59 protein-coding genes, 2 tRNA genes and 1 other annotated feature (2 of these 62 only partly in view) are annotated in these 57,671 nt (G+C 50.1%); of the genes, 4 read left to right on the top strand and 57 right to left on the bottom strand.

Translation table 11 applies throughout. The annotated features are described in order from the left end of the window. The 16 genes from BN6628_RS08495 to BN6628_RS08425 all read right to left on the bottom strand — a co-directional run. Positions 1–500, bottom strand: partial view of a tail fiber protein gene (locus BN6628_RS08495; protein WP_068616458.1) — the 5' portion only. It extends 1,153 nt beyond the left edge of the window; the window shows 500 of its 1,653 coding nt (coding positions 1–500); it begins with the start codon at positions 498–500; the stop codon falls past the left edge of the window. 1 nt (position 501) lies between these two features. After that, positions 502–1,068: a YmfQ family protein gene (locus BN6628_RS08490; RefSeq protein ID WP_068616456.1), complete on the bottom strand. Its 567-nt coding sequence runs from the start codon at positions 1,066–1,068 to the stop codon at positions 502–504. After that, positions 1,061–2,179 (bottom strand): baseplate J/gp47 family protein, encoded by a 1,119-nt coding sequence (locus BN6628_RS08485; RefSeq protein WP_068616453.1) that lies wholly within the window; start codon positions 2,177–2,179, stop codon positions 1,061–1,063. The genes BN6628_RS08490 and BN6628_RS08485 overlap by 8 nt, the downstream gene beginning before the upstream one ends. Continuing rightward, positions 2,179–2,634, bottom strand: a complete 456-nt coding sequence (locus BN6628_RS08480; RefSeq protein WP_068616451.1) for a DUF2634 domain-containing protein — start codon at positions 2,632–2,634, stop codon at positions 2,179–2,181. The genes BN6628_RS08485 and BN6628_RS08480 overlap by 1 nt, the downstream gene beginning before the upstream one ends. Beyond that, entirely contained in the window at positions 2,627–2,986 is a 360-nt protein-coding gene (locus BN6628_RS08475; protein WP_392397659.1) for a hypothetical protein, read from the bottom strand. The genes BN6628_RS08480 and BN6628_RS08475 overlap by 8 nt, the downstream gene beginning before the upstream one ends. A 40-nt stretch (positions 2,987–3,026) precedes the next feature. Then, a complete protein-coding gene (locus tag BN6628_RS08470) occupies positions 3,027–4,001 on the bottom strand; it encodes an XkdQ/YqbQ family protein (RefSeq protein ID WP_068622114.1) in 975 nt (324 codons plus the stop codon). 17 nt (positions 4,002–4,018) lie between these two features. Beyond that, entirely contained in the window at positions 4,019–4,660 is a 642-nt protein-coding gene (locus tag BN6628_RS08465) for a LysM peptidoglycan-binding domain-containing protein (protein WP_068622116.1), read from the bottom strand. Between the two features lie 28 nt (positions 4,661–4,688). Continuing rightward, a complete protein-coding gene (locus BN6628_RS08460) occupies positions 4,689–6,323 on the bottom strand; it encodes a hypothetical protein (protein WP_068616447.1) in 1,635 nt (544 codons plus the stop codon). Between the two features lie 20 nt (positions 6,324–6,343). After that, the gene (locus BN6628_RS26825) at positions 6,344–6,475 is read right to left on the bottom strand and encodes a hypothetical protein (RefSeq protein ID WP_262363151.1); all 132 of its coding nucleotides are present in this window, start codon (positions 6,473–6,475) and stop codon (positions 6,344–6,346) included. Between the two features lie 23 nt (positions 6,476–6,498). Next, positions 6,499–6,933, bottom strand: a complete 435-nt coding sequence (locus BN6628_RS08455; protein ID WP_068616445.1) for a phage tail assembly chaperone — start codon at positions 6,931–6,933, stop codon at positions 6,499–6,501. A 156-nt stretch (positions 6,934–7,089) separates the two neighbouring features. After that, positions 7,090–7,497: a phage tail tube protein gene (locus BN6628_RS08450; RefSeq protein WP_068616443.1), complete on the bottom strand. Its 408-nt coding sequence runs from the start codon at positions 7,495–7,497 to the stop codon at positions 7,090–7,092. Between the two features lie 24 nt (positions 7,498–7,521). Then, positions 7,522–8,982, bottom strand: coding sequence for a phage tail sheath family protein (locus BN6628_RS08445; RefSeq protein ID WP_068616441.1), 1,461 nt, complete (start codon positions 8,980–8,982; stop codon positions 7,522–7,524). Position 8,983: 1 nt separating this feature from the next. Continuing rightward, on the bottom strand, positions 8,984–9,217 hold the full coding sequence (locus BN6628_RS08440) for a YqzN/YkzM domain-containing protein (RefSeq protein ID WP_068616439.1): 234 nt from the start codon (positions 9,215–9,217) through the stop codon (positions 8,984–8,986). Positions 9,218–9,223: 6 nt separating this feature from the next. Continuing rightward, positions 9,224–10,063, bottom strand: coding sequence for a hypothetical protein (locus BN6628_RS08435; RefSeq protein ID WP_068616437.1), 840 nt, complete (start codon positions 10,061–10,063; stop codon positions 9,224–9,226). A gap of 128 nt (positions 10,064–10,191) precedes the next feature. Beyond that, positions 10,192–10,518, bottom strand: a complete 327-nt coding sequence (locus BN6628_RS08430) for a hypothetical protein (protein WP_068616435.1) — start codon at positions 10,516–10,518, stop codon at positions 10,192–10,194. A gap of 203 nt (positions 10,519–10,721) precedes the next feature. Continuing rightward, positions 10,722–11,174 carry an ArpU family phage packaging/lysis transcriptional regulator gene (locus tag BN6628_RS08425; protein ID WP_068616433.1) on the bottom strand — a complete coding sequence of 151 codons (453 nt, stop codon included), beginning with the start codon at positions 11,172–11,174 and terminating at the stop codon, positions 10,722–10,724. Positions 11,175–11,329: 155 nt separating this feature from the next. On the opposite strand from BN6628_RS08425, the gene BN6628_RS08420 reads away from it, so the two are divergent. From BN6628_RS08420 to BN6628_RS08410, 3 genes are all read left to right on the top strand, one after another. Further along, positions 11,330–11,659: a helix-turn-helix domain-containing protein gene (locus tag BN6628_RS08420; RefSeq protein ID WP_082926844.1), complete on the top strand. Its 330-nt coding sequence runs from the start codon at positions 11,330–11,332 to the stop codon at positions 11,657–11,659. Between the two features lie 77 nt (positions 11,660–11,736). After that, positions 11,737–12,384, top strand: a complete 648-nt coding sequence (locus tag BN6628_RS08415; RefSeq protein ID WP_068616431.1) for an ImmA/IrrE family metallo-endopeptidase — start codon at positions 11,737–11,739, stop codon at positions 12,382–12,384. Next, positions 12,372–12,698: a hypothetical protein gene (locus BN6628_RS08410; protein WP_082926843.1), complete on the top strand. Its 327-nt coding sequence runs from the start codon at positions 12,372–12,374 to the stop codon at positions 12,696–12,698. Before BN6628_RS08415 ends, BN6628_RS08410 begins: the two co-directional genes overlap by 13 nt. A 58-nt stretch (positions 12,699–12,756) precedes the next feature. Here BN6628_RS08410 and BN6628_RS08405 read toward each other — a convergent pair whose 3' ends face one another. The 22 genes from BN6628_RS08405 to lspA form a co-directional block, all read right to left on the bottom strand. After that, a complete protein-coding gene (locus tag BN6628_RS08405; RefSeq protein WP_068616430.1) occupies positions 12,757–12,915 on the bottom strand; it encodes an asparagine synthase in 159 nt (52 codons plus the stop codon). A 77-nt stretch (positions 12,916–12,992) separates the two neighbouring features. Next, positions 12,993–13,403, bottom strand: coding sequence for a hypothetical protein (locus BN6628_RS08400; protein ID WP_068616428.1), 411 nt, complete (start codon positions 13,401–13,403; stop codon positions 12,993–12,995). A 290-nt stretch (positions 13,404–13,693) separates the two neighbouring features. Then, a complete protein-coding gene (locus BN6628_RS25585; RefSeq protein WP_082926842.1) occupies positions 13,694–13,801 on the bottom strand; it encodes a sporulation protein YjcZ in 108 nt (35 codons plus the stop codon). A gap of 279 nt (positions 13,802–14,080) precedes the next feature. After that, on the bottom strand, positions 14,081–14,599 hold the full coding sequence (locus tag BN6628_RS08395; RefSeq protein ID WP_068616426.1) for a spore coat protein: 519 nt from the start codon (positions 14,597–14,599) through the stop codon (positions 14,081–14,083). Between the two features lie 712 nt (positions 14,600–15,311). Further along, positions 15,312–15,385: transfer RNA gene (locus BN6628_RS08390), tRNA-Ile, on the bottom strand. 22 nt (positions 15,386–15,407) lie between these two features. Further along, positions 15,408–15,481 (bottom strand) — tRNA-Met (locus BN6628_RS08385). Positions 15,482–15,904: 423 nt separating this feature from the next. Beyond that, complete coding sequence (locus tag BN6628_RS08380) at positions 15,905–17,401, bottom strand: ABC transporter substrate-binding protein (protein ID WP_068616424.1); 1,497 nt, start codon at positions 17,399–17,401, stop codon at positions 15,905–15,907. A 211-nt stretch (positions 17,402–17,612) separates the two neighbouring features. After that, positions 17,613–19,109: an ABC transporter substrate-binding protein gene (locus BN6628_RS08375; protein ID WP_235847601.1), complete on the bottom strand. Its 1,497-nt coding sequence runs from the start codon at positions 19,107–19,109 to the stop codon at positions 17,613–17,615. After that, positions 19,106–19,996 (bottom strand): ABC transporter ATP-binding protein, encoded by an 891-nt coding sequence (locus BN6628_RS08370; RefSeq protein WP_068616422.1) that lies wholly within the window; start codon positions 19,994–19,996, stop codon positions 19,106–19,108. The genes BN6628_RS08375 and BN6628_RS08370 overlap by 4 nt, the downstream gene beginning before the upstream one ends. A gap of 3 nt (positions 19,997–19,999) precedes the next feature. Beyond that, entirely contained in the window at positions 20,000–22,888 is a 2,889-nt protein-coding gene (locus BN6628_RS08365) for an ABC transporter permease (RefSeq protein ID WP_068616419.1), read from the bottom strand. After that, a complete protein-coding gene (locus tag BN6628_RS08360) occupies positions 22,888–24,045 on the bottom strand; it encodes an efflux RND transporter periplasmic adaptor subunit (protein WP_068616418.1) in 1,158 nt (385 codons plus the stop codon). The genes BN6628_RS08365 and BN6628_RS08360 overlap by 1 nt, the downstream gene beginning before the upstream one ends. Further along, complete coding sequence (locus tag BN6628_RS08355) at positions 24,011–24,727, bottom strand: ABC transporter ATP-binding protein (RefSeq protein ID WP_068622109.1); 717 nt, start codon at positions 24,725–24,727, stop codon at positions 24,011–24,013. Before BN6628_RS08355 ends, BN6628_RS08360 begins: the two co-directional genes overlap by 35 nt. A 714-nt stretch (positions 24,728–25,441) precedes the next feature. Then, positions 25,442–26,083 carry an orotate phosphoribosyltransferase gene (gene pyrE, locus BN6628_RS08350; RefSeq protein WP_068616416.1) on the bottom strand — a complete coding sequence of 214 codons (642 nt, stop codon included), beginning with the start codon at positions 26,081–26,083 and terminating at the stop codon, positions 25,442–25,444. Beyond that, positions 26,077–26,811 carry an orotidine-5'-phosphate decarboxylase gene (gene pyrF / locus BN6628_RS08345; RefSeq protein WP_262363150.1) on the bottom strand — a complete coding sequence of 245 codons (735 nt, stop codon included), beginning with the start codon at positions 26,809–26,811 and terminating at the stop codon, positions 26,077–26,079. The genes pyrE and pyrF overlap by 7 nt, the downstream gene beginning before the upstream one ends. A 49-nt stretch (positions 26,812–26,860) precedes the next feature. Further along, positions 26,861–30,082 carry a carbamoyl-phosphate synthase large subunit gene (gene carB / locus BN6628_RS08340; protein ID WP_068616414.1) on the bottom strand — a complete coding sequence of 1,074 codons (3,222 nt, stop codon included), beginning with the start codon at positions 30,080–30,082 and terminating at the stop codon, positions 26,861–26,863. A gap of 1 nt (position 30,083) precedes the next feature. Continuing rightward, complete coding sequence (gene carA, locus BN6628_RS08335) at positions 30,084–31,220, bottom strand: glutamine-hydrolyzing carbamoyl-phosphate synthase small subunit (RefSeq protein ID WP_068622107.1); 1,137 nt, start codon at positions 31,218–31,220, stop codon at positions 30,084–30,086. Between the two features lie 401 nt (positions 31,221–31,621). Further along, positions 31,622–32,902, bottom strand: a complete 1,281-nt coding sequence (locus BN6628_RS08330) for a dihydroorotase (RefSeq protein WP_068616412.1) — start codon at positions 32,900–32,902, stop codon at positions 31,622–31,624. Between the two features lie 54 nt (positions 32,903–32,956). Continuing rightward, the gene (locus BN6628_RS08325; RefSeq protein WP_068616409.1) at positions 32,957–33,871 is read right to left on the bottom strand and encodes an aspartate carbamoyltransferase catalytic subunit; all 915 of its coding nucleotides are present in this window, start codon (positions 33,869–33,871) and stop codon (positions 32,957–32,959) included. Positions 33,872–33,873: 2 nt separating this feature from the next. Continuing rightward, positions 33,874–34,425, bottom strand: a complete 552-nt coding sequence (pyrR, locus tag BN6628_RS08320) for a bifunctional pyr operon transcriptional regulator/uracil phosphoribosyltransferase PyrR (RefSeq protein WP_187386166.1) — start codon at positions 34,423–34,425, stop codon at positions 33,874–33,876. A 504-nt stretch (positions 34,426–34,929) separates the two neighbouring features. After that, positions 34,930–36,183 carry an LL-diaminopimelate aminotransferase gene (locus BN6628_RS08315; protein WP_068616404.1) on the bottom strand — a complete coding sequence of 418 codons (1,254 nt, stop codon included), beginning with the start codon at positions 36,181–36,183 and terminating at the stop codon, positions 34,930–34,932. 446 nt (positions 36,184–36,629) lie between these two features. Then, positions 36,630–37,547: an RluA family pseudouridine synthase gene (locus tag BN6628_RS08310; RefSeq protein WP_068616402.1), complete on the bottom strand. Its 918-nt coding sequence runs from the start codon at positions 37,545–37,547 to the stop codon at positions 36,630–36,632. After that, the gene (gene lspA, locus BN6628_RS08305) at positions 37,544–38,038 is read right to left on the bottom strand and encodes a signal peptidase II (RefSeq protein ID WP_068622106.1); all 495 of its coding nucleotides are present in this window, start codon (positions 38,036–38,038) and stop codon (positions 37,544–37,546) included. The genes BN6628_RS08310 and lspA overlap by 4 nt, the downstream gene beginning before the upstream one ends. Before the next feature lie 202 nt (positions 38,039–38,240). Between lspA and BN6628_RS08300 the strand changes: the two genes are divergently transcribed. After that, on the top strand, positions 38,241–38,978 hold the full coding sequence (locus BN6628_RS08300; protein WP_068616399.1) for a TraR/DksA C4-type zinc finger protein: 738 nt from the start codon (positions 38,241–38,243) through the stop codon (positions 38,976–38,978). On the opposite strand, the gene BN6628_RS08295 is transcribed toward BN6628_RS08300, so the two are convergent. The 19 genes from BN6628_RS08295 to spoVE all read right to left on the bottom strand — a co-directional run. Then, positions 38,965–39,261: a DUF5665 domain-containing protein gene (locus BN6628_RS08295; RefSeq protein WP_082927094.1), complete on the bottom strand. Its 297-nt coding sequence runs from the start codon at positions 39,259–39,261 to the stop codon at positions 38,965–38,967. The genes BN6628_RS08300 and BN6628_RS08295 overlap by 14 nt on opposite strands. Positions 39,262–39,718: 457 nt before the next feature. Then, a complete protein-coding gene (gene ileS, locus BN6628_RS08290; RefSeq protein WP_068616397.1) occupies positions 39,719–42,811 on the bottom strand; it encodes an isoleucine--tRNA ligase in 3,093 nt (1,030 codons plus the stop codon). A gap of 60 nt (positions 42,812–42,871) precedes the next feature. After that, positions 42,872–43,152 (bottom strand) — a binding site (T-box leader). 66 nt (positions 43,153–43,218) lie between these two features. Beyond that, positions 43,219–43,722: a DivIVA domain-containing protein gene (locus BN6628_RS08285; RefSeq protein WP_068616394.1), complete on the bottom strand. Its 504-nt coding sequence runs from the start codon at positions 43,720–43,722 to the stop codon at positions 43,219–43,221. Between the two features lie 105 nt (positions 43,723–43,827). Further along, positions 43,828–44,610, bottom strand: coding sequence for a YlmH family RNA-binding protein (locus tag BN6628_RS08280; RefSeq protein ID WP_068616391.1), 783 nt, complete (start codon positions 44,608–44,610; stop codon positions 43,828–43,830). Between the two features lies 1 nt (position 44,611). Further along, a complete protein-coding gene (locus BN6628_RS08275; protein ID WP_262363149.1) occupies positions 44,612–44,887 on the bottom strand; it encodes a YggT family protein in 276 nt (91 codons plus the stop codon). Between the two features lie 7 nt (positions 44,888–44,894). Continuing rightward, the gene (locus BN6628_RS08270; protein WP_068616389.1) at positions 44,895–45,344 is read right to left on the bottom strand and encodes a cell division protein SepF; all 450 of its coding nucleotides are present in this window, start codon (positions 45,342–45,344) and stop codon (positions 44,895–44,897) included. Then, positions 45,344–46,036 (bottom strand): YggS family pyridoxal phosphate-dependent enzyme, encoded by a 693-nt coding sequence (locus BN6628_RS08265; RefSeq protein ID WP_068616387.1) that lies wholly within the window; start codon positions 46,034–46,036, stop codon positions 45,344–45,346. The genes BN6628_RS08270 and BN6628_RS08265 overlap by 1 nt, the downstream gene beginning before the upstream one ends. A 7-nt stretch (positions 46,037–46,043) precedes the next feature. Continuing rightward, positions 46,044–46,895, bottom strand: coding sequence for a peptidoglycan editing factor PgeF (gene pgeF / locus BN6628_RS08260; protein WP_068616384.1), 852 nt, complete (start codon positions 46,893–46,895; stop codon positions 46,044–46,046). A 107-nt stretch (positions 46,896–47,002) separates the two neighbouring features. Then, a complete protein-coding gene (locus tag BN6628_RS08255) occupies positions 47,003–47,311 on the bottom strand; it encodes a YlmC/YmxH family sporulation protein (RefSeq protein ID WP_068622101.1) in 309 nt (102 codons plus the stop codon). A gap of 144 nt (positions 47,312–47,455) precedes the next feature. Then, positions 47,456–48,238, bottom strand: coding sequence for an RNA polymerase sporulation sigma factor SigG (gene sigG, locus BN6628_RS08250; RefSeq protein WP_068616382.1), 783 nt, complete (start codon positions 48,236–48,238; stop codon positions 47,456–47,458). 124 nt (positions 48,239–48,362) lie between these two features. Beyond that, entirely contained in the window at positions 48,363–49,085 is a 723-nt protein-coding gene (gene sigE, locus BN6628_RS08245; RefSeq protein WP_068616380.1) for an RNA polymerase sporulation sigma factor SigE, read from the bottom strand. A 12-nt stretch (positions 49,086–49,097) separates the two neighbouring features. Continuing rightward, the gene (gene spoIIGA / locus BN6628_RS08240) at positions 49,098–50,054 is read right to left on the bottom strand and encodes a sigma-E processing peptidase SpoIIGA (protein ID WP_068616378.1); all 957 of its coding nucleotides are present in this window, start codon (positions 50,052–50,054) and stop codon (positions 49,098–49,100) included. Between the two features lie 253 nt (positions 50,055–50,307). Beyond that, positions 50,308–51,417 (bottom strand): cell division protein FtsZ, encoded by a 1,110-nt coding sequence (ftsZ, locus tag BN6628_RS08235; RefSeq protein WP_068616375.1) that lies wholly within the window; start codon positions 51,415–51,417, stop codon positions 50,308–50,310. Between the two features lie 55 nt (positions 51,418–51,472). Next, positions 51,473–52,726 (bottom strand): cell division protein FtsA, encoded by a 1,254-nt coding sequence (gene ftsA / locus BN6628_RS08230; protein WP_068616373.1) that lies wholly within the window; start codon positions 52,724–52,726, stop codon positions 51,473–51,475. Positions 52,727–52,967: 241 nt separating this feature from the next. Further along, the gene (locus BN6628_RS08225) at positions 52,968–53,735 is read right to left on the bottom strand and encodes a cell division protein FtsQ/DivIB (protein WP_068616371.1); all 768 of its coding nucleotides are present in this window, start codon (positions 53,733–53,735) and stop codon (positions 52,968–52,970) included. Positions 53,736–53,796: 61 nt separating this feature from the next. Next, complete coding sequence (gene murA / locus BN6628_RS08220) at positions 53,797–55,077, bottom strand: UDP-N-acetylglucosamine 1-carboxyvinyltransferase (protein WP_068616368.1); 1,281 nt, start codon at positions 55,075–55,077, stop codon at positions 53,797–53,799. 16 nt (positions 55,078–55,093) lie between these two features. After that, on the bottom strand, positions 55,094–55,999 hold the full coding sequence (gene murB / locus BN6628_RS08215) for a UDP-N-acetylmuramate dehydrogenase (protein WP_068616365.1): 906 nt from the start codon (positions 55,997–55,999) through the stop codon (positions 55,094–55,096). 163 nt (positions 56,000–56,162) lie between these two features. After that, positions 56,163–57,275 (bottom strand): undecaprenyldiphospho-muramoylpentapeptide beta-N-acetylglucosaminyltransferase, encoded by a 1,113-nt coding sequence (gene murG / locus BN6628_RS08210; RefSeq protein WP_068616363.1) that lies wholly within the window; start codon positions 57,273–57,275, stop codon positions 56,163–56,165. Between the two features lie 5 nt (positions 57,276–57,280). Beyond that, positions 57,281–57,671, bottom strand: the final stretch of a protein-coding gene (gene spoVE / locus BN6628_RS08205; RefSeq protein ID WP_068616361.1) for a stage V sporulation protein E. Its footprint extends 707 nt past the window's final position; the window shows 391 of its 1,098 coding nt (coding positions 708–1,098); the start codon falls outside the window, past its right edge — the gene reads right to left on this strand; the stop codon is at positions 57,281–57,283.

Here is a 57,671-nt window from a genome sequence, read left to right as displayed (position 1 = left end):
GTCACCTTCCCGGAACCCTCCCGAACTGTATTCGTAACAGTGTACTGCGTAGCATCCAGAGTCGCCCGGTTTATCGACACTAGCAGCGTATCTGTGTTTGAGTCGAAGGTATCGAGCGGAATCTCAAATGAAGTCTGATTATCGGTCGTTGCTGTCACCAGAAGCGGATAGCTAACCAATTTGGGTATGCCTGTTTCTGTTACAAGATTGATTTGCTGGTCGGTGTAGGCTTTAGACTGCACTGCCGCCTCTTCCTTCGCCACCTTCACCGCCTTCTCCGTAGCGGCCAGACTCTCACTACTCCCGTTCGTGCTGCTGGACAGCTGAACCTTCCCCTTCCTCGTCAAGCTCGCGTCAGGGATATCCACCTTGATCCCACCAACCGCCGCATCGATCTTGTCCCAGTTGTCATTCAACATGGTCTTGATATTAAACGTCTCGTTTCCATCTGTTACCGGGTCCTTCTTATGCAACCCTAGATTTGGTGTGCTGCTTGGCAAATCAAACACCTCCTGCAAATTTAGATAATGGGATTTTCTCCAGCTGATTTAGCGTCTTAATCCCTTCAATGTCGCGGATCAGCAGGTAGCTGAACTCATACTCCACCGCCATATGCGCCGGCTTGATCTCCTCGATCACAGCCTTCAGGTCCTCCAGATTCGGCGGGATGCCAATCGTGTCCACAAACCGGATGGTAAAAGAATACTCCGCCGGCGCAAACGTCACGTTCACCGTCCCGCCGTCATACGATTCCGCCACGTTCTTCACGAGGCGGCCGGTGAAATTCCCGGCTCCGCGGAGCCGGGACTCAACCAGCGCTCGGCGCTGCTCGACCGGCTTGCCCGGTTCGGGAGGAATGCCGAGCTCAGCCTCCCAACGTCCCAGCCCCCAGGTGGCTGTTTTCACAAAAAACTGATCCAGCGTCTCGTCCATCGCCGCATAAAGCGAGTCCAGCTCCGCGCCCTTGGCATCCATGTCCGCCTTCATCACCCGGGATGTCTCGTAATACCCCGGCAGGAAGGAGAGCATTTCCTTCCCGCGCTTACTCTTCATCGCAAAATCATTCATATACATCCACCGTTCCCAGCACCGCTACCTGACCCGGTGAGATTTGCAGGTTCGTATTGTTCACGCCATTTACCGTCAGATCGGCGTAGTCGATGATAGCGGAGAGATCCAGCAGAACAGCGGCAATGCGGGTATAACGGACGAGCGGATCGGCAAAAGCCACCGTTTTCAAATACTCGCGAACGCCTTTCTCAATCATCGCCTTCACCGAACCGAGTGAAGCTCCACTAGCCAGCGTAAGCTTCGCACGGATGCTAACAGGCACCTCTTCCGCCGCCATTACCGTAACCACCGCACCAGCCGGAGCGGCTCCAAGTCCCTGACCGTCCTGGGACGGATCAATATACTTCTGAACGGCAGCGACCGTCTCGGTATTGGCGGCTCTTTTGTCCACATCCAGCAGATATATGCCAACTGTCCCCGGCCCTTTCCAGAGCGGACGGACCTGCACGCCGCCAACTCCGGGCTGATCGAACGCCCATTGGGTGTACTGGGCTTTGTTCCCGCTTGTACCCGGACTGCGGACCTTGCCGTAGAACCGCTCCAGCAGCGAAGCGTCGGATTCCACGTCCGCACCTCCCTTGGTTTCGGCTTCGTTGACCACCGAAGTGATCCCACTAAGCGATGTGGTCATCACGGTAATGGTCCCCGCAGGAACATTTCCGTTTTTCCCAGCGGCTACTGCCCGCACGCTGATTTTGCAAATACCCTCATCCCCAATGACCGCATCCGCCGCAGTCGCAAATTCAATAGACACCTCGCGTGACAACTCATCCGCCGGGGTTGCGACGACCGTCCCTTCAGCCACTAGTGTCCCCGGCTTCCCGGTAAAAGTCACCTCACCCCTTGCTGCCACCGCCTCACGCCGGACCACCCCGTGCTCCGCACAGCGCAAGTCTAGGTATTCACCGTAGGCCGTCTGAGCGAACCCGCGCTCAAGCACCTGCTGTGCCCATACCGCAGCTTCACTCAGCATAAACGCTGCAGGAGCCGCGGCATCCCACATAAAAGAACCCTCCGATTTGTCCAAATCAGAGGGCACCCGTGCGAGCATCCGCCGCATAATTTCTTCTTCAGTCTGATCCTCCAAATATAAAGGCAGCTCTGCCATTAGATCACCACACTTCCTTGTAAAGTCACCTGCTCATCCCTTACACTGGACACCTTACAGGTGAACGAGCATGTCCCACCAGACCAAGTGAACGCAAAACCATCCACTCGCTCAGTTCGGCTGTCGGTCATCAGCGCCTCAGCAATCATGCGCTGAATCTCGCTTTCATAGACCGCTCGCGACACGCCAGAGCCGATCAAATCCTCCAGCTCATGGCCGTAGTCGCGGGAATACACGAGATAACGATACCTCGGCGTACGGATCACCTTCATACACCACTGAATCCAAGCTTCCTGCTCATCCGCCACGGCTAATTTGCCAGTCGGAGTCATAATAAACTCCCCGGCTTCATAATCAAATCTCCAGCTGCGGCCGAACATCACGTTGTCGTCAGCAGATCCTTCCACAGCTTCATTTTCCGTGAACTCACTCTCTAACGGAAAAAGATTAGGCATGTCCATTCACCACCTTACACAGCACCACCACATCCTGCCCGCCGTTCAGGCGAAAAGCGAGGACGCGGTCGCCCGGCTGAAAGCCTTTTTTCACATCTAAAAGCGTCTTCTCAATGTCCGTCTTGGCAAATTGAAACTTCCCCTGACCATCAATCCCCCCGCCCGTACTATCCCGAAGCCCCTCCACGGAGCCGGAAATCGCAAAATCCGGGAGCTTTAATGTTCCCGGAAGCTCAGCCACCAGATATTCTGGGATCTCATGTTTGAAATCATCAAGCTTAAGCCCCCCGGCGGTTATCGTTCCCAGCACAGCTCCCGTGCCGCTCAGGGCCTGTTTGGTGTGTGCCGACATTGCCGTATTCACAAGAGAAGCAAGGGAGCCAAAAGCATCTTCACTCAAGATAAAACCTCCTTCTCACATCATCCATGGGAGCAAGCTCCAGGGTCATCGTTCCGGCGCTTTTCAGCTCCCGGCTGACCGAAGTTACAATTAGACGCTGCCCGCTCAGCATTACCGCATCTCCAGCACGGATCGTATTCACATCCAGTCCTGTCACCGTAAGCAGACGCTGTACGCCTGCAAGCTTGCTGGCAGCCAGCTTTTTGGCGGCGGCTTCTGTCTTGACTGAGTCGTCCTGGACAATCTTCAGCAATGTGCCCAGCTTGTCCGTCTGCCCTTTGGCGATCGCCAGCACCTTGGAAGGCGTCTCTTCTCCGGCGCTGTCCGACGTGCCGAGCACCTTCACCTCGGTAACCGCACCCTCCAGTGTTCTGGACTGGGACGCCTCCGTAGGATTTTCAAGTACATAGACCTTTGAATTCGAGCCTAGCTTGTACAGCGTAAGCCCGCTGGACACCATCCTTGGGTGGAACAAATCACCGCCGAGCTTTGCCGTCTCTCTCAGGTCATTTGTCATCATCGAATAGATGGTCTGAGTGCGGTACATGGCCCGGCCCAGCTTGGTCTTCGTGTCAGGCATGTTTTTGTCGAGTGGAATATGCCAATGCTGCGCATATTTGCGCATCCGCTCATTCGCCGTCTGCCCTTTCGGGAACAGATATTCATCCTCGGACCGGTCCAGATAAATGGTCTTATCATATACCGTCAGCGTCAGCCGTTTCGGGCTGCCGGAGCTCTCGCACTCCCACACCACACCCGGGTGCAGCAGCGTTACCATCCCACTTCCGCCAAAAGGAATCCCGCTTACCCGTATCTCCTGCCCCGGATCAACAGCGGGAAGACTGTCGTTGACAACGAGAGTGATCGTCGCCTGATAAGCGATCTGATCCAGCGAGTCCCGCAGAGAAATACTCTCCACGAGTGGGGTGAGATCGTATTTATTTTGCAAAATGACTTTATAATTCACCTCATGCCTGCCGCCGCTCATGGCATCACCAGCTTCTGTCCGACCTTGATCTTATTCGGATCTTTCCCAATAACCTGTTTATTCAGCTTGTAGATCTCACTCCAGCGGGAGCTTGAACCGAGCTGCAGCTTAGCGATCTTGGAGAGCGAGTCTCCGGGTTTGACGGCGTAGGTTTTAGGTGTTTTCTTAAGATCGGGTCTGCTTGCCTTCGTGCTCGCTCCCTTACCTCCAGCTGCTGTATTGATTCTGCCCACCTTCAGGTCTCTCCAAGTCCGCATCGTCAGGTCAAAATACACATCCCCCGTCTCCCCGCCCCGGAAGGTGGAGTTATGAGAAGTGATGATGACCAGCACATTCACCTGGGTGCCTGTAATGATCAGCCGCAGCGGAGTTTTGCTGTGCATAAAGGTCGTCAGCTTGTTCATCGCCGTCTGCGGATCAGGCACGGGATTGTAATTGCAGTAGCTCTCGTTATACTCTCTTGGAAAAAAAGAAGAGAAGGTGATCTCCTTCACCCTCTCTCCCTGCGGAAAATCAAAATCTCCCAGCGACAACAGGGATACCGTATCGTATCCCCGCTCGCGCGTAATCTGTACTTCCTCAGGATTCACAGGAAAAACAAATTTCTCCCCGTTCCCATCCGTTAGACTAAATTCCATACCGGAAATCATAGTTCACCTCCAGCATCTAATTGGCTAAAAATTTGGGTTTGCTGTTCTGCATGGTCTTTTTAAACTCTATATGGAATTTTTTACTTACTTCTGTTACTAGCTCTTCAAGGCTTTTTACCCCTTGATTAACAATTACTTGAATAGCCCCGGCTGGCATATTTACGGTTGCAGATTCTTTCTTTTGGTTGTCTTTCTTCAAATAACCTACCAAGTTATCAACTTGCTCTGGAGAAAGTTTCTTCGGTGCCAACCTAATGTTATTCGGATTTGGATCTGTGATTGAATAAGGATTGAACTTCGTGCTCTTAAAAGGGAAAAACGACTTTACAGACAAAGCAACTGTGTTAGGTACTGTGCCAAAAAACTCTCTTTCGAAATTTCTAGGATATTGTCTATTCAAAGGCTTGCCCGAATTGACCACGAAGCTATCTACCTTAGAAAAAGGTGGATTTAAAACTGCATGTGGTCCTACCTTTGGTGGTTCTTTATAAAAGAAACTGGAAACGTCCTTGCCTAGTGAAGAAAAATAATTACCAATCTCACTTAAAGCTAATTTCATACCATAAACTGTAGTTGGAGCATTTCTTTCGAAATTAGCAGCATCGTCGTATACTGTGCCACCAATGTCGTAAATTGTGCCACCAATTCCTTTCCCAATTTGTTCGACCAGTTTCGAACCAGCTATATCTATAGATGTAGTTAGGGCAGATTTAAAAGCAAATTGGGGTATTTTTAAAAATTTCGCTAAAGTGGCTGAGTAAGCAAACTTTAAAATTTCTCCTCCAGCATTCTCAAATGTTTCTTTCTTTGTTTTAGAATTCAGAACATTCATTATAGAGGTGTTAATACCTACTACTTTGAATGTTTTATCCAGAAACTTTGCGGTCGGTGGTCCGGCCTGTTCCAAGAAGTTCATTGACTTTTTAAACCACCCTGGAGTATTAGTATTTGTTGCCCCACCAGAAGTTTTATAAATCCCATCAACTGACTGGGAAAATAACTTTGTATAGTTCCAACCATCGCTTAGCTTACTTTCCAATGCTGCAAATGATGTTAAAGCCGACCATAGAGAATTTGGCTCTTCTTTTTTAGAATCAGAGTACCCAAACTTATTACCTAAATCTATAAGCAGCTCCAGTGATCCAAGGTTGCTCCTAGACTGAATGGTTGGCTTTACGTACTTTTTCTTAAAATCAGGTTTACTTTCTCCGAAGTTATTGTTATAGGAATCCAGTGACCATAAGTTGTTTGGCCCCGCCAACTTCTTACTTTTTAACTTTTGATTAGCTTCTTTGTTCTTCGGTACTTGTACCAAATTACTTTTTTCCTGAGTTATTGTAGCGGGCAAGGTATTTCTAACAAAATTTCGTGTTATTTTTCGTGTCTTTTCCTCTATAACAATCTTATATACTGCTGGTTTCACCAGATACCTCCAATGCACCTGATCCAATGCTCTTGACAGGTTCTTCACAGATTGGGTCATTCGGTCAATCATATTAACCTGAGACATAAGCTGCACTCGCCCAAGTTGTTTAACCCGCTTCTGAATGGAATCCAAATACTTGTCCATAGCTTTGAGTTCACGATTGCCTTTGATCAAACTTTGTGAACCGGCGTCAAGTTTTAACCGGATATTTGATGTTCTATCCATTGGTTTCTTCACCCCCTTCTTTACGAGCTACTCCCCGCCAGCATATCCAGCTCCAGCTCGGAGAAGGCAAGCAGCAGCTTGCGCTCTCCCTGCGGCAGCGTCCAGAACACTCCGGGACGGAGATGATGCCGCGACCACATGTGGTACAGCATCGTCGTCATTCCGCCGGAGTGAATCAGTTTTTTAGGTCTTCAATCGACACGCCGAAGCCCGACAGCTCCAGCACCTTGTCGCCCACAGCGTCAAGTTCTCCGGCCAGCAGCATGCGGCGGACGGCCTGATCGCCGCCGGACAGCTTCAGGCGGCTGACAATACGGGAATCGCCCCAGCCGCTGAGCTGAAGTCCTTTGACTTCAAGCTGCGCCGTGGCTTCCGAGATGAGCAACGCGTTGAACACTTCAGTGTCCACCTTCTCCTCAGCCCGGCCCTTCACGGTTTTGCGGATCGTGCAGCGCTCGCGGATACTATCGACCTTGCTGGACGTGAGTCCCCGCAGCACCAGCTTCATATCCAGACGCTGAATAAATACAGCCTCTTCAGGCAGCTTGTTCGCCGCCTCAAAGAGGCTGTCCAGTATTTGCTCTTCACTTAAGTTTTCATTTAAGGTCATGGTTATCTTCCTCCGGCTTAATATAGTTACTTATCTTGCAGCTTATAAGATGAACTATTGATTTACACGTAAGGAAGCCGTATGAAATGTTGAATATTTCACACTCTTGCCTATTGGTAATTCTTAAGTTCAACTTATATGATCAATGCCTGCCAATTAATTGGCAACAATCGGGTCTACCAGCTCATACCCCTCAAAGGTGAACGTGGTTTCCTCAGCCACCTCTTCGCCGGCCGTCCAGTTCGCCAGCTGGATCTTATCCGGGGAACAGCGGATCAGCTTAACGGACTCATAGCCGTAGGCTTCCGGGTCCGCAAGCTTGGAGATAATTTCGAATTTGGTGAATCCCCGGTTGATCATATCCGAGGTGATCTTATAACCGCTCATCGTACCTGTGCCCTTCTTAATCCCGTTCTTATGAACCTTCCAATCGGCGCCGCACAGATTCAGCTCACGCTTCTCCATCTCCACGCTGGCTTCCAGCTTGTTAATATGTGTCTGCCAGACTCCGTCAATATGAACCTGACCGTATGTTCCAAGAATAATTTTTGATGCATCCAACATATTTTCTCATCCCCTCAAGAGTTATTATTGAACGTAAAATGTTCCAAACAGCTGCTCCATCACATCAGACAGCTTGGCATTCCAGCGCAGATACACTTGGTCCGGTTCCGGTTTATGGGCAGCCGACGGACCATAATAATCCGGGTCCAGTTCAACATTAAATCCGGTGGATTCAATCACACCGCTGGAAGCCAGCTGACGCAGATACTCCTTGCATGCCCCAATCAACGCCAGGCGGCCTTCCGCTGTATTGTTCACCTTACCGATATAGGTTTCCTCAGCCGAACGCTGAAGATCGGCGTTTATGGCATCCAGCACACGGATGGTACGAATCTTCTTCCATGCACTGTTCTGTCCCGTACCCGACACAATCAGACTGTTCACGCCGCGTAGCGCCTTGACCTGGCGGCCATCATGAACGAGCAGGAACACCCCATTCTTCACAGCCACTTCCTGTTCGGAACGTGTCCATCTGCGGGTTACGTCCTCAAATGGCGCCGCCGAATAGGTGGTCGATTCATTCAGCTTCTGACCCGCGATCAAACCAGCCACATAAGCGGCTGTCTGGGCGGAGCTGTATTCCGTGCCGCCAAACACCACACCGGTTCCCACATTCACGATACCTTCGTGGTTGAACAGTGCGGAACGGGCAGCTGCCTTGCTTGCTGCATCCGCTGCATTGTCATCTGCAGCAGCACCGCCAAATACGGCAATCGCCTTCTTGCCTTCCTTGCGTACCCGCTTCAGCCAAGCCGCAAAGCTCTGGAGCAGAGCTGTGTCCGTCACGCCGTCCAGGGACAGCACATCGAACTCGCGGGTCTCCAAAGCATTTTGCGCCTCAATATAATCGCTGTTCTTAACTCCGCTAATGCCGCTGACTCCACCCGTAAAAGCAGTATCCGTCACATTCGCAAGCGGACTCTGGCTCTCGGCGAGCTTCACAGCAGTAACCCACTTGTTCGATGGATGTTGATTCAACGCATCTACCACCGCATCCACCTGGCCTGTTCCGATGCCAAAGGTATACAGCAGCGTGGTGTTCTCATACAGCTTCATTTCCTTCACTGAGCTGTCACCAAGGCTTGGCTGCACTGTTACTTTGAACTGATTAGCCCGGCTGCCTGGATATTTTGCCTCCAGCTTAAGAACTTCGGCCTTGCCATCCTGAAGAGTGAGCGAGGCTGGAGCAGCTGTGCTGTCCGCTAACCGGTAAGCCAGAAGCTTCTTCGGACCCCCGAGCAGGGCTAAATATAGAGAGGTAAAAGCTGTTGCACCACCCATGTCACCGCTTGTGAACACTTCACGAATCGCAGCTTCACTCCCGATTTCCACGAATTCACGAACCGGTCCCCAGTTCGCCTTGACGGGAATGACAACTGTCCCACGGCTGCCGGGCTGAATCGCCGATGCAGCTGCAGCTTCAAAATTCATATATAATCCGGGAAGGACTTGTCCTTCCGTAGTTGACCAATTTCCTCCTGCCATTTCACTTCACCTTCGCTTTCAAAAATTGTTGTACCAATTCGGCGGATTCCAATACGGAGTATTTCTCCCGGGCTGTGCCATACAGCGCACCGGCCAGAACTTCTGGCTTGACATGAAAAAGAGCCTCGGATTTCTCCGAAAGCTCCTCAATTGAATATTGAATTTCCATTTCGCTAAGGCCTGCCTGTTCGACCGCAGCCGTTGCCTTAGCCGCTCTGTCTGCTTTTCGCAGCATATCCACTCACCTCATTTGTTCAGGATTGGGTTTATAATAAATCTTTTGCATAAGCGGTTCCTCGGGGAAGGTCCGGCCTGTCTTCATGGATAACAAAACAGTGAGCTGTCCAGCAGCAATCCGGTCTGCCTGAGGGTTTGCCGTGCATTCACGCACTACCGCATACCTCTTTCCACCAGCTTCAAGCGGCAGCTTGACCTGACCTCCAATCGCTTCAAGCAGCCTTCTGACCGTTCCCTGTTCTTCTTCAGGGCTTCGCCCGATCACATGAACAGAGAATCGGTGCTCATTTTCCAGACCAGACGATTGAGTCATTTTCAACTCGCTGCCCGTAAGTCTCCACAATACACAGGGCCTCTTATAGCCTGAAGGCCACCAGCCGGAATACACCGCCCATTCATGACCAAGAATGCCCTCTGTCCAACTCTGCAGTCCCGTTAACCAAGGGTCCTCCGGATCGCTGGGCAGCAGGTTCGAAGAAGGGTTCATCACGGAGAATCTTAAAGTGCGTGCCGCAGCTTTACGCTCCGTATCCACCATATCCCCACCTACATTTCCCGTATAGATACACGTGATGGATTGCCCCGGTTCAGACGTCAGCACTTCTTCGTTAAGCGCCCGAATGATCTGTTCCGACAGCTGATCCACCTCGGTGAATCCTCCGGCTCCATATGGAATCACATCGAAATATCTCCGGTACCCAGTCCATGGGGATTCCACCGTCTCTTCCCCCTGCTTCACAATACACAGTGGAAGTGGCAGGCTTAATGCGGCATCCACATCATACACTCGTCCCGCGAACTCGGGAACAGCCATACTGATCTTTTGCTTAATGACTCCTCTCATATTCAGCTCCTTTCTCCATCAAGGTGAACGGGAAGCCGCAGATGATGACCGCGGTAAAATAAATAGCCGGACTCTCGTATAGAGCCGGCTGTGCAATAAGGGCATGTGCGCCTTCGGTATCTCTTTGCTTAACTTCCCGATGATATAACTATAACATCGTTTTTGCCTAATGAACGGCCAGCTTCCGGCCAAGAAGCGGCCACTTTCCGGCCACGAGCATTCGATGCCGTATTTCGCTGGCAACTCGGCTGCACGGTGTTGTTCGAGTTATACCTTTTGTATGTATTTGCTCCCGGAATGTCCGCAATTCCACCTTTTAAAATCCTCAAGTTCCAGCCACTCATCATCTGCTGTGTTGTATCTTCCCCCCAAACCTTAGATCTTTCGTCTTCTCTCCCTGAAAAAAACACTACTGGAAATAACAAAACCAGTTGATCCAAGCTCAACTGGTCCATACTTTTAAGTCCTATATCAAAAGCAAGAGGTATCTCACAATTAGAGCCTTAAGAATCTAGTAACGCCCCATTTTATCCTCTAACCCTCCCCACAAGCGGCTGTTCGATCTTAAGGTTTTATCAAATTCATCTGCTTCGCTCAATAACCGCTTTATCCCTTGTGCCTTTGCCTACTGCTCTCAACCCAGCCCAACCTCTCCAGCTTAAGCCAGCACCTCCAACCTAAGGGCAAGCGCAAGCTTGTACATGGCTTGAGCCTTGACTCTGCGGTATTTCCGCTCACTTACGCCCAGATCTCCACAGACGAGATAATCGTAAGTATCATCCGTATCCAAGTACCTCAGCCGAATCAGCTCCCGTTCCATTTCGTTCAGACACATCAGCGCTTTATCCAGCATAACGACCTTCTTCTCCATAACCTGCTCACGATCCACATTCCAGACAGCCGTGTTCTCCGTTGTCTTGCTTACGAGGTTCGTGGAGCCGTGGACCCTTGGTTCATACCTGCCAACGGTTCCCACCTCCCGGCGGATGATTCCAATACGTTTATAGATGCGGACCGTCTCAAGCTCTTCCTCCACCCGTTTACGGGTCGCTTCCTTATTCACAGCCGGCAGTTCATAAGTTAATTGCAGAGCATGTCCATTGTTCTTCATTGTATATGCATCCCCAATCCAGTTTATTTGGGCAACAATTTGTTTCCTGACACTTTTTATTATACGCAACAAATTGTTTCTGTCAACACGAAATAGAAACTAATTGTTGCTTATCTATTTATATAGGGTATAATAGTAGTAAGCGAGGTGATGAAGTGTTTACGGAACGATTGTCACAATTAAGACTGTCCAAGGGCTTGACCCACCAAGATATGGCTGATAAATTAGGGATGACACGGCAGGGATACGGACATTACGAGTCCGGCAAGCGCACGGTCGATTCCGAAACCTTATCGGCCATCGCAGATATCCTGGATGTGGATGCGGACTACCTGCTCGGACGGACTCCAAGTCCCAAGCCGACCCATGAAGAGACCGGCATCGCCTTCTATGGCGGCCCGGATAAATATAGCCAAGATGAGATTGAAGTCATGGAAGCCGCCCTCAAGGCCTACCGGGAACAGAAGAAGAAATTCCTGAAGTAATTTGACCGCCCTTTTCGGAGGGCTTTATTTTTCACTAAATATACGAACATACATTCTTATAACTGGAGGAATCTGTTATGGATTTATCCCTTTATTGTGAGACCGAGCTCGAGGACTGGATCAGCTCCAGGTACATAGAACATGGAATTCATCACCCTGCGGATTTGAATATTGAGGAGATCTGTGCCGCTTTTGCGGTGGATCTTGTGGAATATGAAGGACCACCCTTCAGCTGTAATCAGAATGATGTTATATTTCTGCCCAAACGGATGGATGCCCGGGTCAGACGTGTTGTCTTCTTCCACGAGCTGTGTCATGTTCTCAGGCATGCGGGTAATCAGAAGCATATGCCGGAATTGTTCCTGCAGCATCAGGAGATGGAAGCAGAGCGATTTCTCCAGTATGCGGCGGCTCCATTTTTCATGATCAAGGAACTGCCCCTTTCGGAGAGCCAGAAGGAATCCGTGGATATTATTGCCTCGGAATTCTCTCTGCCTTATGAACTTGCGTATAACCGCCTGCTGCAGATTCAGAACCGGATTCTTAACCAGGTCACCACGAAGGAAAGCACCCGTTATATGCAGCAGCTGAATGAAGCTGACAGTATCGGAGAGTACGCGCCAGGCGGCCCACCACCGGCGGCTCCTTCCAAGGAGACCAGGCGAATTTTAAACCAGCTGTATGCCCAGCTGGACAAAGGAGTGAGCAAATCATGGCCAAAATAGGAATTATTTCCGAGTACAATGTGTATGCTGAGGCTCCCTCGCTGCTGCTTGTCAAGCTAAGCCCGGCAGAGAGGGACTGGTCAAGCATGCTGTATTTGAAGGTTGCTCCCCCTTGGGAGCACTTTGAACTCGAGGAGTTTGGCGATGCGTCCGGAATTACCGTTCTTCTGGAAGACATTACTGTTCTGGACTCAGAGGACCACATCATCGGGGTTAATCTCCCGCAAATTTATAGACGCCATCAGGTGGATGAGGTAGATCAGCTGGTCATCCGGCTTCAGGACGTGGAGGAGGTTCTAGGAGCTTATATGTAAGCCACCTTAACATGACAAAACCGGGAAGAGTCACTCTTCCCGGTATCCTTCAAACTGCTTATCGGTGCTCGATCAGATCGATGGCTCCAAGTACAATATGTGCCAGTCCAAAGCCCAATGCTCCGGTTGCCGCCAGCTTGTACCTCGTTCCCAGCAGGGAAGCGGCTGAAGCCGAGACAACAGCGCCCAGTACGGTTGGAATCAAACCTTCACGCATGCCTAACACTCCCTTTAAGTGGTTTGAAAGACACTAATATACTGTGTGAAGTGCGCGCAATTTATTCATCCCGTACTTCATCTCGGAGGAATTCGATCCACTCTTCCCCGGCCATACAGCAGCCTAAGCTCCTCTAATACAGCCGGTTCCTCGTTCTCTATACACCACTGGCGCAGAGCTTCAATCGCTTTAATCTTGCCATTTCCGCTATCCCGCCATGTTAATAGTTCCGCCACCTTGACCATAAGCGCCACTAGGCTGCTGTTGTCCTGCTTGGTCTTTTCTGCTTTGATCTTCTGATACAGAGCCTCTCTCTCCCAATCCAGCAGGATCTCTTCCCCAATTGTAGGTTTCAGTAGAGAATACACTTTGCTGCATCCAGGACAGCGAACAGCTTCGACCTGTTGGCTTCTAAACCGGACTGCAATCTCGTGCTGGCAAACCTGGCAATCGAATTTAACATGGATCTCAGGTATGAAATCTTCCATTTGTATAGCCCCCCAACTTGGATGAAGCATTCGCGTCAAAAGTACAATATCTTTACCCAAAACTAGTAACCGGGAATCTGCTGTCACCACAAGTTGTTCATAGAACGAAATCGGCGGACCGTCAAAATGGATTTTTTCGCTTGTATATGGATATATTTTCTATTTCAACTATACCATATTTATTCCGATCAACAACCTCTAACTTCAGAATAACAAAGACGAGCCCGGAAGCCCGCCTTGTAGGTAAATGATGGTTTTTGGGGCACTTGGAATGTGCACTGTCTTATGCTTTAGACGAAAGTACGGCTGATAATAACCAGCAGAATGAACAGAACTAAAATCACACCAGTAGAAGTAAACACATTGTTAACAGGACGATTTTCTTGGCATTCGCTCATGTTGTTCCCTCCTCTCGTCTCAGGTACAAGGTAATGTATGCTCGGTACATCTGCATCGTAAGGGCGTTCCGGTAATGTATATACGTTTTCTATGTATGTCATAAGAGTGAGCCATCATGAGGACTAAATTGGGCTTCTTATTCGCAAAATACGCAGCCTCTTAAAAAGCTCATCCGGCCTCATACAAGCGACTATCCCCCACCGCGCCTAATGGGCGGCAGGAGGATTGTCAATACTCTATAAGTCATGCTGAGTGCTTCCTTATCTATATTAATCCTGTTATAGTTGCATCGCTTTCTTGGCGTTTTTTACATCGTCAGCAAGAAGCTGATCCAGATTATAAGCTGGATACAGGTTCCGTTCGAGCATGAAATAGAACACTTTTCCGTGCAGATTGATTGCGTTATTCAGCTGCTTCTGGAAGGTTTCCCGCAACTGCGGAGTTGCCGTCTCCGTAATGGCAATTGCATAATTGCGGACGGCCGTCTTGGCGAACAGCAGCAAGTGAGCCGCATGAAAAGCTGTCAGGTCTCCGGAAGGGATACTTCTTGTTCCAACCACAGGTGCCTGCGAGAAGTAAGGCAGCAGTTCCTTCAGATTCTTCTCCAGGCTTCTTATCGTCTCTTCGTAGAGCGCACGAAGCTGCGGGTCAGTCACACCCGGTAATGTCATCTTGAATCCCATTAGGTGATTGGACTGGAAAGCCACTAGTTCGTGCATCTCCAAAGTCTCGTGCCAAGCTAAATGTTGTTTATTACGGTACAATATGATCCCTCCAATTTCTTGATGGGATAGCATATGCCCAGATCGGTTAGAGGGGGACTGTCAACAGGATAATTAATTGTGCTTTTTTATAAAATGAAGTAAGGGAACTCCTAAACTAAATAAAGGACCGTCTTTGGAGACGGCCCCCTTGAATCAGTCCACGAACAAGGAAATTCACTTCAGTATAGGGTAGGTATCGGAGGGCATGACACGGATCTTATAAATCTAGGATCTAGCCCATAGTAAAACCAGAACTGACCACTCCAACGATAACCTGAAACTTCACCATACTCAACCCTTGTTGGGTAATACCAGAAGCTATCCCCATTCCAAAGCCATATATAAGCGAAATTGTTTAAACAATCGATAATGTAAGATGGCCCAAATGGCATGGGCGGGGCATAAGAAGGTGGTGGAGGCAGCGAATCCGCAGGTGAACCAGGCAACGGCAGAAAAGACATTTTAACTTCACTCCTCTACTAGTTCTGTGCTAACAAAACGATGATAAGTAACTCCAAAAGCACTGACGTAAGATTTGAGCGTAACTAGCATAAAAATGGACTTGGTCCGAACAGGCGACACCCCCCGCATAACTAAATCGTACTTCTTATATAATTATGCTCGGGCCTTAGCCTAGGTTCCTCAATCAATACTCCGATTGACGCAGGACACACTGCAAAATCAAGCAGTACAATGAACTTCTGAACAGCAAAAAACCCTTGCTCAGCAAGGGTTCTTCACATTATGGGCCCTGAGGGACTTGAACCCCCGACCAATCGGTTATGAGCCGACCGCTCTAACCAACTGAGCTAAGGGCCCTTGTTACCTTAATTAACAAGTATTGCGGGGGCAGGATTTGAACCTGCGGCCTTCGGGTTATGAGCCCGACGAGCTACCGGGCTGCTCCACCCCGCGTCAGTAAATAGCGACATTTAATAATATAACCCATAACCAGGCCCTTAGTCAAGAGTCTTGTTTCAGATGATGAATCTCACCCCATATTTGCCCCGACGGGATCGGAAAATTTCAATTTCGCTCAGGTCATCCAAGCCATAGATCCAACCGTCATGTTCCAGCCTTCTAGCCAGGCAGCCCGCCTGGAATTTCGTTCGATATAATTTATTAAAATAGACCCAGCGCATACAATTCGCTCACTTTCTGTAGATTTTATTCTTAATTAGCCCTATTATGCCCATTTCTGGTCCAAATAAAGCTTTTTTTCTCCCCTTATAATTCCCTCCTTTTGTTATTTCAACCTTTTTACACAAAAACAAAACGACCTCCCAGGCTTACGCCTGAAAGATCGCTACACGATGAAGCTACGACATGCTCAGTGTATTATTTGGCTGTACCGCTACCCTCAGCCTTGGAAGGAACCGGAGTTCCATCTGGAGTAAAGGTGGCCATAGGGTCCTTCTCCAAATATTTGAGCATTTCATTTCCCTTAGACTCCCACTCAGCCAAGCCCTCCTTGACCGTTTTCTTCCCATCCACCACTTCCTGGAAGGCTGCTGTTGCGGCTATATATATCGCCCTGTTCAGCTGTGGCTTCTTGGAGAGAATCTCCTGTTCATTCGCATTTGCGGTAGGAGCTGGCTTCAGCTTCAAAAAGGCCTCCACATTATAATTTTCTCCGTCGACCGGTTTGATAAAGGATTTGTGTGTGACCATTTCATAGCTGACAGACTTTGCTTTTACCTTCGCCCACTCCGGACTGTTCACATACTTCATAAATTCCCACGCCGTGTCCGGATTCGGAGCATTGTTGCTAATCGCCATAGCATCAGCAATATATATACCACTTCCGATGTCCGGTTTCTCAGGGTGTACCGGAGGAGTTACGACCCCCCATTCAATCGGGGTCATTTTCTTATTCGTTTTGGCTGCTTTATTATATTCGATCAATTCCTGGACTTTATTTATACCGCCGAGTTCCATTGCAAGCTTTCCAGTCATAATCCCGCTATTTCTCATATCAATTATAGCTCCATCCTCTATTTCACCAGAGCCACCGTCGATAATTTTATCTTTATGCAGCTTGGACAATGTATTCCATACCTTTTCCCATCCAGGCGTATTAACGGTCATCTTCTCGGCTTTTTCATCATACATTTTGAGTCCTAGAGGTGCAGCATAAGTCCTCATATTAGTTGTTGGTGTAGCTGCGAAGGGGGAAAGACTTATTCCGGTGATATGATCTTTCCCCTCGCCGCTCGTAACCCGCCGCGCCAATGCAAAGACTTCATCATAGGTCATACCATCTCTGGGCAGTTCCACACCGGCTTTCTGGAATATTCCTTTGTTGTAGTATAGGGCTGCCGGCTGGAATGTTGGAGACAAGGCATACAGTGTATCTTTTTCACTAATTTGTTTGAGCCCTTCAAGAACACCCGGTACAATATCCGAAGTATCAAACTTGTCCTGCTGAATCAAAGGATCCAGCTCTTTAAGCATATTGGTATCAGCCAGTTTCTTCATCGAGTCCGTGTCCATCACGACGACATCCGGCGGATTGGTGCCTTTTATGAGTTTCTTCATATTCCCTAGAACATCCGTTGTCTGAGATGAGCTACCTTCCAGATCCGTAAACTGATTCACTGTCATCGCAGATACAACTTCGACCGTAACATTAGGATGGGTATATTCAAATGCATCCACATACTTTTGTCTGAACCAATCTTCCGATCCCCCATACATCATCGCGATCCGTAACACCTTGTTCTCCTTCGTTTCAGCCGCTTTATTTTCAGAACAAGCAGCTAAGAGTGATGTTAACAATAGAAGAGTAAGACATACCACAATTGCTTTTTTTCTTTTACCTTGCCTAAAATTCACTTCATTTCCTCCTTAAGCTAAATACAATATTTCCCTGATCTTCACTTGATGTACGGATCACTATCCACGATAGTTACAGTTAATAACAAAATAATTAATCATTTGTTTAATTGGACTTTTTATACAAAAAGAGACTGCCCTTAAGCCATTGTCATGACTTGGGACAGCCTCTCTCATTAGAATGTTATAGAATTAAATATTGACTTGTTAATTAACCCTTGGTTCCATCTGCTGGCGGGATATACGGAGTTCCATCAGGCTGGAACTGTGTTTTTGGATTCTTTTTGATCTCCAGGAGCATTTGGTTCCCCTTTGTCTCCCATGCTTGAAGCGCCTCTTTCGGTGTCTTCTTGTTGTCAATAACGTCTTGGATGATCGTCTGACCCACATAACGGACGCTGTATAGTCCTGGCTTATCGGTATACAGCTTCTCATCGTTGGAGCTCAATGGCGGTACTGGCTTCAGCTTATAGAAGGCTGCCACATTGTAGTTCATGCCGTTCAAAGGCTTAATAAATGATTTACGGGACACCATATCGTAAGTAGTACTTCTTGCCTTAATCTTCGCCCACTCTGGACCGTTCAGGAATTTAATGAAATCCCATGCCGTTTCAGGGTTAGGAGCCGTTGCATTAATCGCCATGGTGTTGCTGAGGTAGACATCCCCGCCTATACCCGGCTTCTCTGGGTGAGTTGGCACGGTTACTACATCCCAATCAAAAGATTTAATCTTCTTGTTCGTTTTGGCAGCATCACTGAGGCTTTTCAGTTCGTTAACGAGATTGACGTCACCGATAACCATAGCTGTTTTGCCGGACATGAAGGTATCCGATTCAACCGGGTTGTAGACCTGGTTTTGCTGATTGTTCTGCTGGCTCTCGAACAGAATTTTATCTTTTCTCAGCTGGGCAATCGTACTGAGCAGCTTCTCCCATTGCGGGGTATTCATAGTCATCTTTTCAGCTTTAGCATCAAAATATTTGAGCTGAAGCGCATCACTGTATCTGCTTAGATCGTCATAAGCCGTCGATCCGTTGTAACGGTTGAAGGAGAATCCGTAAACCCGGTCTTTGCCTTGGCCTTTAGCCACACGGCGGGCCAGGTTAAAGACCTCATCATAGGTCATATCATCCTTAGGCATCTCAACTCCGGCTTTTTTGAAGATATCTTTGTTATAAAAGAGAGCTGAGGAAGAGAAAGTTGGCGAAAATGCGTAAATGTTATTATTGCCAATTTGCTTAATGCCATCGATAACCGATGGAACCATATCGCTTGTGTCAAATTTATCTTCCTGAATCATTGGATCGAGCTGCTTAAGCATGTTCTCATCAATTAACCTCTTAAGCGTACTCGTGTCGGCAACTACGACGTCGACCGGATTGCTGCCTGTCATTAATCCCTTCAAGCTCTTGATCACATCAGGTTGTTCGTTGTTCTGATTCTCGGAGTAACGCATTTGGTCATAATTCACCGCAGGCACAATTTCAATTGTCACATTCGGATGTGTGTACTCGTACACATCTGTGAACTGCTGTCTGAAATATTGGTCGTTACCTCCGCCGCCATAAGTCATGCCGATCCGAAGCACCTTTGGCTTGTCGTTATCGGTATTGCTCCCACTTGAACATCCCGCTATCATTCCCGTCAGCATCACCGCCGCAAGACTTGTCGCTAAGATTTTGTACGTTTTCTTAAATCCGTTTTTCAAGATTCTTCCTCCTTAATTGGTTTGGGTGGTGTGATTACAATCTTTCCTCCATCGAACTCCATGCTGGCTCTTCCCCCAATTCCGAGAGCCTCCAGATATTCTTTGGGAACTTGCAGTCTGCCTACCCGGTCCACAACAACGAACGCTTCATGCACTTCCTGAAGCCCGCCTTGACGATTAAATCCGTCCTCTGTCGAATCGAGCCCCGGATTCCTCTTCACGAACTCTGTGCTCGTGAGTCCGTCCCGAATCGCAACGACCCGGTCCACCTTGCTTGCCAAAGTCAAATCATGGGTAACGATGACTATGGTAAGACCAATCTCCCGATTGATCCGGCGGAATATATCCATAATCTGATCTGAAGTCCGGGTATCCACCGAACCGGTAGGTTCATCCGCAAGCAGCAGCTTGGGACGATTGGACAATCCTATCGCAATCGCCACACGCTGCTGCTCACCACCGGACAGCTGCTGGAGGCGGTTATGCATCCGGTCCTTGAGACCAACCCACTCCAGCAGCTGCTTGGCATATGCCCGATCCACCTTGCCATTTAACATCATCGGCATTTCCACATTCTCGAGCGCCGTAAGATAAGGCAGTAGATTGCGCGCATTGTTCTGCCAGATGAACCCTACTGTATTTCTTTTGTACTCAACCAGTTCCCGGTCGTTCACCTTCAGAAGGTTCCATTCTCCCACGGTGACCGTACCGGCAGAAGGGTGATCCAACCCTCCGAGTATATTCAGGAGCGTTGACTTGCCGCTTCCGCTGTTGCCGATAATCGCCATCATCTCGCCATCTTCGACGGTCAGGTTCAGCCCCTGCAGCGCAACGACTTCGATATCCTTGGTTTTAAAAATTTTGACCAATCCCTCGCAGTGAATCACGCTTTATCTCTCCTCTCCAAGCTTCACAGCCTGATGTACCTTAAGTCTGCGAATCTGCCACAGCAGCAGTCCAGCCCCCATAAGGAGCATAACTGCGACAACCAGGTACAGCTGCTGCGTATCCTTGGAATCAAAGACGATCCTAAATGGCGGCACCTGGGATGTGACGTTCTCTGCCGTCTGAAGAAAAGGAAGATACAAACGCCCAACGAGCTTGCCGATTCCAATTCCAAGCGCAATGGAAAGCCCGGCGGTAAGAATCTGCTCCGCAAGCAGCATAATCGTAAGCTGTCTGCGGGATAACCCCATGGCTCTTAGAATCCCGAACTGGACAACCCGTCCGGACAGATTGAAGAACCAGAACAAAATATATCCAATCAAGGAAACCATGACAGAAACCAGGAAGCCCATGCTTAGAATCCCGAAGACCCCGCCCCGGGTTGGCAGCTTGCTCTGCGTCACCAGCTCTGTTCTTACATCCTTGATCTTGGCAACCTCAATATCCTTCTCAGCCAGTTTGCTGTAGATCGGAGCGACCTTTGCTCCCGGCTTCATCTTCAACCATACTTCATAAGGCATCATCGGCAGTTGGTCATAGATATAGTCCAGATTCGCAACAACAAATGGCGTTTGATCTGGATACAGATTTGGCCAGTAAGGAATAATCCCGTATACCGCAAAATCGATCGTCTGGTCATTAATCGACACCGTGAATGTATCTCCAGGCTTGAGCTTGTATTTCTCAGCAAGACTCGATGGAATTAAGGCAGCCGCTTCATATTGTCCAAGCAGGTTTAAGTATCTGAATGGATGTGCCGGGAACAGATCGTTACGGAACCACGCCACCTTGGAGAAATCCACATTGTCTATGCCCATAATTTGTCCTTGACCGGCAGATTGGCCGGAGACCACGATATTTCCTTTGGTCTGAAGCACTCTTGCTGCATGTTCCACTCCAGGCAGGGTCCTGAAGATTTCAAAAGGCGGCTCCGAATAGATGATTTTGGCGTTCTTGTTCTGCTGCTGTCCAGAACCTCCGCCGCCTCCAGGTCCCGAAGCGCCGCCCCCTCCTGGGGCTCCGCCTCCCTGTTGTCCTCCCCCGGATGGTCCCTTACCAGGAGTAATCTCAGGTGTGCCGGACCACTGGGTCTCCACAACCACATCTGTTCCGTATTTGTACAGGGTACGTTCCGTGGAATTCAGATCGATCGTCCTCGCTGCCGATGCATTATATACCCCGAGTCCCAAGGTCAGTACCAGCAGGATCATCAGCGGGTAGTAAGACAATGAAGAGCGGGACAACTGGGTAAGGCTCAGATAATACGGAACTGGCAGCCACTTCTTGCCAATCCAACCTATAAATCGAAGCAGCCATGGGAAAATGCGAAGGAAGAAAAGTCCAATCGCAAATATGGCAATGGCCGGAACGAAGAACAGAAACGGCTGAACCTGAAGCTGATCCGTAGTTAATCCGGTTGAGAACGTGAGCATTTGACGCTCATTGAACAAGTAATATCCATACCCTGCTACTCCAAGCAGCACAACGTCCACGAACCACCGCTGCCAGAATGGACGCCGGTCGGAACGGGCCTGCTTACGCTTGGCATTGACGATCGATGATCTTGCATAGGTGATCGCTGGAATCAAAGTGGACAGGATAGCAATGATCACCGCACCCGCCCCTAGAAGCAGGGCATCCGAATTGAATCCGACGGGAATGGATTTGCGGTCGACAAATTCCAGGAAGCCATTGGCTGAGCCGATCGATTTGGACATAAACCATCCAAGCAACGGCCCGGCGATCATCGAAACAACACCGAGAATGATGCTCTCCAGCAGATAGATCATAATGATCTGCTTGGTGGAAGCCCCCCTGCTTCGCAGCACTGCAATATCACTCTGCTGTTTATCCAGAGCCTGCCTGGCGTTCATAACGATATAATAGAACACCATCGCGATCATTGGCGCTGCCAGGGTGAACAGCATCGTTTGAAGCTGCAGACTTTGGGTGCGGAAGCTGTTCAGCAGCTCTCCGAAAGAGATTGTAACTTTCGTATTCTTAAGCTTCTGATACAGTTCCACGTTGAGACGGTCCAGAACACTCGACAATGCCGTAATTTGACTGGTTTTAATTTCGCTTAGATCAAAAGCGTAATACCATGTCGCATTATTAAGTGGGATATTCTGTTCCTTCAGAAGGCTGTCATTAAAGACAGACTCGCTGGTATACAGATTGTTGGCCATTCCCTCAAAGCCCTGAACCCAATAAGGATCTGTTTCCTTTTTCGGTTTAAAGGAGCCCACGATTTGGACCCGCAGCGTGATATCAAGTCCGCTGTACACCGGATAATCCAGAATATCCCCAACGTGAAGATCGTTCTGGTACATTCCTTCTTCAAGCATCATAACTTCGACAACGCCATCCGACCGTTTGTCTCCATACATGTTGCCCTTGGTAATTTCAATTTGATCTTTAAGTCCGCTCATCGAAGATAAGGTCATCGAACGGGTCCGGCTGGCATCCACCTTGCTCGGATCTTCCGGAACGACCTCGGTTCCGCGGATAGAGCGGGTATTAACATAGGCCTTATGCGGGAAGCCAATTTGTGCGGGAACATTCTGACTTATGTATTGGTCAACCGCCTTAAGCCCGGCTTGGTCTGTCTTCTCTCCGCCCGAAGCCTGATAGGTCATGAGCAGGGAGCCCGCAGGAAGACCGGTGCTTTGCTCCTGAAGCGTCTTGGCTACAACCCGTTTAAGGGCACCGTCTGAATACATCGGGATACTGACTGTGAACGACACGGCAACAATAAGTCCGATCAGTGTGCTCAATGTCAGCCACCTTGTATTCCACATTTTACGGAATAAGAATCGAACCAGCGGCATTCCCATTAGCGGCCCACTACTTTCTGTCCAGGTGTGAGGCCCTTCTTAATCTCAACATCCGTAGATCGCTGCTCTCCGACCTCAACATCCACCTCGCGTTTGCTTCCATCCTCCTCGACGACCTGAACATAATTCCGGGAACCGGTGGTCCGCAACGCCGAGATCGGAATGACTGTTACATTCTCACGCTTGGAAGTTGTAATCGTGACACTAAGCTGGGTTCCACGTTCAACTCCCTTAGGAAACTTGTCGAGCTGGATGATCATATACCCCTCAAGAGACTGCTTCTTCGGCGGGGTTGTTCCCCCATTACCGTTATTGCCCCCGTTGCCGTTATTACCGCCTCCGCCACCGTTATTGTTATTGTTGCCCGATGCCTTCTCAAGCGCATCAGCCTTAGGAAGCACCTTGATCTTGCCGCTAACCTCACCCACCTTGTTAATATCCACCTTGGCAGGCATACCCACAGTCAGCTTCTCCAGATCTTCCTTCTGGATGTTGGCCGCAACCACCAAATTCGACGTATCCGCAATCACGGCAATCGTGTCATAAGACTTAATCATAGCACCCTTGTCCACATTGATTGAGGTAACTGTTCCGGTAAAAGGAGCTGTGAGTACAGCCCGTGAAACCTGCTCTTTCAAATCTGCTAATTCCTGACGGGCCTTCTCGAATTGAAGCTTCTTCGTTTCAAACTCAATCGGGTCCTTCTCATCCTTGGTACGCAGGGCTTCCTTCATCGTGACTTCCTGAGAACGGATATCAAGCTCCTTATCCCGGATACTCTTCTGAAGATCTTCCGTGTCCAGTGTGGCAATCACGGCCCCTTTTTTCACTTTATCGCCAAGCTTGATGTTCAGCTCTTTCAGATGAAGCTGCAGCGTATCTCCCAAGGTGAAGTACACGGGCTCCTCCCGTTGGCTTAGAAACTGCCCGCTGCTCTGAACGGTCGTCTCAAATGTTCCTGAGGTTACCTCATACTCCGGTTTCTTGGAAATTTTCGGCGCTTGGATATTCGGCAGCACCTCTTCCTCCTGCTCCTTCGGCAAAAGGCCGCATCCTGAAGCGGTTATAACCGAAAGACACAGGACGGCTGCTCCAGCACCGCGTGCCCACTTCCTCCTTCCCTTAGACAAATCTGCCATCCACCATTTCGTAAACATGGTCTGCTACCTCCAAGATTGTAGGGTCGTGTGTCGTCATACAAATCGTCACATTCTCCGTCTCGATAATATTTTTGAATACAGCCATGACCTGGGCCCCCATCTGCGAGTCCAGATTCGCTGTTGGTTCGTCCGCAAGCAGCAGATGAGGCCGGTGCGCAATAGCCTTGGCGATAGCCACCCGCTGCTGCTCTCCCCCGGACAACTCAAACGGCCGGTGATGCATCCGCTTGCCGAGTCCGACCAAATTCAAGCAGTGGGTAATTCTCTCTTTCCATTCCCGGGAGGGAACCGAAGCCATGCGCAGGGACAATTCCACATTCTCATATGCGGATAGAAGCGGGAGAAGGGCATATGCCTGGAAAATAAACCCGATCTGATCCCTTCTAAGTACAGTCCGCTTCTTGTCACTAAGCGTGTGAAGCTTCTGACCACGGAAGTAGATTTCACCTTGAGAAGGCTGGTCAAGGCCTCCCAGCATATTAAGCAAGGTCGTCTTGCCTGACCCGGATCTTCCTTTCAACATAACCAGCTGGCCCGGCATCACTTCCATGTTGATTCCTTTCAGTACATGAAGAGACTGGCCTCCAACTGGGAACGAACGATGAACTTCCCGAACTTCAAGAATAGGTTCACTCGGCGAAATAAGACCGATCTTCTCCTGACTGCCCGGTTCATCCATCTCCTCTACTTGGGCAGCGGGATCTGCAAAACCATCCTCTGAAGAATTTGATGTTTGAACCTCAACCAGTTCTCCCTCTAAAGGGCTTGCCGCCTGGGATTCCGTTATGGCTTCTTCCAAAGTACCCGCTGATGCAGGGACATCATCTGAAAGACCTTCTGGTGGAGCTTCTTCGAAGGAGTCTGCTGATGAGGCATTCATGGTGGCCTCTACAGAAGGTTCTGTTAGCTGGGCGCTCTCAGAGCCTGCTCCGGCAATGCCTTCATCCATTATTTCGTGCTCCTTGGAAGCTTCGCTGTCCAATCTCGCTTCTGCCCCAGGCCCATCAAGCTCTGCCTGAAGGGATTGGTGGGTATCCGCAATTTCCAAATCTCTCATACTCTCATTCACATCTCTATTATTTGCGGCCGGATCGGGATTCGGATTGAAAGAGGGCTCACTTTCAACTTCCGGTTTCTGGCCTGCAGGTTGCTTGCGCAGCCAACGCATCATGAATTACGCTCTCCTCCACCCTAATGTATGTAAATCCTTCCAAGTCCAACTGAATTATAAACGATCTGCCTTGTAAAAAAGTTACAATATGTTTATCCTTAACGTCCTATTTTTTTGCACCCGGTCAGAAAATAGAAAAAGACAGCCGGAATCGGCTGCCTGTTATAGATTACTATAATTCAATTTAATAGATTATAAAAAAACTGTAACCTTCGAGGTCATTTATTGGCCAAATGCGGCCGGGTTCTCTCTCCAGGACTGAAGCAGCTGTAAATCCTGCTCCTGGATCGTACCCTTAGCAGCCGCCACCCGAATGAGCGCTGAATAGTTGGATAAGGACTCCACGTGAATGCCGGCTTCATCAAAACCTTGAACCGCCTTGTCCAGCTGGTAGCTGAAGATCGCAAGCACCGCCAGCGGCTCTGCTCCAGCTTCCTTAACAGCCTGGGCGGCTTTGATGGAGCTTCCGCCAGTGGAGATCAAATCTTCAATAACAATGACCTTCTGTCCCTCAGAGATCAGACCTTCAATCTGGTTCTCTTTCCCATGGCCCTTGGCCTTGTCGCGGACATAGGCCATAGGCAGGCCCAGTTTTTGCGAGACGAAGGCGGCATGCGGAATGCCTGCGGTTGCCGTACCGGCGATCACATCCGTATCCGGGTACTGCTCCCTGATCAGGGTTGCGAACGACTCCGCAATCAAATCCCGGACTTCGGGATAAGACATAGTCAGCCGGTTATCACAATAAATTGGGGATTTAATGCCGGATGTCCAGGTAAAAGGCTGATGTGGACGCAAGGCAACGGCCCCTATATCAAGCAGGCTTTCTGCAATCTTGGATTCTATCTCTTGTTTATTCAGCACGAAGTCGTCATCTCCTCTAATATTTGCTCGGCTGCGCGTCTTGGATCCGGACTTGCGGTGATCGGACGTCCTACCACAATGAAGTCCGTGCCACAGCGGATGGCCTCGGCTGGCGTCATGATGCGGGACTGGTCGCCTACAGCACTTCCAGCCGGGCGGATTCCAGGTGTGACGGTCCGGAAATCCGGACCACACGCCATCTTAATCGCCTCCACTTCTAACGGAGAGGCTACCACGCCATCAAGTCCGGCTTGAAACGTTCGCTTGGCATAACGAACTACGGCTTCTTCTACGGTCCCAAGAATGCCGATTTCCTCATTTAGCGTCCTCTGATCCGTACTGGTCAGCTGGGTCACCGCTATGATTAGCGGGGAGGTTAAGGAAGCATCCTTGGCCAGAGCCTCGTCTGCTCCCTCCCTTGCAGCCGTCATCATCGTGACGCCCCCGGCTGCGTGAACATTGAACATATCCACACCCAGGCGGGTAATACTATTGGCGCCGCCTTTTACCGTATTGGGGATATCATGCATTTTCAAGTCCAAAAACACCTTGTAGCCCTTAGCTTTAAGCTCCCGGACGAAATCAGGGCCAGCTGTATAATACAGCTGCATCCCTACTTTTATATAACAGGGTATCCCCTGTAGCCGGTCAATCAGGAGCCTGGCATCCTCCGCAGAGGGATAATCCAGAGCCACCATTAATTTTTCAGCAGTATGTTGAAGCTTCACTTATTACTCCTCCTTAAGATCAGTCATTGTTCCTGATGCGGTTGGGGAGTTATTTGGCCGCTGCCACGGAAGGCATCGCCTGCGAAGTGAAGTTGATTGATTCAAGCATCGTCAGAAGGGCCCGGACCGTATCAAGCGAAGTCATACATACAATTCCGTTCTCCACCGCTTCACGGCGGATTCTGAAGCCATCACGTTCCGGCTCCTTGCCTTTGGTCAGTGTGTTCACAACAAAGTGGGCTTGACCTCCGCGGATCAAATCAAGAATATTAGGTGTTCCTTCACTCAGCTTGTTAACTGTAGTCACATGAATGCCGGCTTCCTCCAAAGCTTGGGCCGTACCGCCTGTTGCGATGATGTTGTAACCCAGATTGTTGAAACCGCGGAAGAGCTGGGTGGCCTCTTCCTTATCCTTGTCTGACACGGTGGCAATCATGGAACCGGTTGTCGGAATTTTCATCCCTGCTCCGATTAGCCCTTTATACAGCGCTTTGGCGTAATGCTGATCCCGTCCCATAACTTCTCCGGTGGACTTCATTTCCGGTCCGAGGGTCGGTTCAACCCGGCGCAGCTTGGCGAAGGAGAATACCGGCACTTTCACCGATACATAGTCGCTCTCCGGCCATAAGCCGTCCACATAACCAAGATCCTTCAGCTTCGTACCCAGAATGCACTGGGTGGCCACATTCGCCATCGGAATATTAGTAACCTTGCTTAGGAACGGAACAGTCCGGGAAGAGCGAGGGTTCACCTCGATCACATATACTTCGTCCTTGTAAATAACGAACTGGATGTTCACAAGCCCGACAGTCTTCAGCTCTTTGGCGATTTTGATCGTGACATCCACAATCTTATTTTTCAAAGTATCGGACAGATACTGCGGAGGATACACGGCGATGGAGTCTCCGGAGTGAACCCCGGCACGCTCAACATGTTCCATAATGCCTGGAATCAATACCGTCTCCCCGTCGCAAATCGCATCCACTTCCACTTCCATACCGAGCATGTAACGGTCAATCAGAACCGGATGCTGCGGGTTGATCTGTACCGCCTGTTCCATGTATCTAAGCAGCTCGTCATCCGAATATACAATCTCCATGGCACGGCCCCCAAGTACATAGGAAGGACGAACCAGTACCGGATATCCAAGGGACTGGGCTGTTCCAACCGCTTCTTTTACGGAGGTCACCGTGCTGCCTTTCGGCTGGGCGATTTCCAATCTGGACAGAAGCGCTTCGAATTTCTTGCGGTCTTCCGCCTCATCGATGCTCTCGAGGCTGGTTCCCAGAATGTTAACCCCAGCGGCTTTCAGTGGAGCAGCCAGGTTAATTGCAGTCTGTCCTCCGAACTGTACGATGACCCCGACCGGCTTCTCTTCTTCGATCACGTTCATAACATCCTCGAAGAACAAGGGTTCAAAGTACAATCGGTCCGATGTGTTAAAGTCCGTTGAAACGGTCTCCGGGTTGTTATTGATGATAACCGCTTCATAACCCGCTTTTTGAATCGCCCATACCGCATGTACTGTCGAGTAGTCGAACTCAATCCCTTGGCCGATCCGGATCGGACCGGAACCAAGCACGATGATCTTCTCCTTGGAAGAAGGAGTCACTTCGTTCTCCTGCTCATATGTGGAGTAGTAATATGGTGTAATTGCTTCGAACTCTGCGGCGCAGGTATCCACCATTTTATAAACCGGGCGAAGACCCTGGGCAAGACGCAGGCTTCTTACATCTGCTTCGGTTGTATGTTCACTGAAGGACGCCTGATTGCGAAGCTCAGCAATGGCCCGGTCAGTGAAGCCCATCCGTTTGGCTTCGTACAGCGTCTCTTGGGTAAGCTCAGATTCCGAGGCAATCTTCTTCTCGAACTCCACAATCCGCTCAATCTTGTCAAGGAACCACCAGTCGATGTTGGTCAAGTCTTGAATCTGCTGCAGTTCATAACCGCGGCGGAATGCCTCTGCAACCAGGAACAGACGCTCATCGTCAGGTTGAACCAGCCGTCTGTCAAGGTCCTCTTGGGTAAGCTGGTCCGCCCCTTTCAAGAACAGGCGGTGAGTCCCAATCTCCAGGGAGCGGACAGCCTTATGAATCGATTCTTCAAAAGTACGCCCGATCGCCATAACCTCACCGGTGGCTTTCATTTGGGTTCCCAATTTGCGGTTTGCACTAACAAATTTATCGAACGGCCAACGCGGGATTTTGCTCACGATATAATCCAGTGTCGGCTCAAAGCAGGCATAGGTCTGCCCGGTTACCGGGTTGACGATTTCATCCAGAGTGTATCCAAGCGCAATCTTGGCAGCCATCTTGGCAATCGGATAACCGGTTGCTTTGGAGGCCAGCGCAGAGGAGCGGCTTACGCGTGGATTTACCTCGATGACATAGTACTGATAGCTCTGAGGGTCAAGAGCGAATTGTACGTTACATCCACCTTCAATATTCAAGGCGCGGATAATCTTCAGCGATGCGGAGCGAAGCATCTGGTACTCGCGGTCCGACAGCGTCTGGCTCGGAGCCACTACGATACTGTCTCCCGTATGAACGCCAACCGGATCAAAGTTCTCCATGTTGCAGACTACGATACAGTTGTCATTGGCGTCACGCATAACTTCGTATTCGACTTCTTTCATGCCGGCAATGCTCTTCTCGATAAGGCATTGTCCGATCGGGCTGTAACGGATACCTGCCGCTACGGTCTCCCTCAATTCCTCTTCATCCGCACATATACCGCCGCCCGTTCCTCCTAGGGTATACGCAGGGCGCACGATGACCGGATATCCGATCTCTTCGGCAAAACGCACCGATTCTTCCACAGTTGTAATAATCGTACTGGCCGGTACCGGCTGCTCCAGTTCGCGCATCAGCTCACGGAACAAATCACGGTCCTCCGCTTTCTCGATCGAGGTGAGCTGTGTTCCAAGCAGCTTCACATTCTCGCGCTCAAGCACACCTGCCTTGGCAAGCTCCACCGCCATGTTCAGACCTGTCTGTCCGCCCAAGGTTGGCAGCAGTCCATCTGGACGCTCCTGGCGGATGATTTGGGTAACGAAGTCCAGGGTGATCGGCTCGATGTACACCTTATCCGCCATATTCGTATCCGTCATAATGGTTGCAGGGTTGCTGTTGATCAGGACAACCTCTACCCCCTCTTCCTTTAGAGCCTGACAGGCCTGCGTGCCAGCATAGTCGAATTCCGCGGCCTGGCCGATGACAATCGGGCCGGAGCCGATAACCAGGATTTTCTTCAGTTCATTATTTTTAGGCATCTTAACGAGCTCCTTTCGCTGCTGCCATGATCAGGGCCTGGCGTGGTTTTTGTGGATTCTCTTGTTTGTAGTTGCGGATCATTTCCAGGAACCGGTCAAACAGATAGCTGTTGTCGTAAGGGCCTGGTGCGGCCTCCGGGTGGTACTGCACCGAGAAGGCAGGGTATTTCGTATGCTTAAGACCTTCGATGGTCTTATCGTTATTGTTGATATGAGTGACTTCCAGCTCCGTTCCAGCAATGGAAGACTCGGTTACGGTGTAACCATGGTTCTGCGAAGTGATATAGCAGCGTCCGGATTCCAGCTCCTTGACCGGATGGTTGCCGCCACGGTGGCCGAATTTCAGGCTTTCCGTATCCGCTCCGCAGGCCAGCGCGAACAGCTGGTGTCCCAGACAGATGCCGAAGATCGGATATTCGCCGAGCAGCTCGGATACCATTTTCACGGCATATGGCACATCTTTCGGATCCCCAGGGCCGTTGGAGAGCTGGATGCCGTCAGGATGAAGCTGACGGATCTCCTCTGCTGTCGTGTCATGCGGCACCACGATCACATCGCAGCCCCGCTTGGTCAGCTCGCGAAGGATTCCGCTCTTGGCGCCAAAATCCACCAGGACAATGCGCTCTTTGGCTCCTGGGCTGCTGTATATATGGTTAGTGGACGTACGAGCCACTTGATTTCTAAGTTCGTTGATGCTCGTTGCTTTAATCATCTCTTGAAGCTCTTCAAGCGATTTGGAGGAAGTCGTAAGTATCCCCTTCATCGTTCCGTGATGGCGGATGATCCGGGTCAGCATGCGGGTATCAATATCGCTTATTCCAGGAATGCCATACTCCTTAAGCAGGTCACCAATGCTGGTCTGGGCACGCCAGTTGCTCGGCACCGGTTCATAACGGCGTACGACAAAACCGTGGATCGATGGGGCGACAGATTCAAAGTCATCCCGCGTGATCCCGTAGTTGCCGATTAGCGGATAGGTCATCGTTACGATTTGTCCACAGTAGGACGGGTCCGACAGAACTTCCTGATATCCGGTGATTCCTGTATTGAATACTACTTCACCGGTCTTTTCAACCTCGGCTCCAAAAGATTTGCCAGTGAATAAAGTGCCGTCTTCGAGCAATAATCTAGCCTGCATTGCGATATCATCTCCCATATTAGATTACCCTCCCAAACCCTCCCTGGAAGGGAGGGCCCCAAGGGCTTTGCCCTCTGGACACCCGAAAGTTTGGCGAAGGATTTAGAGTGTGCTTCCTTGCTGCTGTTGGTAGTAGGAGCGCTTGCCGTCCCTGCGGGACCCGCTTTACTTCAGTGCTCCTTTGATTTGGAAAAGCATGGGTTCGTGGTGCTGCCCTTGGCACGATTTGGTGCTGCTTCGTGCTCGGTGCGCTCTCCCTGTGGGAATCGCTGCTCTTTCGAGCAGAGCCCTGGGGGCTACGGGCGTGCGTTTTGGTGCTGCTTCGTGCTCCGTGCGCTCTCCCTGCGGGATTCGCTGCTCTTTCGAGCATTACTTCTATCTATACTTGTATCTATACTTGCTTACTCGGACCAGACTACTTTGCCGCTTACGATGGTAGCGACAGGCCAGCCCTTAAGCTTCCAATCGGTAAAAGGGGTGTTGCGGCCCTTCGACGCGAAGGTCGACGGGTCTACGGCTCTCTCGGTCTCGAGGTCCACGATCGTCAGATCAGCTGGAGCGCCAGGCTCAAGCTTGCCGGCCGCCAGGCCGAACACCCGGGCCGGGTCAGCGGTCATCCGCTGAATAAGCTGGGCCAGCGGCCATTTGCCGGTGGCGACGAACTTGGTGTAGAGCAGCGGGAACGCAGTCTCGAAGCCCACGATTCCGAACGGGGCAAGCTGCATGCCACGTTCTTTCTCTTCCTCACTGTGAGGGGCGTGGTCGGTGACGATAATGTCGATCGTACCGTCCTCCACGGCCTTAATGCAGGCCTCCACGTCGCGGCGGGAGCGCAGCGGCGGGTTCATTTTCCAATTGGCATCCAGTCCCGGAATGTCCTCTTCTGAGAGGATCAGGTGATGAGGGCAGACCTCAGCGGTCACCTTGACTCCGATTTCCTTGGCCTGCCGGATCAGGCGGATCGATTGCTCCGTGCTCACGTGGCAGACATGGTAATGTACGCCAGTCGCTTCAGCCAGCAGAATGTCACGTCCGACATGAATCGCCTCGGATTCGTTTGGAATTCCTTTGAGCCCATGCTTTCTGGCAAATTCACCTTCAGCAACCGGGGCTCCTTCCACCAAGGTATTGTCTTCACAATGGGCGATGACCGGCATACCCAGCTCAGCAGCCCATTTCATAGCGTCCTTCATCATTTGAGCGCTTTGCACGCCGACTCCGTCATCGGTGAATCCGATAGCCCCAGACTCTTTAAGCGCCGGGAAGTCGGTAAGCTCGCGGCCCAGTTCACTCTTTGTAATGGCCGCATAGGGAAGGACATGAACCAAATCCGCTTCCTTGGCTCTGTCCAGCACCAGCTTTACCGTCTCCGGATTATCAGTTACCGGTCTTGTATTGGGCATGCAGGCGATGGTGGTGAATCCGCCTTTAGCCGCTGAGCGTGCCCCAGTCTCGATCGTTTCTTTATATTCAAAGCCCGGCTCTCTAAGGTGAACATGCATATCAATGAACCCTGCGGATACCAGCTTGCCTTGAGCATCTATCACTTGCGCATCCTCCAGGGCTGCCTGTTCAGATGCATCCATAATCTGCTGAATGACTCCCCCGGCAACCACGATGTTCTTCAGTTCAAGCTTGCCGTCCGTACCTACGATATTTGCATTTTTAATTATTAGCTCCATGATGACCTCCGCTTATTTTCCCTCTTTGTATCATATCGTTTTAGGCTTTTGCCGTTACAATTTCATTGCACGTTCCATAACCGCCATGCGGATCGGAACCCCGTTTGCCATTTGGGTGAAAATACGGGATTTCTCACTCTCCACCAGGCTGTCATCAATCTCAACGTTCCGGTTCACAGGAGCCGGATGCATGATAATTGCTCCTGGCTCAAGCTTAGCGGCTCTCTCTTCCGTGAGCCCGTACTGCAAACGATACTGTTCTGGAGACTTCAGCATACCTTCGGCATGACGTTCCAGTTGGACACGGAGCATCATCACCACATCAGCTTTTAGCGCTTCTTCCATAGATACATAAGGTGCATGCTCAGCAAGCTCAGGTGCCTGCATATTGGCTGGAGCACAGAACTTCACATTGGCGCCGAATTTTTGAAGAGCCCATAAGTTCGATCTTGCCACCCGGCTTTGAATAATATCGCCAATGATGGACACTCTCAGCCCCTTCAGTTCACCAAAATGCTGTTTCATCGTGTATAAATCAAGCAGTGCCTGGGTCGGATGCTCATTGTTGCCGTCTCCGGCATTGACCAGCGGAACCTTGACCCGCTCAGCCAGCTCAGCCAGCAGACCGATGGGCTTCAGCCGGATCACTCCGGCATCGATCCCCATGGATTCGAGGGTTCGTACAGTGTCGTAGATCGATTCGCCCTTCTCCACACTTGAGGCCGCTGCAGCGAAATTGAGCACCTGTGCACCAAGACGCTTCTCGGCCATTTCAAAAGAAAAACGGGTGCGTGTGCTGTTCTCAAAAAACATGTTCGCGACAAACCGATTCTCCAGTACCGGTATCATCTTCTCCTGCTGGTTAGCCCAGTAAGCTGCCCGGTCCAGGATTGAAGATATTTCATCCCGGCTTAAGTCCTTAAGGCCAAGCAGGCTGCGCTCCTTCACTGCCGACATGGAAATGGTCATGATTAGATGTCCTCCCGCTGCTGTAAAATTCTCACTTGATCCACTCCGTCGAACTCTTTCAGGTGCACTTCGATTTCCTCCGCTCTGGAGGTCGGCACGTTCTTCCCGATATAATCAGCCCGGATTGGCAGCTCCCGGTGTCCCCGGTCCGCCAGAACAGCGAGCTGAATGGATTCAGGCCGTCCACAGTCCATCAGCGCATCCATCGCCGCCCGGATCGTTCTGCCTGTATAGAGCACATCGTCGCACAGAATAACCTTCTTGCCTTGAATGGTCTGACCGTTCAGCTGCTGCCCCAAGGATTCATTCTTCCCGCTAGGGGCAGATCTGTCATCCCGATACTGGGTAACATCGATCTCTCCCCAAGGAACCGGCGTGCCTTCAATCTCTTCCAGTCTCTCGGCAATCCGCTTCGCCAGATACACACCGCGTGTGCGGATACCTACCAAGACACAGCCATCGATACCTTTGTTCTTCTCAAGAATCTCATGAGCAATTCTCGTCAGCGCCCGCCGGATTGCAATTTCGTCCATAATGACATGTTGTAATTCCATACTCACAGATTAGCCTCCTAATGATCAGATTCATCAGGTTCCGTGAAGAGCAACAAAAAAACTCCTTGCCCAGTTCCAGGCAAGGAGTTCCGAGTCATGTCTGCACACAGAGCATGACTGTCACAGGTTATAAGGAAGGGGCACCTGCGCCGCAGCGCGGTGTTTATCCATTCCGAATAAAACCTCATTCACGTTACCTTGCCAGCCTCACGGGACTGATTTAAAGGTGCTATTGATTTACATGAATTATGACAGAACACCGGGAGCCTGTCAAGGCGGGGAAATACAAATCATGTCGATTATTGTCATTAATCGGTCTCCTCCCTGCAAGAGGAGGTTAAGCTTCTTTCATTCATATTTATAATTATACGTTATTGTTGCATAAATATCCACATATAAAAATCATGATTTCTAATTTGGTACAGCCTTAAACTCATCTTTTAAGCATATTGGAATGACAAAAAGCCACCGTCACTAAACGGTGGCTTCCAGTTTCTTATTCACTTAAAATTCAAACTTCACGTCGCCCAAACGACGTTTAATTTCGGAAATGACCCGCTTCTCCTCTTCCTCGCCTGCAGCAATGAAGGTCACGGAGAAGCGAACAAACGCACCGGCATCATCCCAAGGTACCGTGGAAATCAGCTTCTCACGAATGAGGTATTGGGAGAAGGCTTCTCCGCTTTCAAAGCGAGGTCCTCCCTCTACGCCTTTAGGAGCGGCTACATACAGGAAGAATGAACCCTTAGGCTTCTTGGCCTTGAAGCCAAGCTCATTCAGGGCCGACACCAGCATATCATGACGGCGGGAGTATTTCTCCGCAATTTTCTCTGTGATCCCCGGATTCGCAAGACCGTAAGCAGCAGCCTTTTGAATCGCGATGAATTGACCGGAATCATTGTTGTCCTTCACATCACTGAATGCCTTAACCACAAGTGGATTACCAGCTACAAATCCGATTCTCCAACCAGTCATGTTATAGGACTTCGAGAGGGAGTGAAGTTCGATACCAACGTCCTTGGCCCCCGGCACCGACAGGAAACTGAGCGGCTTAAGACCATCGTATGTCAGGGCAGCGTAAGGTGCGTCATGTACAACTACCACATTGTATTTTTTAGCCCAAGCCACAACCTCTGCAAAGAACTCGGGAGTGGCACTTGCGCCTGTAGGGTTGTTCGGGTAATTCAGATACAGCAGCTTGGCCCGGCGGCTGATTTCTTCCGGAATGGAGGAAAGGTCCGGGAGGAAATTATTCTCCTCTGTAAGCTGAACGTTGTATACTTCCCCTCCCAGATACTTGGTATGGGTGCCAAGTATAGGATAGCCGGGAACGGTCATTATAGTGACATCGCCCGGGTTGATGAAGCAGGAAGGCAGCATGGCTAGTGCCGGCTTGGAACCAATCGAGTGCACAATTTCAGTCACAGGATCAATACCGTCCACGCTAAATACTTCTTTCAGGTATTTGGCAGCAGCCTCCTTGAACTCGGCGATGCCGTTGTCCGCATACCCTCGGTTCTCCGGTTTGGCCGCCTCTTCCGCAAGCTTGGCCACGATGCCCGCATCCGCCATCTCATCCGGTTCACCGACCCCCATGTCAATAAGCTCAACATCAGGAAAGTCTTTTTTGGCCGCAGCCTTTGCACGCTTAATCTTCTCAAATTTATAAATGGCGGTATCTTTGCCGTAATTCGCTCCGCCAATCCGGTCTGCAAAATTGGTTTGAATATACGTTGTTTGATATTGTTCAATACTCATGTTTAAGTCCATCTCCTTAACTAAATCTATGTCTAAATATGCTGCAAATCCCGGATGAACACAATGGATTTTCCGTCAGAACGTTTGTACTATTTAACCGCACGTCTCGGACACGCCAGTCCCATGCATTTCCGAGCAGAGTTGCGCTAAGCCCTAGCCCTCCTTATGCAATGGTTCCGTCATTCGCTTAGCTAAAGGATTCTCCAATAAGGTAATTCCTATCTGGCTATCTAGCAAAATATAGTTTTTCACTAAAAACGCTTTGACCTCTCCCCCCAAAATGTGTAAACCTATGTGTGATCACCTTAGCCAATTTTAAACACAACAAAAAAAGCATCCAGAACACCCTGCTCCGGTTGTTAATGCCGGAAGCTTGAAACACGTGTCCTGTGATGCCTTGTATTCGTGACAATGCAAACCTGAATCTAAACGTACATAGTGATTCCTTATCTGTTCCGCAGCGAAATCAACAGCTCTTCCATATCACCAGGAATCGGGGCATTGAACTCTTTGTACTCGCCAGAGGAAGGATGAACAAATCCTAGTACCGCCGCATGAAGGGCTTGTCCATTCATTTTAATGCCTTTGCTTCTCCCATACATCGGGTCGCCCACAAGCGGGTGCTCAATAAATTTCATATGTACCCGGATCTGGTGGGTTCGCCCCGTCTCAAGCTTCAGCTCGAGCAAGGTGTAATCCCCGAATCTTTCCACAACTTGAAAATGGGTCACGGCCGTCTTGCTGTTCCGCTCGGTGACCGTAAACATCTTGCGGTCATGCGGGTCACGGCCAATCGGCGCATCCACTGTTCCCTGGTCATGGACCACATTCCCGTGAACGAGAGCGAAGTACTTGCGCGTAACCGAGTGGTCCTTCAGCTGCGCTGCAAGCGAGGCATGGGCCTTGTCGTTCTTGGCAGCCATGAGCAGGCCTGACGTATCCTTGTCGATACGGTGCACAATGCCTGGTCTAAGCTCTCCGTTAATCCCGGAAAGGTCCTTGCAGTGATACATGAGCGCATTCACCAAGGTTCCCGAAGAATGGCCAGGTGCAGGATGTACGACCATGCCGCGGGGCTTGTTCACCACAATGACATCGGAATCCTCAAAGTATACATCCAGCGGAATGTCCTCGGGCACAAGCTCCACGGTGCTGGGTTCAGGGATCGTAACGCTGACCAGATCGCCCTGTGCCAGCTTATAGTTGGATTTCACCGGCGCCCCGTTAACCACCACATGGCCTTCCTCAATCCAAAGCTGAATCTGGCTTCTCGAATAATCCTCAGTCAGACATTCTTTAACATACTTATCTATTCGTTCTTTGGCCGATTCGGCTTCAACCGTCCACTCTAAAGTTTCATTCATGAAGTCTGTTCGCTCCCTGCCTCTGCCTCTTTTTTCTTCTGTCTTCCCATATCCAGGAACGAGTCAAGCACAATCAATGCCACCCCGACAACGATACAGGAATCGGCAATATTGAAGATCGGGAACGTGTAGCTTCCGAAATTAAACATCAGAAAATCCACTACTTCCCCATTCAGCGCACGGTCCAGGAAATTTCCAATCGCGCCGCCAAGCACTAAAGCCAGCGCTGTAGGCAGCAGCTTGTTGGCGTTACCCTTAATTTTCTGCATATACCACACGATAGCAAGCACAACGATAACTGTAATTACAATGAAGAACCAGCGCTGGTTCTCAAGAATCCCAAATGCCGCTCCCCGATTCCGGTGTGAGGTGATCACAAAAAAATCCCCAATTACAGGAATTAGCTCATTCAGCTGCAATTTGGTTGCTATGATATATTTGGTTCCCTGGTCAATCAGAAATACAATTAGCGCAATCAAGTAATAAATCACTGCCATTCGTCACCCCGTTTTTGATATCATCCGCCAATTCATCCAGCAGATTTAACCACTATTCAGCCTTGTATATTGTAGCACAGCGGGAAAGAAGCCGTCCATGAACGATAGGATTTTCCTTCGCTAAAACCCCAGACTTCTGCACAACCTACAGGAAAGCGAAAATTCTCAACATGTGTATGCGGAAAGGAGAATCCCTATGTCTCATCTAAGCAGTGAACAGCTTCAGCAACTGGAGCACCGATTACGGGAACAGCGGGAGGACATTGAGACCCGTCTCGCCTATAATGAGCACTATGGCATGGCCGCCACCACCCGGGAGAACATAGACGAATTATCTTTTTACGACAATCATCCGGGTGATTTGGGAACAGAAGTATTCGAGCGTGGCAAGGATTTGGCTCTAGCCGAACACAGCGAGCTTCTGCTTGACCGTGTTGATGCAGCGCTCGAGAGAATGCAGGACGGCAGCTATGGCACCTGTATTACCTGCGGACAGCCTATATCCTACGAGCGTTTAAACGCGGTGCCTGAGACAGCTTACTGCATCGAGCATACCCCACAGCGGGAGGTTTCCAGCAAACGTCCGATCGAAGAAGAATTTCTGTACCCGCCGTTTGGCCGGACCAGTATGGATGAACATGATGACCAGAACGGGTTTGATGGGGAAGACGCCTGGCAAATCGTCGAGAGCTTTGGAACCTCCAACAGTCCGGCCATGGCAGAAGATAATGAAATTGATGATTATAACGACATGGAAATCGAAGCGTCAAATGAGCTGGATGGGTTCGTAGAGCCTTATGAAAGCTTTGTTGCCACAGATATTACCGGCACCCAAGTGTTCTTTTACCGCAACGGGGTATACCGCAAACATATGAGCAGCACCCGTCATTTGGAGTCCGAGGATTCGCTGGGCACGGGCTCTAACGAGTATTAAGCTCAAGCTGCCGCTGGACAATTCTGACGATGTCCGCAATGTAATCCCCAACAATCGGCAGGTTTAATGCGCCAAGCACCTGAAGGAAGTAAATGATGGTTGCCGCAAAAAAAGTAAATCCAACGGCAATTCCGATGCCCCGTGAGGTGCCGGACAGTATATTTAACCAAATCAGTCTCCAGGGCCTGACCATAAGCTGGGTGTATTCCATAATTCTCGACTTCTCCAGCTCATGGGACCAGAACAAGGTGAGCTTATACATCGCATTTATCTTCTCATCCATCGTTCCATTCAGCACAGAAGCTTCAGGTGGAACCTGTGTGCGTGCATTTAGAGCTTTTACTTCTTCTTTCACCCTCTTACGGTGTATCATTGACCTGTTCCGCCCTTTCATGATGCAGCTCAATCGCTAACTATATAAAACAAACTTTAAAAATTAACCTCTCTCAGCGGAGAGGCCGAGTGATTCTGAAGAAGCGGAGCGTCCGCCTCTGTCTCCGAAATGCCCCTACTTGGATATCTAGTTCAAGCTTTTCGGAGACAACAGCGGCCTTAAAGAACACTCGGCATCGCAGCGCCCCTAAAAGGTAACCTTCATAAGTTCGTTTTATATAAATCAGCATTCATTCAAAATACAAACGAGCCCGCCCTTCTCCCAGCTGGAGAAAGGCTAAAGCTCGTTTGTTATTTTTGCTATTTAGTATGGCCCCGGAAACAGGGTCCCATGCTATATTTTTTTACTATGCAATAATAACACCGATCTGCTTCGTGCCCAGATCAATCTTCTCGGACTGTTCATGTGCGCCAAAAGTTACCTCGGTAACCAGGACATTCTCTCTCAGCACATGTTCAAATGCGGTGATTGCGGCCTTCAGCTCGTCGTCTACTTCAAGCGTAAGCTGTACCCGCTTTTCAATCGGCAGGTCCAGCTTTTTGCGGGTATCTTGAACCGCGCGCACGACCTCGCGCACCCAGCCCTCCTGCTCCAGCTCCGGCGTAATCTCTGTATTCAGGGCTACGGTGATGCCATAACCTGACGCGGATGCGAATCCAGGCTTCGCCTGCTTCTCAATCAGAAGCTCGTCAGCGGTAATTTCAAGCTCCTCACCTTCTGGAGAGGTAATGTTCAGCACGCCGCTTTCGACGATCCGGCGGGTATCCTCGGCAGCCAAGCCTTTAAGATAGCCTTGAAGGAATCCGATATTCTTTCCGTACTTCTTACCGGCGACTTTTAAATTCATCTTCAAGGTGAAATCAACGAACCCGCTGTCGCTTTGCTCAAGCTCAATACGCTTCACGTTGATCTCTTCTTTGATGATCTCCTCATAATCCGCAACTTCAAACGCATGATCAATCGAAATGATCAGTTCGGAGAGAGGCTGACGCGTCTTGATGCCTGTCTCATTACGCACGTTACGGGCAAGCTCCACAATTTGACGGGCACTCTCCATATCCTGCTCCAGCTGCTTATCGATCAGGGACTCATCCGCCTTCGGATAGTCGGCCAGATGAACACTCTCCAGCTCTCCGCTAAGATTGGTGTAAATATCTTCGGAGAGGAGCGGTGTATACGGCGCGGTTAACTTGGCCATAGTGACCAGAACATGGGTCAAGGTCTGATAAGCGCTCAGCTTGTCTTCACTAAGTCCGCTTCCCCAGAACCGGTCACGCGAGCGGCGGATATACCAGTTGCTCAGCTCATCCACGAACTGCTCGATCGCTTTGGCCGGATTCAGGAAGTCATTGACCGACAAGCCCTTATCCACAATCAGGATCAGGCTGTTCAGACGGGACAGAATCCATTTGTCCAGCTTGTTCTCAGAAGCGCGATGCGGATGCTCCTCCGGACGATAACCATCGATGTTCGCATACAGGGTAAGGAACGCATGGGTGTTAACCAGAGTATCCACGACCTTGGATTTGGCCTCGGCCACAATCCCCTTAGAGAACCGTTTACTATTCCAAGGCGCGCTGTCCGACAGGAGCGCCCAGCGGAACGCATCGGTGCCATACTCTTCGATGATGTCCCAAGGATCGATGACATTGCCTTTCGACTTGGACATCTTCTGCCCGTTCTCATCCAAGATGTGTCCCGTTGCAATCACCGCTTTATAAGGTGCTTTGCCCGTAAACAAGGTGGACACTGCAAGCAGGCTGTAGAACCAGCCGCGGGTCTGGTCAATTCCCTCACAGATCATGTCTGCTGGATACTGCTCCGAAAATTCCTGTTCATTCTCAAAAGGATAATGCTGCTGGGCGAATGGCATCGAGCCGCTGTCGAACCAGACGTCAATAACCTCAGGTGTCCGTGTCATCACTCCATCTTCATGGAATGGGGACTTCAGTTTAATCTCATCCACATACGGCTTATGAAGCTCAATGTCTTCTGGCACCTCGCCGATGGCATGCTCACGCAGCTCAGCAATGCTTGCAGGCGCGAACTCCTTGCCGGTCTTATCGCAGACCCAAACATTAAGCGGTGTACCCCAATACCGGTTCCGGCTGATGTTCCAGTCTACGAGATCCTCCAGGAACTTACCGAAACGGCCCTCGCGGACGTGTCCTGGATACCAGTCAACACTGTTATTGTTGGCGATCAACTGATCCTTCACCGCAGTGGTTTTGATGAACCAGCTGTCCATGGCGTAATAGAGCAGCGGCGATTTACATCTCCAGCAGAACGGATAGCTGTGCTCATACTTCTCTTTGCTGAACAAGAGACCTCGCTCCGACAGCAGCTTCACGATATCCAAATCACAGTCCTTCACGAATCTTCCCGCTAGATCAGTCACCACATCTGTATATCTGCCTTGAAGATTTACGACGCTGATAAATTCAATACCATGCTCACGGCACGTACGGTAGTCATCCTCCCCATGTGCCGGAGCCAAGTGAACGATCCCCGTACCACTGGAATCGGTAACGAAACCGGCTCCCACAACAACGAGACCATTCTTAGGGTGAATATAGTCAAACGGAGCTTTATAGCTCTTGCCGACCAGCTCAGCACCTTTTAGTGTGGAAAGAACTTCAAAGTCACCTTTGAATAAACCTTCCGCAAGACTCTTAGCCACAATATAAACTTCCCCATCCTGTTTCACACGCACATAATCGAGCTCTGGATTAACAGCCAGTGCGGTGTTGGCCGGAAGTGTCCATGGTGTTGTCGTCCAGGCCAGAATGTACTCATCCTGGTCCACCAGCTTGAATTTGGCCGTCGCACTAAGATCCTTTACGTCCTCATAACCCTGGGCCACCTCGTGAGAGCTGAGTGTGGTCTGGCAGTCCGGACAATACGGGCTTACGCGATGTCCCCGGTAGAGAAGACCCTTCTTGTGAATGGTGGACAAAATATTCCATACGCTCTCAATGTAACTGTTCTTCAGCGTGATGTATGGATTATCCAGATCCGTCCAGTAACCGATTGCTTCGGTCAGCTCTCTCCACTGCTTCTCGTATTCAAATACACTTGCTTTACATTTCTTGACGAATTCCTCAACCCCATAGTTCTCGATCTCCTGCTTGCCGGAGATTCCTAGCTGCTTCTCCACGCCAAGCTCAACTGGAAGACCGTGCGTGTCCCAGCCCGCTTTACGGACTACGCGGTACCCGTTCATCGTCTGATAACGGCCGATAAAGTCCTTAATTACTCTACCTAATACGTGCCCGATATGAGGCTTCCCGTTTGCTGTTGGAGGACCTTCATAGAATACATAGTTTGGTCTGCCTTCCCGGTTCTCAATCGTTTTACGGAACGTGTCCTCATTGTTCCATTTCGCCAAAATCCGTTTTTCCCGTGCGCGGGCTTTTTCTTTCACATCTACTTTTTGCATGACCGACGCTTCCTTTCCTGAACAAAATACGAATTAAAGACAACAAAAAAAGCCCATCCCTAAAGGGACGAGGCTTGATCTCGCGTTACCACCCTTGTTCCAACCTTACTTCGGCATGCGAAGGAAGATTGACAACTTAGTCCCATACTGAATCATATGGGGCCGGGATAACGGTCGGCTGCCGGTACAGCTTAGCATTTCCGGAAGCTACAAATTCCGAAAACTTCAGCTTAACTTCTCCGGGAGGATATTCCGTCTGGGTCCTGAACATCGGCTTTCAGCAAATGCCGACTCTCTGGGGATCAAGGGCGCAGCGTACTGGTTCCCATCATCAAAAGCTTGATTATACAGTTTCATTGCATATATTTATACCTGTTTTGACCCGGAATGTCAACCTGGGCAAGCGTTTAATAAGCTTCGCGGACCTCGCGCTCAGGCAGACTGGCTGCCTCCTCCTCCAGCGACTCCCAACCGTCTTGGCTGAGCAGCTCAAGCTGGGCTTCAACCAAAACACGGAAACGGGCACGGTAGACGGATGCCTGCTTCTTAAGCTCCTCAACTTCGAGTGCTACCTTGCGGGATTTACTGAGCGATTCGTTAATAATCCGGTCTGCGTTCTTCTCTGCTTCTTTTATAATAAGCTGAGCTTCCTTCTTCGCGTTAGTCCGAACCTCATCCGCCGCCTCCTGGGCAACGATGATCGTCTTGCTCAGCGACTCTTCAATATTGGCGAAATGGTCCAGCTTCTCCTGCACCGTTAGCAGCTGGTTCTGAAGATCCTTGTTCTCCCGAATGACGCTCTCGTAATCCTTAATAATCTGATCAAGGAACTCATTCACCTCATCTTCATCATAGCCGCGAAGACGCCTAGAGAACTCCTTATTATGTATATCCAGCGGCGTTAATGGCATGCTGCGCACCTCCCAAAAATTTTAAGCAACAAAAGGCAGAAGTCTGGCCTATACTTATTTTATCGTAATCCAATTCGACAGAATGAAGAGAAATCCTGCTGCACTCTACACAAATTTACCGATTTTTACGCGATATCTACCTTTTTTTGTCACGCCGTCCAACTCAAGAATTTTGAATCGGCCAAAACCTTGCAGGGATACAACGTCCCCCTCCTGCAGCGGCTTGGAAGGATCTTCCTCAGTCCGCCAATTAACCCGGCAGCGGCCGGCTTTGATTGGAATCAGCACCTTGCTGCGGCTGAGCCTGAATGCATCGCTTACAATCCCGTCCAACCTCAAGGAAGCCACCGTCAAATCCAGCGGCTCCAGCTTCTGGGCTGCAATCCGGAGCTGATCCAAATCCTTGATTTCCGTGTAGACATTCACCCGGTGAACCTGCCTTAGATGGGTACTTAAATATTCAGCAGTCTCTTCAGCTACTATAACATTGCAACCGTCTTCAAGTACATGAATATCTCCAATCTTGTCCCTTTTTAATCCAAGGGATAGAAGTGCTCCCATATAATCTCCATGTTCCAGGCTGTCCAGCTTTTGATCCAAAGAACTGATGGCTAGAACTTTAAGCTTCATCGATTCTGTGGAGAGATCACGATAATCCGGGGCAACAAGAGCTCGTACCCGCTCAGCACCCTCGTAACCTCCGTCCAGACGTACAGTCACATCGGGATGACGTCTCGCCAGTGAATCCAAAATGAAGATTTGACGGGGGTCCAAAAAATCAGTCAGCTTGACTTCATGGTAATCCCCTGCGCCAACCACCCATTCCCAGGCCCGGTCAACAAACATCCGTTCTTCGGGTCTAAAATGTGCGTAAATTTCCGTCTTCATTTTATCTGTTTCCTGTCAGATATCCAACCACACTGCTCAGACCCACAGCGGCAAGCCTCAGCACGAACAGGGCCACAATCGGGGAGATATCAATCATCCCCATAATTGGGGGAATGAACCGCCGGAACGGCGCCAGGAAAGGCTCCACCAGCTTACCGAGTAAATCCCCAATAAAACTCTCTCTAATATTAGGTACCCATGACATCAGAATGTAGATGATAATCATGTACATATAAATTTGGTACAGCGCAAATATAATCGTATCGAAACTGCTCAAACTCCGGTCACCTCATTCTGTTATAGTCTTGTTCGTCGGCCAAAATTTCAGTAATGGAGCCCTGAATTTCGACCGTATCCGGGGTGCACAGAAAGATGTTCCCGCCAATTTTGGAAATGTTCCCACTTAGCGCATACACCGTGCCGCTCAGGAAATCAATAATCCGCAGCGCCTGATCATTGCGGACACGCTGCAGATTGACCACAACCGCGCGGTGGGAACGCAGATGGTCTGCAATCTCCTGGGCTTCATCGTAAGAGCGGGGCTCATTCAAGATCAGCTTCACATTTTTCTGGGAATGAATGCTAACTACATTGCTTCCCCTTTGGTTTCTACGTGCTTCGATGCTCGGAGTTTCATGTTCAGATTCTTCAGGGTCCACAAGCTTCTCCCGTTCCACTATTTCTTCTTCCTCCTGAAGGCCAAAGAAATTCATAAATTTATTCATGACGCCCATCAACTCTCCTCTCCTTTACCCACTAATAGGGTTCCAAGGCGAAGCCATGTCGCCCCTTCTTCCACCGCCACCTCGAAATCATTGGACATTCCCATGGATAAATGGGTTATCGGCTCGTCCGTTAACGACTTAAGATTGAGCTCATCACGAAGCTCTCTAAGGCCTCTGAAGATGGGACGCGTATCCTCGGGATCTCCCTCGAAAGGAGCCATGGTCATCAGACCAATCACCTTAACATGGGGGAAGCCGCGTATTTCCTTCAGGAATCCTTCCACGTCACCAGGCGCAAGTCCATGCTTGGTCTCCTCTCCAGATATATTAACCTGGACAAAGGTATAAATAACCGTATCTGCTGCTGCGGCCTTCTTCTCCAGCTCCTTCGCCAGCGAGAGACGGTCAAGCGAATGAACGTACTGGAACTTACCAATTACGTCCTTGACTTTGTTGGTCTGCAGATGACCAATGAAATGCCAGGTGCCTTGGCCGTCCATCGCCTCCCATTTGGGTAAGGCAACCTGCAGACGATTCTCGCCGATATGGTGTAGCCCGCTTTCAAGCACCGCTAAGGTTGCTTCAAGGGAGACATATTTGGTCACTGCAACGATGTTAATATCCTCAGGCTGCCTTCCGCTTCGTTCGCAAGCCTGTCTGATTCGCTGGTTCACCAGCTCAATCCGCTCTTGAAGACCCATAGAAGGATCACCTCTCCTTCATGCCAATCCAGCTGGCCATTCTTCCTGTTGTTCCGTTTTCCTTGCGGTAAGAGAAGAACAAGTCGCTGCGGCAGCTTGTACAATAAGATGTACATTCGATATGACTCGGCAAAATTCCTGCTTTAATCATAATGATTCGATTCAGTTCTTTCAAGTTCAGCATGCTCCGGTCCGGAATAGTTGAAGGAGCAGCCACCTGATCCAGTCCCGATCCTGCCCCTTCGGGCACGATATCCCTCACCTTGGACATCACATATTCATCTACCTCATAACAGCAAGCCCCGATGGAAGGGCCGATCGCTGTGCGGATGTGCTGGGGCTCACTGCCGTACTCGCTTGCCATAGCTTGGATCGTTTCCCGCGCAATCTGGCTAACGGTGCCTTTCCAGCCCGCATGAGCAAGTCCCACCGCCCTGTTAACCGGGTCAAAGAAGTACAGCGGAACACAATCCGCATAAAAAGACGTAAGCATAATGCCGGGCACATTCGTGATCAACCCGTCGGTAGACTGAAAAGCACTGGATCGGTCCGCCCTTCCCTTCCCACGGTCTTTCTCTGTAACTACACTAACCCGGACATCATGAACCTGCTCTCCACAAGTCCATGCCTCGAAAGAAAAGCCGGCTGCTTCTGCTAATTTGGCACGGTTTGCCGCAACTACAGCAGGGTTATCCCCCACATGGAGGGCCAGGTTCAGACTGCTGTAATGCCCTTCCCCAGCCCCACCGCCTCGCCCTGAGAACCCGGCACTCAAACCGGGGAAAGCATCCTCCCAGGATTGAATCGTCAGGCGCTCGGGTTCTCCGTCATTTATATTTACCCTAACAAACGGTTCCATATCCATATCCTCCTAACACCTCAGGTACCTTTACCAGTGTACCATATGAACCGGTCTTCTTATCTTAAAAAGCCGATAATTTATGCAAATCACCCGTTTGCTGCATATTATATGCTTCGGCGGCCCTCATGCCGATCATGTTCGATATATATCGTGTTATCCTGCTCCGGGGTCTTGATCCTGTTCTCATCCAGCTTCACAAGTACTACATCAGAGCCGATCTTGACAATGTTCCGCCACGGGATAACCATATCATTTCCGCCTCCAAATAAGCCCATAAACTTGCTGTAGCCCGGAACGACAATAGCTTCAATGAGCCCCTGCCGCAGGTCTAGCTCAAGATCGCTGATCTGACCGAGCCTTTTGCCGTCTATCACATTGATCACGTCTTTCGTCTGGAAATCGGAGATCTTCACCAATCTTCTCTCCTCCTCATCATTAAAGTTCGCTGTAGTCCACTGCCAGGCGGCTCATCCATCCTTGTCTGTTCAATAATTATATGAGGGCGGTCAGCAAAAAATAAGGCCATATCACAAAAAAAGACGGTCCCTTTCGGGCCGTCATGATTTCACATGCTTTTGCATCTGTAGGATAGCGGACTTCTCCAGTCTGGACACCTGGGCCTGAGAAATACCAATCTCATCGGCAACCTCCATTTGGGTCTTGCCTTCAAAGAAACGCATCGAAAGGATCATTTTCTCCCGCCGGTTCAGCTTGTGCATCGCCTCCCTGAGAGCAATCTCCTCAATCCAGGACACATCTTTGTTCTTGTCGTCGCTGATCTGATCCATTACATAGATCGGGTCCCCGCCGTCGTGATAAATCGGCTCGAAGAGGGACACCGGGTCCTGAATCGCATCCAAGGCGAATACCACATCCTCCTTCGGGATATTCAGCGCTTCGGAAATCTCAAGCACAGTCGGTTCCCTGGAATTCCGGTTCGTCAAGCTGTCCCTCATCTGAAGCGCCTTATATGCGATATCCCGCAGAGACCTGGAGACCCGAATCGGATTGTTATCACGAAGATAACGGCGGATCTCACCGATGATCATCGGGACCGCATAGGTCGAGAACTTCACATTTTGCGACAGATCAAAATTATCAATAGCTTTCATTAGTCCAATACAACCGACTTGGAACAAATCGTCCACATACTCTCCCCGATTGTTAAACCGTTGGATGACGCTAAGCACGAGTCTTAAATTCCCATTCACTAACTTTTCTCTTGCTGCTCGCACGTGGTCTTGTTGTAAAGAGTGGAATAATTCACGCATTTCCGCATTCGTTAGAACAGGCAGCTTTGCAGTGTCAACACCGCAAATCTCGACTTTGTTTCGTGTCATCGTGTCTTACCTCCCAAGGATACAGATCTTGCTGCCTTCCGGCTCTTCGCGCCTGAAGCTGATCTGCCGTGAAACTAATGTTCATTATCTCCGAGGGATGTATTTTTATTCCTGCTGCTCTGATCTATACCATTTTATTAAACTCCTTGCGAAGACGTTTGATAATCCGCTTCTCAAGTCTGGAAATATAGGATTGGGAGATTCCAAGCAGGTCTGCAACGTCTTTCTGGGTCTTCTCTTCTCCATCGGTCAAGCCAAAACGAAGCTCCATGATCATACGTTCCCGTTCGCTTAATTTATCAAGCGCCTTATGAAGAAGCTTGCGGTCAACCTGCTCTTCAATATTCCGGTAAATGGTGTCATTCTCGGTGCCCAGAACATCCGAGAGCAGAAGCTCATTCCCATCCCAATCAATGTTCAAGGGTTCATCAAAAGACACTTCTGAGCGGATTTTGCTGTTACGCCGCAAGTACATTAATATTTCGTTCTCAATACAGCGGGACGCATAGGTGGCCAGCTTAATCTTTTTCTCAGGATCGAATGTGTTGACCGCCTTGATGAGTCCAATGGCTCCGATCGACACCAAATCCTCGATGTTAATCCCCGTATTCTCGAATTTGCGGGCGATATAGACAACCAGTCTGAGATTACGTTCAATCAGCATGGCGCGGATGGCCGCATCACCTGTTGAGAGCTTCTGCAGCAGGAACTCCTCTTCCTCCCGGGTTAGCGGTGGAGGCAGGGCCTCGCTGCCGCCAATATAATAGATTTCTTCACTTTTCATCCCGAGCAGGAACAAGAACCGGTAGTACTGCAGCTGCAGCGTCAATTTCCACTTTACAAGCATGATTGAACCCTCCTATATCACGTTAACCGTTGCTTTATCTCCGTCACTCCCATGTTCTGTCAGTGCCGGGTGAATAATTGCCTGATAGGCGCCTTCTGACGACAGTTTTCCTGCATCAAACCCTACCAGCACCCTGTGTGTCGAAGTCAATTGGCCTGCCACCTTAACTTGGACTTCATCGGGTTTCAAGGCAATCATAAACTGTGATCCCTTGTTAATCCCCCGGTAGGGCACCAGCCTGAGCCTCTCTCTCCATAGGAACCGGTCATCCTCGCTAAGCTCCATAATAAGGTTGTCCGCTCCTCCGCTGCGGATTTTGGCCGCCCAGCCTTCCGGAAGATACTCATCCCACAGCGAGGTCTCCATGACCATTACAGGCATGCGTGTCAAAGGATCTGTCAGCTGATTGCCGGTATCAACCAGCCCCGTGCAGGTTACACTTTGCTCCCCGATGCGGACGGTTACTTCCCCCAGATAGGAGCTGAGCTGAAGCTGTCTTTGCCTGGAGGCTTGCACCAGCCTGAACCCAATCAGAACACCAAAGAAGACAACCAGGATGAACACAGCTCCTATCTTCAGCTCGAAGCTGGCTCCACCGGTAGCCGAATACCACATCCCGTTCCATACTTCCCCTGAAGTCTGCAGCAGATAGTGAACACCCAGAATCCCCCCGGCAGCCACGAAGTTAACGATATAAAAGGCGCCCATATTCCGCAGATAGGTTTGCAGACTTCCAAAACCGAATGCCACAAACAACATCACAACAGAGAATAGAAACTTTGTCAGGAATGTATACAAAAAAGAAAGCTGAGGCAGAAACATCATAAGCACATAGGCTGCACCAATTCCAGCCGCAGCCGCCAGCCGCCATACCCTTATCCTCAGCTTCCTCATCCACGCTGTAACCCCAAGCAGGGCTGCATCGATGATCAGGTTCATCAGAAAAATAAGATCAATATAAACAACCACAGCTTCACCTGCCAATTTCCATAGGTTTAGTGAATATCATTTGTAACCTTATGGAAATACTACAGAGCATAGTCTCTTAAACGCGGGGGAGATGCTACCAGTATAAAGAGATCAAGATATGAAGTCTGTCTAATAATGCGCGCGGAGTTCAACTTTTTTTGTCGACCTTGCGGGGAAAATCTCTATATAAAAAAGCCCGCCCACCGCGGAAACGGTGAACAGGCTTTAGTATCGGGGGAAAGCAATTTCTGAATTAGTCGTTGTTATTACGGCGATTCCGCAAAAATGTTGGAATATCCAGCTGATCCCCGCTTGGTTGGTTCCCGAACGGTCTCAGGTTATTCGTACGGCTCTCTTGGGATTCAGGAGCCGATACGGGAGGCTTGCGAACAGGTTGGGACGGAGCAGCCTTATGTTCGAAGCCCGTCGCAATTACGGTAACTTTGATTTCTTCTTTCATATTCTCATCAATAATCGCACCGAAAATCATATTCACTTCAGGATCTGAAGCGGAGATGACAATTTCAGCAGCTTCATTGACTTCATATAGCGATAGATTAGATCCGCCGGTAATATTCATAATTACACCGCGGGCCCCCTCAATCGTAGTTTCCAGCAGTGGGCTCATAATCGCCTTGCGTGCAGCCTCGGCAGCACGGTTCTCGCCGGTAGCCAGACCAATACCCATCAGGGCCGATCCGCGTTCCGTCATGATCGTCTTGACATCCGCAAAGTCAAGGTTAATCAATCCCGGTACAGCGATAAGGTCGGAAATACCTTGAACGGCCTGACGGAGAACATTATCTGCCTCCCGGAAAGCTTCAAGCATCGGAGTCTTCTTGTCCACCATCTCAAGCAGGCGGTCATTCGGAATCACGATCAGTGTATCCACTTTCTCTTTCAAGCCTTCGATACCGAGCTCGGCATGTGATGAACGCTTGCGTCCCTCGAAGGTGAACGGCCGTGTAACCACGCCGACAGTCAACGCTCCACATTCTCTGGCGATTTCAGCAATAACAGGTGCAGCACCTGTTCCTGTTCCCCCGCCCATTCCAGCGGTGACAAACACCATATCTGCACCCTTCAGGGTGTTAGCAATCAATTCTCTGGACTCCTCAGCAGCCTTCTTACCGACTTCCGGATTAGCTCCGGCCCCAAGACCACGGGTCAGCTTGTCCCCGATCTGAAGTCTGTGTTCGGACTTAGCCAGATGCAGCGCCTGAGCGTCTGTGTTCACCGTGATGAACTCAACACCCTGCACTCCATTCTCGATCATACGGTTCACGGCATTGCTTCCGCCGCCGCCTACACCGATGACTTTTATTTTTGCCATACTCTCCATTTCAAAATCAAATTCCAACATACTCTTCCATCTCCCCCTCAGTGTGCGTGGATGGCCCGTCCATCACTAGGTCCAGTTATATAAATTCCTTAAAGATATTTTTGATGCTTCCCCAAATGCCCCCGCTCTTCGGTGCGGATTCTTGAGCAGCCGGTGCGGATTTGGGAGCCTTCGCCGGCTTCTTGTTGCCGGTACTGCGGATTCGGAAGTTACGAATCACATTATACAGGATTCCTACGCCGCTTGTGAAACCCGGGTCTCTCACCCCGATATAGTCCGGTACAGCAATTCTAACCGAAGCGGCCAATTCATTCTGCGCCACCTGCAGCAGCCCAGGCATGGAGACCGTCCCCCCCGTTAGTATATAACCCCCCGGAAGCTCAGTGTAACCGAGCCGTTTCACTTCCTGACGGATCAGATGGAAGATTTCCTGTACTCTCGGCTCTGCAATAGCAGCCAAATCTACTTGAGTAAATTCCTTGTCCACATTGCTTCCAATGCGGGTTACTTTGAACCTTACATCTTCCTCGGCATCTTCCATAAGCGCGCATCCATATTTCAGCTTCACTTTCTCAGCCTGATCAGTCAAGGTTCTAAGCCCGTAGGCAATATCATTGGTAATGAACTCCCCGCCTATAGGAAGCGTGGAAGTTGCGGCAATTGTGCCCTCCTGATACACAGCAATTGTGGTTGATCCAGCCCCGATATCCACAAGCACGGAGCCCATAGTCTTCTCATCCTTAGATAAAGCCAGCTGTCCGGCTCCGAGTGACAGAAGCACCAGATCGGTAACCTTAAGTCCCGCCTTCTCTACACAACGAAGAAGATTATGTATCGCTGTCTTAGCGCCAGTAATAATCGTAGCCTCCACCTCAAGGCGGACTCCGATCATACCGCGCGGATCTTGAATTCCCTCCAAACCATCAACTACATACTGCTTAGCCACCACATCAATAATTTCCCGTTCCGGTGGAAGAGCAATCACTTCCGCGGCCTTCATGACCCGCTCAATGTCCTCTTCCCCGATTTCACGATCCTCGTTCGATACAGCCACGACACCGTGACTTGATTGAAGTCCGATATGATTCCCCGAAATACCGACGTACACTTCCGATATTTGAATTCCCACCATGCGCTCAGCATGATCGACCGCACTCTTGATCGACTGCACAGTCTGGTCAATATCTACAATTGCGCCTTTACGGATTCCTTCCGAATCGGCAGATCCAACCCCAATAATATTAAAGGTTCCATTCGAGATTTCCCCAATAATAGCACGAACTTTGGATGTACCGATGTCCAAACTAACAATGATGTCATTGTTGCTCAAGCCCCTGGCACCTCCTGTTTTCCTGAAAATTAATATGAGAGCGATATACAACTCTCTACTTATTCAACGTGTTTTATACTTTCCCTCTTTTTTCTACAAATTTTTTAATTGCCAACATTTACTTATAGCCTGATCCGACAAGGTTTTTCCAGGTTTTTCTCAGAGCAGACTCTCGCAAAAATAATAAGAAAAAAGAGGGAGGTTGTTAACAAGCTCATAAATTATATTTTATCATTGTTTGTCACTGATTAGTAGTGTCTTTTTGCTGCTCGTCCTTATCACCCGAAGACGGAAAGGCTGAGTATGAATTAGCCTCCAGCATGGTGAGTGTACCCGGCTGCTGGGAATCAATAACAGACCCCAGATACTCTATTTTCTCGGGTAAAAGAGAGATCGCGGTAATGACCTCAAAGTGGGAGCTTGTATACATTTTGATCCGGTCCGGGTAAGCCGCCGTTGGTGACGGAACGATCTCCGAGATATCCGTAGTCAGATTATCCGGAATCTTGCCCAGTACAAGACACAGACTCTTCAGGTTGGCATCCCCCCGCTTCCATCCGGAAAGGAGAGGCTTCTCCACGGCAATACTGCCTGTCTTGGCGGGCACTTCCGCGCCGCTCGCCAAATAAGCAAGGAGACTGCCGTCTTTGTTCAACGTATATCCCACAGCGCGGTATTCCTTGATCTTAATCAGCACAAGACCGGGGAACTGCTTCTCCACCGTCACCTTTTCGATAGAAGGGATTAAAGACAAACGCTGCTGTACCTCGCTCTCGCTAATTCCGAAATAAGAGGCACCGATCTGAATCCCAGCCTGCTTCAGCAATTCGGGGTTCGTCGTGTACGTATTGCCGGAGAAACGAATTTCTGAAATTTTACTGATTTGTGACCGGAAGAACAACACCCCTGCCAGGACAACAAACAGCAGAAGCAGAATGGCAACCACCTTACGGCTTGTCTTCATTTTAGGTTTAGCGTTCTTCAGGACAGGTACATTTGCTTTTGGCATCGTCACTTCTCCATAAAGCCTGATAGCCCCTCCGGATCGGAGGGGACGACCTAGGCGTTAATCAGGCAAAATCAAGCTGCTTCAGCGCCGGGCTCTCTCTGTGCATACTCGCCCCCAGGCGCTGAAACATATTCTCTATGCGGTCATAACCACGGTCAATGTGATGAACCTGCTCAACCACGGTCTTCCCGTGCGCCGCAAGACCAGCAATCACAAGCGCGGCGCCAGCTCTAAGGTCAGTGGCTTCCACAGTGGCTCCATAAAGCCTCGATACGCCCCGGATATAAGCGGAGGTATGGTTGACCGAGATATCCGCACCCATCCGTACAAGCTCATCCACATGTTTGAACCTGCCTTCGAATACGGTCTCCCGCATCATACTCGCCCCGTCGGCCAGAGACAACAGCACCATAACTTGGGACTGAAGATCCGTAGGGAAGGCCGGGTAGGGTGAAGTCACGATACTTTCAACGGCTTTAGGTCTGCCAAGGCTGCTGACATTTATTATATCATTGCAAGCCCCTATTTGAACACCAGCACGCCTCAGCACATGGATCAGAGAGACCAAATGGGAAGGATTGCAATGGGTGAGAGTTACAGTCCCACGGGTAGCGGCTGCGGCAATCAGAGCAGTACCCGCTACGATCCGGTCAGGGATGATCTCGTATTCGCACGGGAACAGCTGCTGAACTCCGCGAATCTTGATCGTATCCGTTCCCGCCCCCATGATGCTTGCTCCCATCTGATTAAGGAAATTCTGCAGATCCTGAATCTCCGGTTCGCGCGCCGCGTTCGTAATGATCGTGGTTCCTTCTGCAAGAACGGCAGCCATCATAATATTCTCGGTCGCCCCAACGCTTGGGAAGTCCAGATGAATGTCTGCACCCACCAGCTTGCTGGCCCGGCACCAGATTTGCTCATCGCTCTCTTCAATCTCCGCACCAAGCGCCTTGAGGCCGTTCAGATGAAGATCGATCTTACGCTCTCCAATGGCACATCCCCCGGGCTGGTACACACATACCTCACCGAACTTAGCCAGAAGCGGCCCCATCAGGAATATGGAAGATCTCATCAGCTTCATTAAGTCTTCCGGCACTTGGCAGGAGTCTGTCCCGCTTGAATCGACCACCACGGTGTCCCCTTTGTGAATCGTACTGCAGCCCAACCGGTTCAATATGCGCAGCATAACATCAATATCAAGCAGCCGCGGCACATTTCGGAGCTGAACCTTGCCTCCGGACAGCAGGCTTGCCGCCAGAATCGGCAGTGCGGCATTCTTCGCTCCATGGATACGAATGGCTCCTGATAGGGGTTTCCCGCCTTCAATCACCAATTTGTCCAATGTATCACCTCCGAGTTTACCGCTCACCCACGCAGAACACTTCCGGAATCAACTTCACCTCGAACTTAGAGGCAACCACGGTTTGGATATGGTGCATTAGGGTGAGAACGTCCTCTGCTGTCGCTTGCCCGGTGTTTACAATGAAATTGGCGTGCATTTCAGATACCTGGGCGCCGCCCTGTCTATAGCCTTTGAGGCCTGCGGCTTCAATAAGCCTTGCCGCGTGATCTCCCGGCGGGTTGCGGAACACGCTTCCTGCACAAGGCTGCTGAAGCGGCTGGGTCTGTCTTCTGCGGTCTTTGTACGCTGCCATCGAGGCTGCAATAGCTGAACGGTCCCCTTCGATCAGCTGAAAGACCGCATTGACCACAATTCCGCTTCGTTCATGAAGAACCGAATGCCGATAGGCGAATTCCATCTGATCCGCATTGTAGTTAACCAATTCCCCTGTATCCAGAACAATCTCAGCGGATTTGAATATGCGTGACACATCAGACCCATGTGCTCCAGCGTTCATATACACCGCACCCCCCACTGTGCCGGGTATACCTGAAGCGAATTCCATTCCGGTCAGGCCCTTCTTTCCGGCCATGATGCTGAGACTGACAAAGCTCGCTCCTCCGCCAGCCTCCACTTCAGTTCCCGAGAACTGCACCTGCTCCAGCCCCTTGCCGAACCGGATCACAGCACCACGGATGCCTTTGTCGGATACCAGCATGTTGGAGCCCTTGCCCACGGGCATCCATGGAATTTTCTCTTCATGCAGGTAGCGGATTAAATGCTGAAGCTGCTGCACATTCTCAGGCACAATCACCGCGTCGGCGGGACCCCCGATCTTCCATGTTGTATATTTGGCCATCGGCTCATTCGGCAGCACGCTGCCGACTTTTGCCTCGGAAAGTTTTGAAATCCACTGCTGCATCTTAAATTCCCCCCCTGGTTCGTTACCTTTACAGCCAATGAAAACTTGGATGAATCAAATCAATGCTAAAGCTTCACACCGGCACCCTGGGTTAGATTGTCACGATTATAGAGTATCTTATGTCAGCCTCCCGAGGAGTGTGACACCCGCCCAGAGCCTGGATTTATCTTCGCTTCTGCATAAGACGGCGCATCTCTTCCACTAACAGCTGAGCGGAATCCGGCTTGCCCAGCCTGCGCGAAGCGTTGGACATGGAGACCTGTATGGCGACATCTCTCATGATTTTCTGAATAGCACCAAACAGGGTCTCTCCCGTTAATGCCGATTCCAGTATAACCTCCGCGGCTCCAGCTTTCTCCAAGGTGCGTGCGTTCTTCTCCTGGTGATTATTCGTAACGTTAGGAGAAGGGATCAGGATAGACGGGATACCCAGGGAGGTAATCTCCGCCAGGAATGAGGCCCCGGCCCGGTTGACGATAAGTGTGGTGCTGGCTAGAACCTCTGGCATGTTGTGCACATAAGGCAGCACCTGAAGACCGCGCGGCAGATTGCCCGTCTTGGCTTTAATCGCCCTCAGCGTGGGTTCATAGTAGTTCTCGCCTGTCACATACACAAAGCGGACCTGGTCAAGTGTGTGCAGATAAGGCGCCATTTCTATCATGGCGTCATTAATCGCCTTGGCTCCCCGGCTGCCGCCAACAACGAGCACGATCGGAGTTCCCGGAATAAGACCGAGCGTGGTATATCCCTTGGTCTTGTCCGCCTCGTATACCGTCGTTGCCCGGGGATTCCCGGTATAAATGATATTTTTAGCCCCAGGAAAAGCGTCTTCCATACCTTCGAAGCTAAGAGCAACAGTACTTGCATATTTGCTTAAGAACCGGTTGGTTAAGCCAGCAACCGCATTCTGTTCATGAATGATGCTCGGAATTCCCAATTTTGCAGCCGCATACACCACCGGCCCGCACACGTATCCACCCGTTCCGACAACCACATCAGGCTTGAACTCCTTCAGCAGCTTCTTCGAAGTGCTGACACCCCGGAGGAAGCGGACCACGGTTTTCAAATTCTCCGCAGACAGCTTACGCCGGAACCCGGTGATATTAATGGCTTCAAAAGGAATATTCTCTTTGGGAACAATGGAGCTCTCCAGCCCCTTCTGTCCTCCGATGTATAAGAATTTCGTATTCGGAAATTCAACAGCACACTGCTTCGCGATCGCGAGCGCAGGATAGATGTGACCTCCTGTGCCCCCTCCGCTAAGTACAACTCGCATTAGGTTCACCTCGAATGACGGGATAAATTAAGTAAAATACCCAATGCCGTCAGCATCAGCGTCAGCGAGGAGCCGCCGTAACTGATGAGAGGCAGGGTTATGCCGGTAACCGGCATCAAGCCAATGACAACTCCAATATTAATGACCACCTGGACGGCAACCATGCCGATAATTCCAACGGCGAGCAGACTGCCGAAGGTGTCCTGTACCGTCATGGCCACCCTCATTCCCCTCCATACCAGAATAGTAAAGAGAAGGAGCACCAGACAACCACCGATAAAGCCGAGCTCTTCGGCCAAAATAGAAAATATAAAGTCCGTCTGCGGCTCAGGCATATAGCTGTACTTCTGCCGGCTCATGCCAAGTCCGAGACCGGCAAGACCCCCTGGGCCGATG

The organism is Paenibacillus tuaregi (assembly GCF_900086655.1).
GTDB lineage: Bacteria > Bacillota > Bacilli > Paenibacillales > Paenibacillaceae > Fontibacillus > Fontibacillus tuaregi.
This window is presented reverse-complemented; position numbering and strand designations above follow the sequence as displayed.

Bases quoted from the DNA above. Each gene is read 5' to 3' on its own strand.
- BN6628_RS08490 (WP_068616456.1), bottom strand. From the start codon at position 1,068: ATGAATGATTTTGCGATGAAGAGTAAGCGCGGGAAGGAAATGCTCTCC.
- BN6628_RS08485 (WP_068616453.1), bottom strand. From the start codon at position 2,179: ATGGCAGAGCTGCCTTTATATTTGGAGGATCAGACTGAAGAAGAAATT.
- BN6628_RS08480 (WP_068616451.1), bottom strand. From the start codon at position 2,634: ATGCCTAATCTTTTTCCGTTAGAGAGTGAGTTCACGGAAAATGAAGCT.
- BN6628_RS08475 (WP_392397659.1), bottom strand. From the start codon at position 2,986: ATGTCGGCACACACCAAACAGGCCCTGAGCGGCACGGGAGCTGTGCTG.
- BN6628_RS08465 (WP_068622116.1), bottom strand. From the start codon at position 4,660: ATGGAATTTAGTCTAACGGATGGGAACGGGGAGAAATTTGTTTTTCCT.
- BN6628_RS08460 (WP_068616447.1), bottom strand. From the start codon at position 6,323: ATGGATAGAACATCAAATATCCGGTTAAAACTTGACGCCGGTTCACAA.
- BN6628_RS26825 (WP_262363151.1), bottom strand. From the start codon at position 6,475: ATGCTGTACCACATGTGGTCGCGGCATCATCTCCGTCCCGGAGTGTTC.
- BN6628_RS08455 (WP_068616445.1), bottom strand. From the start codon at position 6,933: ATGACCTTAAATGAAAACTTAAGTGAAGAGCAAATACTGGACAGCCTC.
- BN6628_RS08450 (WP_068616443.1), bottom strand. From the start codon at position 7,497: ATGTTGGATGCATCAAAAATTATTCTTGGAACATACGGTCAGGTTCAT.
- BN6628_RS08445 (WP_068616441.1), bottom strand. From the start codon at position 8,982: ATGGCAGGAGGAAATTGGTCAACTACGGAAGGACAAGTCCTTCCCGGA.
- BN6628_RS08440 (WP_068616439.1), bottom strand. From the start codon at position 9,217: ATGCTGCGAAAAGCAGACAGAGCGGCTAAGGCAACGGCTGCGGTCGAA.
- BN6628_RS08435 (WP_068616437.1), bottom strand. From the start codon at position 10,063: ATGAGAGGAGTCATTAAGCAAAAGATCAGTATGGCTGTTCCCGAGTTC.
- BN6628_RS08430 (WP_068616435.1), bottom strand. From the start codon at position 10,518: ATGGACCAGTTGAGCTTGGATCAACTGGTTTTGTTATTTCCAGTAGTG.
- BN6628_RS08425 (WP_068616433.1), bottom strand. From the start codon at position 11,174: ATGAAGAACAATGGACATGCTCTGCAATTAACTTATGAACTGCCGGCT.
- BN6628_RS08415 (WP_068616431.1), top strand. From the start codon at position 11,737: ATGGATTTATCCCTTTATTGTGAGACCGAGCTCGAGGACTGGATCAGC.
- BN6628_RS08410 (WP_082926843.1), top strand. From the start codon at position 12,372: ATGGCCAAAATAGGAATTATTTCCGAGTACAATGTGTATGCTGAGGCT.
- BN6628_RS08405 (WP_068616430.1), bottom strand. From the start codon at position 12,915: ATGCGTGAAGGTTTGATTCCAACCGTACTGGGCGCTGTTGTCTCGGCT.
- BN6628_RS08400 (WP_068616428.1), bottom strand. From the start codon at position 13,403: ATGGAAGATTTCATACCTGAGATCCATGTTAAATTCGATTGCCAGGTT.
- BN6628_RS25585 (WP_082926842.1), bottom strand. From the start codon at position 13,801: ATGAGCGAATGCCAAGAAAATCGTCCTGTTAACAATGTGTTTACTTCT.
- BN6628_RS08395 (WP_068616426.1), bottom strand. From the start codon at position 14,599: ATGCTATCCCATCAAGAAATTGGAGGGATCATATTGTACCGTAATAAA.
- BN6628_RS08365 (WP_068616419.1), bottom strand. From the start codon at position 22,888: ATGGGAATGCCGCTGGTTCGATTCTTATTCCGTAAAATGTGGAATACA.
- BN6628_RS08360 (WP_068616418.1), bottom strand. From the start codon at position 24,045: ATGTTTACGAAATGGTGGATGGCAGATTTGTCTAAGGGAAGGAGGAAG.
- BN6628_RS08355 (WP_068622109.1), bottom strand. From the start codon at position 24,727: ATGGATGAACCGGGCAGTCAGGAGAAGATCGGTCTTATTTCGCCGAGT.
- carB (WP_068616414.1), bottom strand. From the start codon at position 30,082: ATGCCTAAAAATAATGAACTGAAGAAAATCCTGGTTATCGGCTCCGGC.
- carA (WP_068622107.1), bottom strand. From the start codon at position 31,220: ATGCAGGCTAGATTATTGCTCGAAGACGGCACTTTATTCACTGGCAAA.
- BN6628_RS08330 (WP_068616412.1), bottom strand. From the start codon at position 32,902: ATGGAGCTAATAATTAAAAATGCAAATATCGTAGGTACGGACGGCAAG.
- BN6628_RS08325 (WP_068616409.1), bottom strand. From the start codon at position 33,871: ATGACCATTTCCATGTCGGCAGTGAAGGAGCGCAGCCTGCTTGGCCTT.
- pyrR (WP_187386166.1), bottom strand. From the start codon at position 34,425: ATGGAATTACAACATGTCATTATGGACGAAATTGCAATCCGGCGGGCG.
- BN6628_RS08315 (WP_068616404.1), bottom strand. From the start codon at position 36,183: ATGAGTATTGAACAATATCAAACAACGTATATTCAAACCAATTTTGCA.
- BN6628_RS08310 (WP_068616402.1), bottom strand. From the start codon at position 37,547: ATGAATGAAACTTTAGAGTGGACGGTTGAAGCCGAATCGGCCAAAGAA.
- BN6628_RS08300 (WP_068616399.1), top strand. From the start codon at position 38,241: ATGTCTCATCTAAGCAGTGAACAGCTTCAGCAACTGGAGCACCGATTA.
- BN6628_RS08295 (WP_082927094.1), bottom strand. From the start codon at position 39,261: ATGGATGAGAAGATAAATGCGATGTATAAGCTCACCTTGTTCTGGTCC.
- ileS (WP_068616397.1), bottom strand. From the start codon at position 42,811: ATGCAAAAAGTAGATGTGAAAGAAAAAGCCCGCGCACGGGAAAAACGG.
- BN6628_RS08285 (WP_068616394.1), bottom strand. From the start codon at position 43,722: ATGCCATTAACGCCGCTGGATATACATAATAAGGAGTTCTCTAGGCGT.
- BN6628_RS08280 (WP_068616391.1), bottom strand. From the start codon at position 44,610: ATGAAGACGGAAATTTACGCACATTTTAGACCCGAAGAACGGATGTTT.
- BN6628_RS08270 (WP_068616389.1), bottom strand. From the start codon at position 45,344: ATGGGCGTCATGAATAAATTTATGAATTTCTTTGGCCTTCAGGAGGAA.
- BN6628_RS08265 (WP_068616387.1), bottom strand. From the start codon at position 46,036: ATGGGTCTTCAAGAGCGGATTGAGCTGGTGAACCAGCGAATCAGACAG.
- pgeF (WP_068616384.1), bottom strand. From the start codon at position 46,895: ATGGAACCGTTTGTTAGGGTAAATATAAATGACGGAGAACCCGAGCGC.
- sigG (WP_068616382.1), bottom strand. From the start codon at position 48,238: ATGACACGAAACAAAGTCGAGATTTGCGGTGTTGACACTGCAAAGCTG.
- sigE (WP_068616380.1), bottom strand. From the start codon at position 49,085: ATGCTTGTAAAGTGGAAATTGACGCTGCAGCTGCAGTACTACCGGTTC.
- ftsZ (WP_068616375.1), bottom strand. From the start codon at position 51,417: ATGTTGGAATTTGATTTTGAAATGGAGAGTATGGCAAAAATAAAAGTC.
- BN6628_RS08225 (WP_068616371.1), bottom strand. From the start codon at position 53,735: ATGCCAAAAGCAAATGTACCTGTCCTGAAGAACGCTAAACCTAAAATG.
- murB (WP_068616365.1), bottom strand. From the start codon at position 55,999: ATGCAGCAGTGGATTTCAAAACTTTCCGAGGCAAAAGTCGGCAGCGTG.
- murG (WP_068616363.1), bottom strand. From the start codon at position 57,275: ATGCGAGTTGTACTTAGCGGAGGGGGCACAGGAGGTCACATCTATCCT.